Annotated in this window: 50 protein-coding genes, 2 tRNA genes and 2 rRNA genes (1 of these 54 cut by a window edge); 35 read left to right on the top strand and 19 right to left on the bottom strand. The window is 58.9% G+C overall.

Annotated elements, in window-relative coordinates; translation table 11 throughout:
* The 3 genes from F3I47_RS06865 to F3I47_RS06855 all read left to right on the top strand — a co-directional run.
* Window positions 1–100, top strand: a 23S ribosomal RNA gene (locus F3I47_RS06865); the annotation flags it as partial.
* Between the two features lie 213 nt (window positions 101–313).
* A 5S ribosomal RNA gene (gene rrf / locus F3I47_RS06860) occupies window positions 314–429 on the top strand.
* 87 nt (window positions 430–516) lie between these two features.
* A tRNA-Asp gene (locus tag F3I47_RS06855) sits at window positions 517–593 on the top strand.
* Between the two features lie 108 nt (window positions 594–701).
* On the opposite strand, the gene yafC is transcribed toward F3I47_RS06855, so the two are convergent.
* Complete coding sequence (yafC, locus tag F3I47_RS06850) at window positions 702–1604, bottom strand: DNA-binding transcriptional regulator YafC (RefSeq protein WP_150029311.1); 903 nt, start codon at window positions 1602–1604, stop codon at window positions 702–704.
* Window positions 1605–1860: 256 nt separating this feature from the next.
* Between yafC and F3I47_RS06845 the strand changes: the two genes are divergently transcribed.
* Window positions 1861–2676 carry an endonuclease/exonuclease/phosphatase family protein gene (locus tag F3I47_RS06845; RefSeq protein ID WP_150029312.1) on the top strand — a complete coding sequence of 272 codons (816 nt, stop codon included), beginning with the start codon at window positions 1861–1863 and terminating at the stop codon, window positions 2674–2676.
* Window positions 2677–2749: 73 nt separating this feature from the next.
* On the opposite strand, the gene mltD is transcribed toward F3I47_RS06845, so the two are convergent.
* Both mltD and gloB read right to left on the bottom strand, forming a co-directional pair.
* Window positions 2750–4126, bottom strand: a complete 1377-nt coding sequence (gene mltD, locus F3I47_RS06840; protein ID WP_033736400.1) for a murein transglycosylase D — start codon at window positions 4124–4126, stop codon at window positions 2750–2752.
* 71 nt (window positions 4127–4197) lie between these two features.
* Complete coding sequence (gloB, locus tag F3I47_RS06835) at window positions 4198–4953, bottom strand: hydroxyacylglutathione hydrolase (protein WP_150029470.1); 756 nt, start codon at window positions 4951–4953, stop codon at window positions 4198–4200.
* 43 nt (window positions 4954–4996) lie between these two features.
* Here gloB and F3I47_RS06830 point away from each other — a divergent pair, with 43 nt between their 5' ends.
* Window positions 4997–5734 (top strand): class I SAM-dependent methyltransferase, encoded by a 738-nt coding sequence (locus F3I47_RS06830; protein WP_046101290.1) that lies wholly within the window; start codon window positions 4997–4999, stop codon window positions 5732–5734.
* Here the strand turns inward: F3I47_RS06830 and rnhA are convergent.
* A complete protein-coding gene (rnhA, locus tag F3I47_RS06825; RefSeq protein WP_009091940.1) occupies window positions 5716–6183 on the bottom strand; it encodes a ribonuclease HI in 468 nt (155 codons plus the stop codon). The genes F3I47_RS06830 and rnhA overlap by 19 nt on opposite strands.
* A gap of 51 nt (window positions 6184–6234) precedes the next feature.
* Here rnhA and dnaQ point away from each other — a divergent pair, with 51 nt between their 5' ends.
* Complete coding sequence (gene dnaQ / locus F3I47_RS06820; RefSeq protein WP_009091938.1) at window positions 6235–6966, top strand: DNA polymerase III subunit epsilon; 732 nt, start codon at window positions 6235–6237, stop codon at window positions 6964–6966.
* A 134-nt stretch (window positions 6967–7100) separates the two neighbouring features.
* A tRNA-Asp gene (locus tag F3I47_RS06815) sits at window positions 7101–7177 on the top strand.
* A gap of 64 nt (window positions 7178–7241) precedes the next feature.
* Here the strand turns inward: F3I47_RS06815 and F3I47_RS06810 are convergent.
* Entirely contained in the window at window positions 7242–8735 is a 1494-nt protein-coding gene (locus F3I47_RS06810) for an NCS1 family nucleobase:cation symporter-1 (RefSeq protein ID WP_150029313.1), read from the bottom strand.
* A 144-nt stretch (window positions 8736–8879) separates the two neighbouring features.
* Between F3I47_RS06810 and F3I47_RS06805 the strand changes: the two genes are divergently transcribed.
* The 3 genes from F3I47_RS06805 to puuE are packed head-to-tail and all read left to right on the top strand — an operon-like array spanning window position 8880 to window position 11318.
* Window positions 8880–9602 (top strand): GntR family transcriptional regulator, encoded by a 723-nt coding sequence (locus F3I47_RS06805; protein WP_009091934.1) that lies wholly within the window; start codon window positions 8880–8882, stop codon window positions 9600–9602.
* Window positions 9599–10330, top strand: coding sequence for an allantoin racemase (gene hpxA / locus F3I47_RS06800; RefSeq protein ID WP_150029314.1), 732 nt, complete (start codon window positions 9599–9601; stop codon window positions 10328–10330). The genes F3I47_RS06805 and hpxA overlap by 4 nt, the downstream gene beginning before the upstream one ends.
* 34 nt (window positions 10331–10364) lie before the next feature.
* Complete coding sequence (puuE, locus tag F3I47_RS06795) at window positions 10365–11318, top strand: allantoinase PuuE (RefSeq protein WP_150029315.1); 954 nt, start codon at window positions 10365–10367, stop codon at window positions 11316–11318.
* Window positions 11319–11369: 51 nt separating this feature from the next.
* Here the strand turns inward: puuE and hpxZ are convergent, their stop codons facing one another.
* From hpxZ to F3I47_RS06775, 4 genes are read right to left on the bottom strand one after another with little or no spacing between them, the layout of a single operon-like run.
* On the bottom strand, window positions 11370–11750 hold the full coding sequence (hpxZ, locus tag F3I47_RS06790) for an oxalurate catabolism protein HpxZ (protein ID WP_046101292.1): 381 nt from the start codon (window positions 11748–11750) through the stop codon (window positions 11370–11372).
* Window positions 11750–13147: an AtzE family amidohydrolase gene (locus F3I47_RS06785; RefSeq protein ID WP_150029316.1), complete on the bottom strand. Its 1398-nt coding sequence runs from the start codon at window positions 13145–13147 to the stop codon at window positions 11750–11752. Before F3I47_RS06785 ends, hpxZ begins: the two co-directional genes overlap by 1 nt.
* Window positions 13144–13326, bottom strand: a complete 183-nt coding sequence (gene hpxX / locus F3I47_RS06780; protein WP_009091925.1) for an oxalurate catabolism protein HpxX — start codon at window positions 13324–13326, stop codon at window positions 13144–13146. The genes F3I47_RS06785 and hpxX overlap by 4 nt, the downstream gene beginning before the upstream one ends.
* 13 nt (window positions 13327–13339) lie before the next feature.
* Window positions 13340–14926, bottom strand: a complete 1587-nt coding sequence (locus tag F3I47_RS06775; RefSeq protein WP_150029317.1) for a gamma-glutamyltransferase family protein — start codon at window positions 14924–14926, stop codon at window positions 13340–13342.
* A gap of 138 nt (window positions 14927–15064) precedes the next feature.
* On the opposite strand from F3I47_RS06775, the gene hpxU reads away from it, so the two are divergent.
* The 9 genes from hpxU to uraH all read left to right on the top strand — a co-directional run bounded on the left by hpxU (window position 15065) and on the right by uraH (window position 22265).
* Window positions 15065–15904, top strand: a complete 840-nt coding sequence (gene hpxU / locus F3I47_RS06770) for a MurR/RpiR family transcriptional regulator HpxU (protein WP_009091922.1) — start codon at window positions 15065–15067, stop codon at window positions 15902–15904.
* Window positions 15905–16096: 192 nt separating this feature from the next.
* Window positions 16097–16882 (top strand): transporter substrate-binding domain-containing protein, encoded by a 786-nt coding sequence (locus F3I47_RS06765; RefSeq protein ID WP_150029318.1) that lies wholly within the window; start codon window positions 16097–16099, stop codon window positions 16880–16882.
* 10 nt (window positions 16883–16892) lie between these two features.
* A complete protein-coding gene (locus tag F3I47_RS06760) occupies window positions 16893–17561 on the top strand; it encodes an amino acid ABC transporter permease (RefSeq protein ID WP_009091920.1) in 669 nt (222 codons plus the stop codon).
* Complete coding sequence (locus F3I47_RS06755; RefSeq protein WP_009091919.1) at window positions 17561–18217, top strand: amino acid ABC transporter permease; 657 nt, start codon at window positions 17561–17563, stop codon at window positions 18215–18217. The genes F3I47_RS06760 and F3I47_RS06755 overlap by 1 nt, the downstream gene beginning before the upstream one ends.
* On the top strand, window positions 18198–18929 hold the full coding sequence (locus F3I47_RS06750; RefSeq protein WP_009091918.1) for an amino acid ABC transporter ATP-binding protein: 732 nt from the start codon (window positions 18198–18200) through the stop codon (window positions 18927–18929). The genes F3I47_RS06755 and F3I47_RS06750 overlap by 20 nt, the downstream gene beginning before the upstream one ends.
* Before the next feature lie 21 nt (window positions 18930–18950).
* Entirely contained in the window at window positions 18951–20186 is a 1236-nt protein-coding gene (locus F3I47_RS06745) for an alanine--glyoxylate aminotransferase family protein (RefSeq protein ID WP_009091916.1), read from the top strand.
* Window positions 20183–21436, top strand: a complete 1254-nt coding sequence (gene hpxK, locus F3I47_RS06740; protein ID WP_150029319.1) for an allantoate amidohydrolase — start codon at window positions 20183–20185, stop codon at window positions 21434–21436. The genes F3I47_RS06745 and hpxK overlap by 4 nt, the downstream gene beginning before the upstream one ends.
* Window positions 21437–21438: 2 nt before the next feature.
* Window positions 21439–21933 (top strand): 2-oxo-4-hydroxy-4-carboxy-5-ureidoimidazoline decarboxylase, encoded by a 495-nt coding sequence (uraD, locus tag F3I47_RS06735; protein WP_046101297.1) that lies wholly within the window; start codon window positions 21439–21441, stop codon window positions 21931–21933.
* Window positions 21930–22265: a hydroxyisourate hydrolase gene (uraH, locus tag F3I47_RS06730; protein ID WP_009091913.1), complete on the top strand. Its 336-nt coding sequence runs from the start codon at window positions 21930–21932 to the stop codon at window positions 22263–22265. The genes uraD and uraH overlap by 4 nt, the downstream gene beginning before the upstream one ends.
* A gap of 9 nt (window positions 22266–22274) precedes the next feature.
* Here uraH and F3I47_RS06725 read toward each other — a convergent pair whose 3' ends face one another.
* Together F3I47_RS06725 and F3I47_RS06720 are read right to left on the bottom strand one after the other, a co-directional pair.
* The gene (locus F3I47_RS06725; RefSeq protein ID WP_150029320.1) at window positions 22275–23042 is read right to left on the bottom strand and encodes an amidohydrolase; all 768 of its coding nucleotides are present in this window, start codon (window positions 23040–23042) and stop codon (window positions 22275–22277) included.
* Window positions 23030–24175, bottom strand: a complete 1146-nt coding sequence (locus F3I47_RS06720) for a pyridoxal phosphate-dependent aminotransferase (protein ID WP_181405357.1) — start codon at window positions 24173–24175, stop codon at window positions 23030–23032. The genes F3I47_RS06725 and F3I47_RS06720 overlap by 13 nt, the downstream gene beginning before the upstream one ends.
* A 320-nt stretch (window positions 24176–24495) precedes the next feature.
* Between F3I47_RS06720 and F3I47_RS06715 the strand changes: the two genes are divergently transcribed.
* The 3 genes from F3I47_RS06715 to F3I47_RS06705 are packed head-to-tail and all read left to right on the top strand — an operon-like array spanning window position 24496 to window position 26334.
* Window positions 24496–25110, top strand: coding sequence for a methylthioribulose 1-phosphate dehydratase (locus F3I47_RS06715; protein ID WP_150029321.1), 615 nt, complete (start codon window positions 24496–24498; stop codon window positions 25108–25110).
* The gene (mtnC, locus tag F3I47_RS06710) at window positions 25107–25790 is read left to right on the top strand and encodes an acireductone synthase (protein WP_009091909.1); all 684 of its coding nucleotides are present in this window, start codon (window positions 25107–25109) and stop codon (window positions 25788–25790) included. Before F3I47_RS06715 ends, mtnC begins: the two co-directional genes overlap by 4 nt.
* Window position 25791: 1 nt before the next feature.
* On the top strand, window positions 25792–26334 hold the full coding sequence (locus F3I47_RS06705) for an acireductone dioxygenase (RefSeq protein ID WP_009091908.1): 543 nt from the start codon (window positions 25792–25794) through the stop codon (window positions 26332–26334).
* A 64-nt stretch (window positions 26335–26398) separates the two neighbouring features.
* On the opposite strand, the gene mtnA is transcribed toward F3I47_RS06705, so the two are convergent.
* Entirely contained in the window at window positions 26399–27421 is a 1023-nt protein-coding gene (mtnA, locus tag F3I47_RS06700; RefSeq protein WP_150029322.1) for an S-methyl-5-thioribose-1-phosphate isomerase, read from the bottom strand.
* Window positions 27422–27543: 122 nt separating this feature from the next.
* On the opposite strand from mtnA, the gene mtnK reads away from it, so the two are divergent.
* Window positions 27544–28743, top strand: coding sequence for an S-methyl-5-thioribose kinase (gene mtnK / locus F3I47_RS06695; RefSeq protein WP_150029323.1), 1200 nt, complete (start codon window positions 27544–27546; stop codon window positions 28741–28743).
* 129 nt (window positions 28744–28872) lie between these two features.
* Here mtnK and fadE read toward each other — a convergent pair whose 3' ends face one another.
* Window positions 28873–31323 carry an acyl-CoA dehydrogenase FadE gene (fadE, locus tag F3I47_RS06690; RefSeq protein ID WP_150029324.1) on the bottom strand — a complete coding sequence of 817 codons (2451 nt, stop codon included), beginning with the start codon at window positions 31321–31323 and terminating at the stop codon, window positions 28873–28875.
* Window positions 31324–31578: 255 nt separating this feature from the next.
* Here fadE and lpcA point away from each other — a divergent pair, with 255 nt between their 5' ends.
* Both lpcA and F3I47_RS06680 read left to right on the top strand, forming a co-directional pair.
* The gene (gene lpcA / locus F3I47_RS06685; protein WP_009091904.1) at window positions 31579–32157 is read left to right on the top strand and encodes a D-sedoheptulose 7-phosphate isomerase; all 579 of its coding nucleotides are present in this window, start codon (window positions 31579–31581) and stop codon (window positions 32155–32157) included.
* A 51-nt stretch (window positions 32158–32208) separates the two neighbouring features.
* Entirely contained in the window at window positions 32209–32976 is a 768-nt protein-coding gene (locus tag F3I47_RS06680; RefSeq protein ID WP_009091903.1) for a class II glutamine amidotransferase, read from the top strand.
* Here F3I47_RS06680 and dpaA read toward each other — a convergent pair.
* Window positions 32947–33693 (bottom strand): peptidoglycan meso-diaminopimelic acid protein amidase, encoded by a 747-nt coding sequence (gene dpaA, locus F3I47_RS06675; protein ID WP_150029325.1) that lies wholly within the window; start codon window positions 33691–33693, stop codon window positions 32947–32949. The two genes, F3I47_RS06680 and dpaA, sit on opposite strands and share 30 nt — an antisense overlap.
* A 245-nt stretch (window positions 33694–33938) precedes the next feature.
* Between dpaA and dinB the strand changes: the two genes are divergently transcribed.
* On the top strand, window positions 33939–34994 hold the full coding sequence (gene dinB / locus F3I47_RS06670; RefSeq protein ID WP_058956394.1) for a DNA polymerase IV: 1056 nt from the start codon (window positions 33939–33941) through the stop codon (window positions 34992–34994).
* 34 nt (window positions 34995–35028) lie between these two features.
* Here dinB and F3I47_RS06665 read toward each other — a convergent pair whose 3' ends face one another.
* The 4 genes from F3I47_RS06665 to pepD all read right to left on the bottom strand — a co-directional run bounded on the left by F3I47_RS06665 (window position 35029) and on the right by pepD (window position 40343).
* Window positions 35029–36096: a sugar ABC transporter substrate-binding protein gene (locus tag F3I47_RS06665; RefSeq protein WP_046101305.1), complete on the bottom strand. Its 1068-nt coding sequence runs from the start codon at window positions 36094–36096 to the stop codon at window positions 35029–35031.
* A 25-nt stretch (window positions 36097–36121) separates the two neighbouring features.
* Window positions 36122–37123: an ABC transporter permease gene (locus F3I47_RS06660; protein WP_009091899.1), complete on the bottom strand. Its 1002-nt coding sequence runs from the start codon at window positions 37121–37123 to the stop codon at window positions 36122–36124.
* Window positions 37120–38625, bottom strand: a complete 1506-nt coding sequence (locus tag F3I47_RS06655) for a sugar ABC transporter ATP-binding protein (RefSeq protein ID WP_150029326.1) — start codon at window positions 38623–38625, stop codon at window positions 37120–37122. Before F3I47_RS06655 ends, F3I47_RS06660 begins: the two co-directional genes overlap by 4 nt.
* Before the next feature lie 260 nt (window positions 38626–38885).
* Window positions 38886–40343, bottom strand: coding sequence for a beta-Ala-His dipeptidase (gene pepD, locus F3I47_RS06650; RefSeq protein WP_009091896.1), 1458 nt, complete (start codon window positions 40341–40343; stop codon window positions 38886–38888).
* Between the two features lie 254 nt (window positions 40344–40597).
* Here pepD and gpt point away from each other — a divergent pair, with 254 nt between their 5' ends.
* The 3 genes from gpt to crl all read left to right on the top strand — a co-directional run bounded on the left by gpt (window position 40598) and on the right by crl (window position 42926).
* The gene (gene gpt / locus F3I47_RS06645; protein WP_150029327.1) at window positions 40598–41056 is read left to right on the top strand and encodes a xanthine phosphoribosyltransferase; all 459 of its coding nucleotides are present in this window, start codon (window positions 40598–40600) and stop codon (window positions 41054–41056) included.
* 120 nt (window positions 41057–41176) lie between these two features.
* Window positions 41177–42424, top strand: coding sequence for an esterase FrsA (gene frsA / locus F3I47_RS06640; protein ID WP_150029328.1), 1248 nt, complete (start codon window positions 41177–41179; stop codon window positions 42422–42424).
* A gap of 100 nt (window positions 42425–42524) precedes the next feature.
* Complete coding sequence (gene crl / locus F3I47_RS06635; protein ID WP_009091890.1) at window positions 42525–42926, top strand: sigma factor-binding protein Crl; 402 nt, start codon at window positions 42525–42527, stop codon at window positions 42924–42926.
* A 298-nt stretch (window positions 42927–43224) separates the two neighbouring features.
* On the opposite strand, the gene ompC is transcribed toward crl, so the two are convergent.
* On the bottom strand, window positions 43225–44337 hold the full coding sequence (gene ompC / locus F3I47_RS06630; protein ID WP_009091888.1) for a porin OmpC: 1113 nt from the start codon (window positions 44335–44337) through the stop codon (window positions 43225–43227).
* A 249-nt stretch (window positions 44338–44586) separates the two neighbouring features.
* On the opposite strand from ompC, the gene proB reads away from it, so the two are divergent.
* From proB to F3I47_RS06600, 6 genes are all read left to right on the top strand, one after another.
* A complete protein-coding gene (gene proB / locus F3I47_RS06625) occupies window positions 44587–45690 on the top strand; it encodes a glutamate 5-kinase (RefSeq protein ID WP_009091886.1) in 1104 nt (367 codons plus the stop codon).
* Between the two features lie 10 nt (window positions 45691–45700).
* Window positions 45701–46954: a glutamate-5-semialdehyde dehydrogenase gene (proA, locus tag F3I47_RS06620; protein WP_009091884.1), complete on the top strand. Its 1254-nt coding sequence runs from the start codon at window positions 45701–45703 to the stop codon at window positions 46952–46954.
* A 361-nt stretch (window positions 46955–47315) separates the two neighbouring features.
* Window positions 47316–48047 carry a S24 family peptidase gene (locus F3I47_RS06615; protein WP_009091882.1) on the top strand — a complete coding sequence of 244 codons (732 nt, stop codon included), beginning with the start codon at window positions 47316–47318 and terminating at the stop codon, window positions 48045–48047.
* Between the two features lie 423 nt (window positions 48048–48470).
* A complete protein-coding gene (locus F3I47_RS06610; protein WP_009091881.1) occupies window positions 48471–48749 on the top strand; it encodes a hypothetical protein in 279 nt (92 codons plus the stop codon).
* Between the two features lie 203 nt (window positions 48750–48952).
* On the top strand, window positions 48953–49420 hold the full coding sequence (locus F3I47_RS06605; RefSeq protein WP_009091877.1) for a glycoside hydrolase family protein: 468 nt from the start codon (window positions 48953–48955) through the stop codon (window positions 49418–49420).
* Window positions 49417–49620: the 5' portion of a hypothetical protein gene (locus F3I47_RS06600; protein ID WP_046101313.1), read on the top strand. Its footprint extends 144 nt past the window's final position; 204 of the gene's 348 nt are visible here — the first part of the coding sequence; the start codon lies at window positions 49417–49419; its stop codon lies beyond the right edge, outside the window. The genes F3I47_RS06605 and F3I47_RS06600 overlap by 4 nt, the downstream gene beginning before the upstream one ends.

Below are 49620 nucleotides of genomic sequence, written 5' to 3'. Positions count from 1 at the left end.
CCTGAAGGGACGTTGAAGACGACGACGTTGATAGGCCGGGTGTGTAAGCGCAGCGATGCGTTGAGCTAACCGGTACTAATGACCCGTGAGGCTTAACCTTACAACGCCAGAGGCGTTTTTGAGAGACGCGATTTTCAGCTTTGTTACCGGATAACAGTTGTGTCCTGCGGAGTCAAGTCCGAAGGATTCTGCGCTGAGGCAAGGCGGCAACCGAGCGATGTGAAGGAGCATACTGACGTATGTGACTGAGCAGCGGGAGGGCGGCCAACGCAGCATCAGCACAGAAGACACAGGACAGAGCACAAAGAATTTGCCTGGTGGCTTTAGCGCGGTGGTCCCACCTGACCCCATGCCGAACTCAGAAGTGAAACGCCGTAGCGCCGATGGTAGTGTGGGGCCTCCCCATGCGAGAGTAGGGAACTGCCAGGCATCAAATTAGTTCCTTTTCCCCTGACAAGGAAAACAACAGGAACAAACAGCTATCAGCCATCTGCTGACAGCTGTGAAAGAACCGGTGGAGCGGTAGTTCAGTTGGTTAGAATACCTGCCTGTCACGCAGGGGGTCGCGGGTTCGAGCCCCGTCCGTTCCGCCACTTAATTGGAAAGCCCTGACTTAACGGTCAGGGCTTTTTCCATTGCAGCAAATACTGCCCGGAAAGCCCTCCCTGAACGCAGGCATCCTCACCGGACCTGGGCGCATATCAGATGCGCCAGGGTTGTTCAGCACTCCACTCGCTGAGGAAGTCAATAAAGGCGCGCACACGCTGGCTGACGCCAGTATCACTGTAATAAACCGCATTGAACGGCATCTCGACCGGCAGGCGCTGGTCTGCCAGCACTTCAACCAGCGTTCCCTCCGCAATTTCACGATCGATCATATATTCCGACAGACAGGCGATACCATTACCCGTGAGACAGAGCTGTTTAATCGTCTCTCCGCTGTTAGAGGATAGAGCCCAGTCGATATCATAGAGCTCACCGCTTTCACGGGCGACGGGCCAGCGATTAAGCCGGGGTGAGTCCTCAAAGCCCAGGCAGTGATGACGATCAAGCTCAGCCACGGTGTGCGGCACGCCATGCTCCCGAAGATAGGCGGGCGACGCAACCAGTTTACGAAAGCTGTTAAACAGCAGACGGGCGCGCAGGGTAGAGTCAGTCAGATTACCGGCGCGGATAGCGATATCCACTTTTCGCTCGATGAGATTGATAAAACTTTCCGAGGAGATTAACGAAAGCCTCACTCCAGGATAGCGGGCACGGAAAGGCTTTATCATCGGCATCAGCAAATGCAGAATTACCGGCGTCGCGGCATCAACGCGCAAAAGGCCTTTTGGCTCCTGCAGGCTCTCAATCAGGTCGCTCTCCGCCGTCGTCATCTCCTGCAAAAAGCGCTGAACATGACGGAAATAACGCTCTCCCTCCTGCGTCAGTGCCAGCTGCCGGGTGGTGCGGGTGAGCAGGGCGATGCCCAGCTTGTTCTCCAGCTTTTTAATCGTTCTGCTGACGGCTGAGTTCGCCATCTGCAGCTGTTCAGCAGCGCGACTGAAACTTCCGCTTTCTACTACGCTGACAAACACTTTCAGTTCGTCAGAAGATGCCTTCATTTAACCTCCCTGCACGGACGTGGCGATGGCGCGACGCGGTGGCCGATAGTGCTGTGGTTCCAGTATAGAAGTCTGGTCAGCAATGACCGCACGAATCATGCCTCCCCGCGTTTTGTTCAACGTCTGCAAAGGCGCTGTTTTATTCCGGAAAAGGGTGCTGAATTCTGACATTGACCTGCATCCATTGAAACCCCGGTCTAAAATCCCTATAACAGACAGGTGTTATCTGTTTTTGAATGATCAGCCAGGCGGGAAAGTGCGCAAAAAAACTTATGCAATGCGATATGTGGCGGGACAACCTGTGGAACAGATCTTTCCACCGGGTGCGATGCTCCATCTCGGTCAGGCACTGCCACCCGGCGCTCCCTTGCCCGCGCATCCGAATCTTAAAGTTCTGGTGTGGAACATCTTCAAGCAGCAGCGTGCAGACTGGATGTCGGTGCTGGAGGGGTTTGGTAAGGACGCGCACCTGGTTTTACTTCAGGAGGCGCAGACGACGCCGGAGCTGGTACGGTTTGCGACGAGTAACTATCTGGCTGCCGATCAGGTTCCCGCCTTTGTGCTGCCTCAGCACCCCTCTGGCGTGATGACGCTTGCTTCTGCCCATCCGGTCTACTGTTGCCCGCTGCGTGAGCGTGAGCCGCTGCTGAGGCTGGCTAAATCGGCGCTGGTCACGGCTTATCCTCTGCCCACTGGTGAAATGCTGATGGTCGTGAATATCCACGCGGTTAACTTCAGCCTGGGCGTCGACGTCTACAGCAAACAGCTGGGCCCGATAGGGGAGCAGATTATACATCATAGCGGTCCGGTGATCATGGCCGGGGACTTTAATGCCTGGAGCCGTCAGCGCATTAACGCGCTCTACCGCTTTGCCCAGCGCATGAAGCTGGAAGAGGTGATGTTCACTGCCGACCACCGCCGTAAAGCGTTTGGTCGCCCGCTGGATTTCGTCTTTTATCGCGATCTCAGGGTGAGTGAGGCCTCAGTGCTGGTGACGCGGGCTTCCGACCATAATCCTTTACTGGTGGAGTTCAGTTCAGGACGGGAGTCCGGGGCAGACAGGAAAGAGTAAAGCGAAGGTACAGCGCAGACGGTTGCGGATGAATAAAAGAAAAAGGCTGACAATTGTCAGCCTTTTCAACGTATCAGGTATCAGGTGTCGCGTTATTATTCACAAACAGCGTTAAATTATCGCCGGGTTGAATATCTTTCGCGCTGTCCAGCACACTGTTCCAGCGCATCACGTCTTTAATATTGACGCCGTGATGCCGTGCAATACTGTCAAGAGAATCACCCTTACGAACACGATAGGTGATGCTGTTGCCGTTATCAGCCAGTCGGGTGCCATTCGAACCGATAGTCAGCGTCTGACCCGGTCGGATATCGGCACCGCGCAGGTTATTATCCTGCTTCAGTGTGGAGACGCTAACGCCAAGCTTCGCGGCGATACCCGAGAGCGTATCACCCCGTCGCACCTTGTACCCGCCGCTCGCACTCGCTTTCGCAAGCTGAGTTGGCTGTACGGCTGCGATGTCACCGGACGCCAGTGAGTTACGCAGTCTGGCGACGTTCGACTTCGGCACCATAATATAGTGCGGGCCGTTTGGCGCGGTTGCACCGCCTTTGTAGCCGGTATTGAAGCTCTTCAGTTTCGTGAGCGACATACCTGCCATTTCGGCAGCCTGCGTCAGCTGTATCTGCTGACCCACTTCCACCCGTGCCAGTGCACGACTTTCGTTGGGTGTCGGCAGTTTGATACCGTAACGCTTGTTATGTTTGAGCAGTTCACTCAGAGCTAACATTTTCGGCACATACACCGTGGTTTCGCGTGGCAGCGATAAGTGCCAGAAGTCAGTCGGCTTACCGCGCGCCTTATTCTGTTTTATCGCTTTGAGAACACGTCCCTCACCACTGTTGTATGCGGCAATGGTTAATAACCAGTCACCGTCAAACATGGTGTTAAGACGCTGCATCATATCCAGCGCAACCCGTGTGGATGCGACAACATCCCGTCGCCCATCGTAATACTGGTTCTGTTTCAGTCCATAATTTCGACCCGTTGAGGCAACTATCTGCCAGATACCAGCGGCATTGGCGGATGAGGTTGCGCGAGGGTCAAAAGCGCTCTCCACTATGGGTAGCAGTACCAGTTCCATCGGCATTTTACGTTTCTGTATCTGCTCGACTATCCAGTACATGTACGGCTCTGCCCGTAATGTTACATCGTGGAGATAGCTCTTATTTTTTAAAAATTTACTTTTTTGTTCGCGGATTGCCGGGTTTTCCGGAATCCCCATCTTCAACTCGTCACTAATGAAACTCCAGAGATCTGCGTCTGCTGCGAGGCCAGTTCCATCTTCCTGCCATCGCGGCGACAAAAACTCGTCTCCGTACTTTCCATTTTCACCTTGACCAGCTGAAGACAGGCTCTGTGCATGCTGTTCGGGGATATTGGCATCGTTCCTCGACGCCTGACATCCTACCAGCAAGACTGAGGCGAGTAAGATCGCTTTAGCCTTCATGTGTGTGTCAATAGTTCGCTTAAAAGACGAGCAACTATACGTGACGACTTTTCACAACACAACCCGAAAAATCAAAAAGCGTCTTTCTTCTCGCGTAGAACGGCAAATGTGTGCCATACCGGTTCATCATTCACGTTAACGTTTAACGCCCTTTGCAAATCAATATCTTGCGTGCGGAGAAATAAATTTATTGACCGTTCGTGCCCCAGTTTTGTGGGCAGACTAATGCCATTTTCGGCGCGTAAGTCCTTAATTTTCTGATATTCGGCCATTATTTGCGGGTCATGGGGCAGAATAGCCGCAGCAAACTTCAGGTTAGATAAAGTATATTCATGCGCGCAGCAGACCAGCGTTTCCTCCGGAAGCTGATTAAGCTTTTGAAAGGATTCATACATCTGCTCTGCTGTGCCTTCGAAAAGACGTCCGCAGCCACCCGAAAAGAGTGTGTCGCCACAGAAAAGATAAGGTGAGCTGTAATATGAGATATGTCCTAAAGTGTGACCAGGGGTATGAATCACCTCGAACGTCAGGCCGAGCACCGTCACCTGATCGCCCTCGCTGACCACCGTTCTGGCCCCTTTGGCAACCGTTTCCTGCGGGCCGTAAACTTCGAGCGCCGGGAAATGCTCACACAGCGTTTTCACCCCACCCGTATGGTCGTTGTGGTGGTGAGTTAACAGAATCGCCACCGGCTGCCAGCCGTTAGAGGCCATTTTTTCTAATACCGGCTGAGCTTCACCGGGATCGACAATCAGACACTGACCTTCATCATTATTCAGCGTCCAGATGTAGTTGTCCTGCAACGCAGGAATACTGGTAAGATTCATCATCACCTCTAGCAGGTCGTAGGAATAAGGAAGAGCGTAAAGCATGAAGCCCGCGAAAACACGCCAGATTCTGAACGCTCCGCTATCGTGGCGCGATATGCCGTGGGGAGACTATTTCCGCGACGCGCTGACCCAGCAGCTTCAGCCTTACCTCGGAAAGCTTTATGGCTTTCATATGCTTAAGCTTGGCAACCTCAGCGCAGAAATCAACACCGAACACTGTGCTATTTCACATCAGGTCAACGTGGGCAGCGAGGGCGAGCTGTTACAGGTGCTGGCTGACCCCCTGCAGCTTCCCTTTGAGTCGAAGTCGATTGATGCCTGTCTGCTGGCGCATACGCTGGCCTGGAGTCAGGATCCGCATCGGGTGTTGCGGGAAGTGGACAGGGTACTCATTGACGACGGCTGGATGATCATCAGCGGCTTCAATCCCTTCAGCCTGCTCGGGGTCACGAAAATGATTCCGGGGTTAGGCCGTAAGGCGCCCTGGAGCGGACGGATGTTCAGCCAGATGCGTCTGCTCGACTGGCTGAGCCTGCTGAACTATGAGGTGGTTTACCGCACCCGGTTTCAGGTGGTGCCGTGGCATCGGCAGGGGGGGAAACTGATCAGCGCCCACTTACCGGCGCTGGGGTGCCTGAATATTGTCGTGGCACGTAAACGCACCTTCCCGCTGTTGCCGACACGGGCGAAGAAGAGCATGAGTCCCAGCCAGATCCGCCAGACCGTCAATGCTACCCGCCAGTTCCGGCAGGCAGACGATCAGGACTCGCTCTTGTAACCGATATCTTCAAAGGCGGGATTTTCCGCCGCGCTGCGGGCCAGCACGTCGCAGCGCTCATTCTCGGGATGTCCCGCGTGGCCTTTAACCCACTCCCACTGAATCTTGTGGGTGCTGAGGGCCTGGTCGAGACGCTGCCAGAGGTCGACGTTCTTCACCGGTTTTTTATCCGCGGTTTTCCAGCCGCGTTTTTTCCAGTTATGGATCCAGCTGGTAATTCCCTGACGCACATACTGGCTGTCGGTACTGAGCACCACATCGCAGGGCTGCGTCAGCGCTTCAAGCGAAATAATGGCCGCCATCAGTTCCATCCGGTTATTGGTGGTGAGGCGATAGCCCGCGCTGAAGGTTTTCTCATGCTGGCCATAACGTAAAATCGCCCCGTAACCGCCGGGACCGGGATTTCCAAGACAGGATCCATCGGTGAATATTTCTACCTGTTTGCGCATCTCTGGTAGACTTCCTCTCAAAAACGTCAAGTCTGACATAAAACGGGTCTTATGAGCACTGCAAATAACCGCCAGATCGTACTCGATACTGAAACCACCGGCATGAACATGATCGGGGTCCATTATGAGGGGCACCGCATCATTGAGATTGGTGCGGTCGAGGTGATTAACCGTCGCCTGACCGGCAACAATTTCCATATGTACCTGAAGCCCGATCGGCTGGTCGATCCGGAAGCCTTCGGCGTTCACGGGATTGCAGATGAGTTCCTTGCCGACAAACCGATGTTCAGCGAGATTGCGGATGAGTTTCTCGACTATATCCGCGGCGCCGAGCTGGTGATCCATAACGCGCCGTTCGATATCGGCTTTATGGATTACGAGTTCTCAAAGCTGAATCGCGGCATTGAGAAAACCGAAACCTTCTGCAAAGTGACCGACAGCCTGGCGCTGGCGCGGCGCATGTTTCCCGGCAAGCGTAACAGCCTGGATGCGCTCTGCTCGCGTTATGAGATAGACAACAGCAAGCGAACGCTGCACGGCGCACTGCTCGATGCCGAGATCCTGGCGGACGTGTTCCTGACCATGACCGGCGGGCAGACCTCACTGTCGTTTTTGTCCGAAAGTGAAAGCGCCCGTCAGGCGCAGGGCGAGAGCATTCAGCGCATCGTACGTCCCGCCTCGGCACTGCGCGTGGTGACGGCCAGCGACGAGGAGATCGTTGCCCATGAGTCACGTCTGGATCTGGTCATGAAAAAGGGCGGCAGCTGCCTGTGGCGCGGCTGAATGACGGAAATTTGTGGATAAAATCAACGGCGAGCTGAAAAAAACGGCAAACGATCGCGTCGTCAGGAAAAAGCGTTGACGCCGCAACGGCCTGCCATTACTATGCGCCTCGTTCTCGACGGGGAACAAAGCGCGGAGCGGTAGTTCAGTTGGTTAGAATACCTGCCTGTCACGCAGGGGGTCGCGGGTTCGAGCCCCGTCCGTTCCGCCAATCTCTTTAAAAAAGCCGATTCAGAAATGAATCGGCTTTTTGCTATCTGCGATTCCGTGGCGGGTTACTCTTTCTGCGCCACGACCTCACCCTGCCAGCGCGCACTGTCTGCCGCTTCACGCTCTTCACGGGCGATAAAGCGGTAGCAGCCTGCCGCCAGACCGGCTCCGATAAACCAGCTGAAGTTCGCCACCTGATGCAGGGAAGGGATAAAACTGATCACCAGGCAGATGGCCACCGACGGCAGCAGCGCGGCGATCGCTTTAGGGTTAAACCCGCCGCGATACCAGTACCGGCCCGCTGGCGTGGCGTTAAACAGGTCGTCGACCGAGATGCGTCCGCGTTTGATCAGGTAGAAATCAGTCAGCAGAATCCCGAACAGCGGCCCGATAAAGGAGCCCAGGACATCCAGGGTGTAGTGAATCAGTTCAGGTGACTGGAACAGATTCCACGGCGTTAACAGCACCGAGCCTACCGCGGCGATCATCCCGCCGGTGCGGAAGCTGATTTTCTGCGGTGAACAGTTAGAGAAGTCGAAGGCGGGTGAGACGAAGTTCGCCACAATGTTGATGCCGATAGTGGCGGTAATCATCGTCAGCAGCCCAATCGCTACCGCCAGGTCGTTGCCGACCATGCTCACGGTCTCAATCGGATCGGTGATCATTTTACCAAACAGCGACTGGGTGCCCGACACGATGACCACCGTCACCACGGAGAAGAGCAGGAAGTTAAACGGCAGGCCCCAGCGGTTGCCACGACGAATCTCTGACATGCTTTTGCCGTAGCGGGAGAAGTCACCGAAATTCAGCAGTGGCCCGGAGAAGTAGGAGACGACAAGCGCGGTTGCGGTAATCATCTGCCACGTCTGCTCGCCCGGGGTGAGTGATTTACTGGCGAGGGTAAAAGAGATCCCATCAAATCCGGTCTTGTATACAATCCAGCCCGCCAGCGCCACCATCACAACATAGACAGCCGGACCCGCCACATCGATAAACCGTTTGATGGCGCTCATGCCGTGCCAGAAGACCATCGCCTGCAGCAGCCACATCACGCCAAAGCAGCACCAGCCCAGCAGCGACAGGCCAAGCCAGTGTGGCTCGGTCATTGAGTTCAGTGACGGGGCGAACTTCAGCAGAACCAGCATCAGCGCGTTCGCCGCCAGATAGGTCTGGATGCCATACCAGGCAAAAGCGATCAGCCCGCGGATGACCGCCGGAATATTCGCGCCAAACACGCCAAACGCCTGACGGCAGATCACCGCATAGGGAACGCCTGTCATCTGGCTCGGTTTTGCCACCAGATTGGCACAGATCTGCACGATGCAGATCCCGGCCAGCAGGCAGAGCAGCACCTGCCAGCTGGCTAATCCCAGCGTGAAGAAGCTGGCCGCCACCACATAGCCGCCCATGCTGTGGACATCTGACATCCAGAACGAAAAAATGTTGTACCACGACCAGTTCTGGTCGCGGGTGGGCGCCAGATCGTCGTTACAGAGACGTGGGCTGTAACTGGCGTTAGCGTCAGAGGCCGTGCTGGCCACCGTGGAATGATTTGGCATGAAACCTGCTCCTCTACCCGAGAGTGAAATGAATAATCTGGTAAAGGGGTATTGCAGGATTCAGGCCAGATTTCTTTTCCTGTATACAATATTTGCTGTTCACGTATACGATAAGTGGCGTACAGAGAGCTTCCGGAGCAGGTAATGACAAGTAAAACAGGCCAGCGAGACGCCGCCAGAACGCAGGATAAAGATGAAGGGATCTACCAGGCGCTGATGACCGCCATTGTGGAGCATCAGCTGCCGCCGGGCAGTAAACTGCCGGAAGAGGCGCTCTCCGGTGTGTTTGGAGTAAGCCGCACCGGCATTCGCAAAGTACTGCAGCGCCTTGCGGCGGTGCAAATGGTCACCCTGACGCCCAAACGTGGTGCGCAGGTCGCCACCCCTGGCGTTGAAGAGGCGCGGGAGATCTTCGCCACCCGCAGTTTAATGGAGTGCGCCAATCTGCACGCCGTGCTGGCCCATCTGCAGCCCCCGCACCTGGTGGCGCTGGAACAGCTTATCGCACAGGAGAATCAGGCCCACGCCGCGCATGATGGCCCGGCAGCCATCCGGCTTTCGGCAGCCTTTCATATTCAGCTGCAGGCGATCTCCGGCAATCAGGTGCTCACCGGCATGGTGACCAGCCTGACGCAGCGCTCGTCGCTGGTGATTGCCGCCTATGGCGCGCCGTGGCAGCGCGGCTGCCGCTGTGACGACCACACGCATCTGCTGACCCTGTTACGGGCACGTGCGCTGCAGCCACTGACTGAGGCGCTGCAGCACCATTTTGAGCATATTGTTTCCAGCCTGCACTTTGAGCGCAGCGGTGAAACGCTGCCCGACTTTTCACGACTGTTTGCCACGGGCAAAGGAGCGGCCTCATGACCCTGATTCAGGTCATTAACCCCAACACCAGCCTGGCGATGACCGAAACCATCGCTCAGGCTGCCCGTGCGGTTGCCGCACCCGGCACCGACATTCTGGCCGTTTCACCCTCGCAGGGCGTGCCTTCCATTGAAGGGCATTTTGATGAGGCGATCGCGGCCATCGGGGTGCTGGAGCAGGTCAGGCTGGGGCGGGAGCAGGGCGTGAGCGGACATGTGATTGCCTGTTTTGGTGACCCGGGGTTACTGGCGGCGCGCGAGCTGGCCAGCGGGCCGGTCATCGGTATCGCAGAAGCGGCGATGCACACCGCCACGCTGCTGGCGACGCGCTTTTCGATTGTCACCACGCTGCCGCGCACGCTGGTGATTGCCCGTCATCTTCTGCAGCAGTATGGCTTTACCCATCACTGTGCCGCGCTGCATGCCATCGATCTGCCGGTACTGGCGCTGGAGGATGGCAGCGGACTGGCGCAGGAAAAAGTGCGTGAGCGTTGCCTCCAGGCCAAACGGGAAGATGGCAGCGGCGCGATTGTGCTCGGCTGTGGCGGCATGGCGACGCTGGCCGCCTCCCTGACGCAGGAGCTGGGGCTGCCGGTGATTGATGGCGTCGGCGCGGCCGTAAAAATGGTGGAGTCGCTGGTGGCGCTTGGCTTTGGCACCAGCAAACATGGCGATCTGGCCTGGCCTTTGCAGAAACCTCTCTCAGGTGCGTTTCAGCATCTAAACTAACGGAACTTTCCAGACAGAAGACAGGAAGCGAGTAATGACTGACGCTGCAGAGAAGAAAGAGTACAGCTTTAACAAAAACTATCCGCGCGATTTGATCGGTTATGGTGCTCATCCGCCGCACGCCGCCTGGCCCAACAATGCCCGGGTGGCGGTGCAGTTTGTCCTGAATTACGAAGAGGGGGCGGAGAACAGTGTGCTGCACGGTGACGCCGGCTCCGAGCAGTTCCTCTCCGACATCATCGGTGCCGCCAGCTATGCCGACCGTCATATGTCGATGGAGTCACTCTATGAGTACGGCTCGCGCGCCGGTTTCTGGCGCATCCACAATGAATTTCAGAAGCGCGGTCTGCCGCTGACCGTGTTTGGCGTGGCGATGGCGCTGGCGCGTCATCCGGAGGTTGTCGAAGCGATTAAACAGGCGGACTACGATGTGGTCAGTCACGGCTGGCGCTGGCTCCACTATCAGGGCGTGGATGCGAAAACCGAACGTCAGCATATGCAGCAGGCGGTGGATGTGCTGACCGATCTGTTTGGGAAAGCCCCAACCGGCTGGTATACCGGACGTGACAGCCCGAACACGCGCCGGCTGGTGGTGGAGCAGGGCGGCTTCAGCTACGACAGCGACTACTACGGCGACGACCTGCCGTTCTGGACGCAGGTGACATGTCAGGATGGCACGGTTAAGCCGCACCTGATTATTCCCTACACCCTGGAGTGCAATGACATGCGCTTTGCCTCGCCGCAGGGATTTAACACCGCCGAGCAGTTCTTCACCTACCTGCGTGACAGCTTCGATGTGCTGTATGAAGAGGGGGAGACCGCGCCAAAGATGATGTCGATCGGGATGCACTGTCGCCTGCTGGGGCGTCCGGGCAAATTCCGTGCGCTGCAGAATTTCCTCGACCACATTCAGCAGCATGACGACGTCTGGATCTGCACCCGCCAGCAGATCGCCGATCACTGGATCGCGACACACCCGGCATCCTAAGCCGGTTCCGGTGCGTCGCCTTCCTCAGGACAGGCGACGCACCGGCGATAATCAGCTCATCAGACTGACCTGGGCGGCCACAATGCACCAGCCGTGCGGCATGCGAACCCAGGTCTGCTGCTGACGGCCGATTTTATCACTGCCGGCACGGGTAAATTCGGTGCTGCAGACCGCATAATCCTCGCCAAAGGTGGTGATCACCGTATTCCGCAGCGTCCGGTCGAGGCCCGCAGCGGGGCGTGCAGCCCGGAAGGCGCGAATCTCATCGATGCCATACAGGTTTTCACCGGCCCCGAGGCGCACGGTGCGCGGGTCGTGCCAGAAAAGCGCATCCAGTTCAGCCACGTCATTGCTCACCAGCGCCTTTTCGTAACGCCAGAACTGCGCCGTCACCTCGCTGACCACCTGCGGTAAATTAATCTCTCTGTTCATCAGGCTCCTGCCATCGTGATTTGCGGCAGGGTGATGCCGCGTTGTTCCAGTGTCCAGGCGGCACGTAATGCTGCCGCTTCATTAAACGGGCGGGCGATAAGCTGTAACCCAATCGGCAGGCCGCTTCGGGTCGCCAGCGGCACTGTACAGACCGGCAGTCCCAGGAAGGAGATGGGCTGCGTCAGCATGCCCATGCTCGCTTTGGCGGGCAGCGATTCACCCTGAATTGACAGCGTCTGCTGACCGATGGTGATCGCGCTGCAGGGGGTTGCCGGGGCGATCAGCACATCGAAGCGATCAAACAGCGGCAGCACCTGCTGCTGGAAATGACGACGAAAGCGCTGGGCCTGCACATACCAGGCGCCGGGCATCATCGCGCCGGCCAGCAGACGCTCGCGTGAGTTGGGTTCAAACACCTCAGGCTTCTGACGCAGGGCAGGCAGATAGTGATTCCCCCCCTCGGCGGCGGTCATGATAAAGGCTGCCGAACGCGCCAGCTCCGCCTCCGGCATCACCACCTCCTCCTGCGCTTCCAGCGCGGCTGCGACGGTGGCCACCGCCGCGCGGGCGTCCTCATCGCACCAGCGGGCAAAAAAACCGCCCAGCACGCCACAGCGCAGCCCTTCACTGCCCTGCAACAGGCCGGGCAGCGTGGCCTCTGGCGGCCGGACGGCCTGAAACGCATCTGCGGGGTCTGCGCCCTGCAGCAGGTCATAAACCAGCGCCAGGTCTTCCACCCGCCGGGCCAGCGGGCCGATATGATCGAGGCTGGCAACAAAGGGGTGGCTGCCGCTGCGTGACAGTCGGCCAAAAGTGGGTTTCAGGCCAAAAATGCCGCACAGCGACGCGGGCACCCGGATTGAGCCGTTAGTATCGGTACCCAGCGAAAAGTGAACCAGTCCGGCGGCCACGGCGGCGGCCGAACCCCCGGACGAGCCGCCCGCGACGCGGCTTAAATCGCGTGGGTTACGGGTCGGGCCGTAATGACTGTTCTCGGTGGTGAAACCATAGGCGTAGGCATCCATGTTCAGCATGCCTGACAGCAGCGCGCCTGCGTGGCGCAGTTTGCCGATGGCGAAGGCATCCGCCTGCGCCGCAGGGCGGTCGCTGAACAGCCTGGCCCCTGCCAGCGTGCTGTGACCCGCCACATCAAACAGGTTCTTCACTGCATAGGGAATGCCCGCCAGCGGGGGCAGGGGCTCACCGCGCTGCCGCTGCGCATCAACCGCGCTGGCTTCTTTCAACATGCGAGGCCCGGTGATTTCCGTCCAGGCATTCAGCGCCGGGTTGTGCTGCTCAATCGCCTGCAGCGTCTGTTCGGCCACCTCGCGAGCGCTGATCTCACCCTGGCGGATCGCCTGCTGCAGCGTCTGAATCGAAACGTCACCTGTTTTCATGCCTGATACACTCCCGCCACTTCCAGCCGGTCATCAAGCGGAAACGCCATCAGCGGTGCGGCCATCTCCGCGATACGCGACAGCTGGATTAGCAGCTCGGCGCGGCGGGGATCGTCCAGCGTCAGTTGCAGGATCTGCTCCATATGGCCGATGTAGCTGGCCCACTCATGTTCATTCATGATTCACTCCTGTTTAAAAACCGGCGGCGCTGCCGTTACTGCGCGGATCGTTCGCGCCTTCAAACATGCCGTTGCAGTGACGCACAATGGCACCCGCATGACCCACGGATTCGCTGAAGTCCGGCAGGCGTTCTACCTCGTGCCCCCACTGGCGCAGCTGTGCGACGGTTGCGTCGGCAATACGGCCTTCCAGCTTCAGCGAGTCTGATGACTGGCCCCAGGTACGCCCCAGCAGCCAGCGCGGTGCACTGACCGCCTGCTGCAGCGGCAACCCCTGAATCACATGGCGGGTAAAGATCGCTGCCTGGGTCTGCGGCTGACCATCTCCGCCCATCGCGCCATAAACCAGCGTCCGGCCATCTTTCAGCCGTGCGGCGGCGGGGTTCAGGGTATGGAAGGGCTGTTTGCCGGGTGCCAGCGCCAGCAGATGTTCAGGATCGAGGCTGAATGCAGCCCCCCGGTTCTGCCAGGTGATGCCGGTGCCGGGCAGGACGACCCCGCTGCCAAACTCGTGATAGATGCTCTGAATAAAGGAGACGGCAAGCCCGCTGCTGTCCATCACACCCATCCAGACCGTATCGCCCGGCCCGCGGCCGCTGCCCCAGTTTGCCGCCTCGCCATCTTTGATCTGGCTGGCGAGGGTGGCCAGGGCGTCCTCAGCCAGCAGCGCCTGCACATCTTCGGTGACGTGACGCGGATCGGTAATGTGCCGGTCGCGCAGCGCAAAGGCTTTTTTGGTGGCTTCCACGATGCGGTGCACCGTCTGCGCCTCGTCAGCCCCGGCCATCTCCAGGCGATCGGTAATGCCAAGGATCGCCAGCGAGACGAGGCCCTGGGTCGGCGGGGCGATATTCCAGATGTCGCCTTCGCTGTGAGCGAGGTGCAGGGGCGTGGTACGACGGGCGCGATGCTGCTGCAGATCGGCCAAGGTGACCGGCATGCCCAGCGTGGCCATTTCATCAGCCATATGGTGCGCCAGCGGGCCGCGATAGAAGCTGTCCAGCCCCTGTTCGGTAAGCTGGCTCAGGGTCTGTGCCAGCGCAGGCTGGGTAAAACGGCTGCCAGGCTGCGGCACCTCGCCATCAGGCATAAAGGTGGCGCTGAAGCCGGGCTGATGCTGTAACTCACTGCGGAAGTTCGTCGTGGCGGCGGTCTGAGAGGCGGTGACCGGAATACCGTCCGCGGCGTAGCGAATCGCATCGCGCAGCAGACGCGCCAGCGGCAGCAGCGGGCTGCCGGATTCTGCGGCGATGGTCAGCGCCTCCTGCCAGCCGCTGACCGTACCGGCGACGGTCAGCGCCGCTTTCGGCCCGCGATGAGGGATTCTGGGGTGACCGGCATAGAAATCCGGATGCGCCAGCGAACCGGCGGCACCGCTGGCGTCGATAGCGACGGGATCGCCGCCGGGTGGCAGGATCAGCCAGAACCCATCCCCGCCCAGCCCATTCATGTGCGGGTAGACCACGGCGATAGTCGCGGCTGCCGCCACCATCGCTTCGATGGCGTTGCCGCCGTCACGCAGCACCGCCAGTGCGCTCTCACTCGCCAGATGGTGCGGCGTCACCGCCATGCCCATCGGCGCCATATTACTCTGAATCATCTTTTTCTCGTTCTTCGGGTAACAGAACCGATAGCAAAGCAAGAGCTGTTCCAGTTTTTAGCCTGAGCTGACATTGCGCCGGTTAACCTGGCGTAAATTGTGCTAGCTTCTGCTGAAACAAAAGTTACAGGGTGCGATATGAAACAGCTTGATGAACGACTCCGGAGTCACTATCCCCAGCTCTCGCCGCAGGAGCAGCGCATTGCCGACTTCGTGTTTGACCACTTCGATGATCTGATCAGCTATAACAGCGCCGAGCTGGCGCGGCTCAGCGGCGTGTCGAAAGCCACGGTCAGCAGGCTGTTTAAGCGTCTGGGATATGAGAAGTACAAGGATATGCGCGATGAGCTGCGCATCCTGCGTCAGAGCGGCATGCCGCTGACCGATAACCGGGATGCAGTGCAGGGCAACACGCTGCTGGCGCGCCACTACAAGCAGGAGATGGCGAACCTGACACAGTGGGTCAACAGCCTGGATGCCCGCCAGTTTAACGATGTGATCCAGCAGCTGGCGCAGGCGAAGCGCGTCTTTATCATCGGCATGCGCAACGCCTATCCGGTGGCGCTGCATCTGCGACAGCAGCTGGTGCAGGCGCGCTCGCAGGTCTTTATCCTGCCGCAGCCAGGCCAGACGCTGGCAGAGGAGCTGGTGGATATCACCCCGGAGGATATGGTGGTGGTGATGGCGTTTCGCCGCCGTACCCGCATCATCCGTCCGCTGATGCAGCAGCTTCAGGCGGCCGGAATACCGCTGCTGGCGCTGTGTGAGCCGCAGGCGCAGACGGTCACTGCGCTGGCACGCTGGCAGCTCTGCACGCCGCTCGACAGCGTTTCCGCCTTCGACAGCTACGGCTCGGCCATGAGTCTGATTAACCTGATTGCCAATGCGCTGCTGCATGAAATGCTGGCGCAGGGGCGGCAGCGTATTCATCAGATCGCCGATCTCTACCAGCAGTTCGACGAGCTGGAGCACCGTTAACAGGCACCATTTTGGTGCTTTGCCCCATTTCAGCACACGCCCGCCCGCGGCGTAATCCTCCCCGGTTACGCCCCATTTTCAGTGAACTCTTTGCCGCTTAACCCTTTTTCCGCCGCTGCCCTTGTTGGCACATTAGTTGCAGATTGCCTGTTAAAGAATCTTTTGTTTCATCACATTTCACCGGGGTGCATAATGAAAAAAGTTTTAATGGCGGTTGCAACAGCGGCATTACTGATGGCACATGCGGGAAGCGCACTGGCCGATCAACTGCAGGACATTCAGAAGCGCGGTGTGATCCGCGTGGCCGTTCCGCAGGATTTCCCGCCGTTTGGCTCGGTGGGTACCGATCTGCAGCCGCAGGGGTATGACATCGACATGGCGAAATACCTGGCGAAGCAGATGAAACTTAAGTTGCAGCTGGTGCCGGTCAGCAGCGCCAACCGGGTGCCTTATCTGCAAACCGACAAGGTCGATCTGGTGATCTCCAGCATGGGTAAAAATGCGGAGCGTGAAAAAGTGATCGACTTTACCCGCGCCTATGCGCCGTTCTTCCTGGGCGTCTTCGGACCGAAAGGTGACGAGATCAAAGCGGCCAGCGCGCTGAGCGGCAAGTCGATTGGCGTTACCCGCGGCGCGGTGGAGGATATGGTGCTGAGCGAAGTGGCACCGAAAGATGCGCAGGTGAAACGTTACGAAGATAACAACACCACCTTATCGGCGTATCTCTCCGGCCAGGTGCAGTATGTCGCCACCGGCAACCTGGTGGTCGCCGCCATTGCCCGCCAGAATCCGGAAAAAGCGCCGGTCGCTCAGTTTATGCTGAAAGATTCGCCCTGCTTTATCGGTCTGAAGAAAGATGAGCCTGCGCTGAAGGCGAAGGTGAATGCGCTGATTGAGCAGGGGATTAAAGATGGCACCCTGAACAAGCTGTCCGAAGAGTGGCTGAAAGCGCCACTGCCCGCCAGCCTGGGCGCATGAGGACAGATTCATGACCGGGCAACTTAACTTTCCCGCGTTGTGGCCCTACTGGCCGGAGCTGCTTTCCGGCCTCTGGGTCACCATTCAGCTGACGCTGCTGGCGACCACCGGTGGGGTGGCGATTGGCATCGCAGGCGCGGCGCTGCGCAGCGGTAAACCGGGCTGGCTGAGCCGCCTCTGGGGCCTCTATGTCGAGCTGATCCGTAATACGCCGTTTGTGGTGCAGCTGTTCTTTATCGTTTTCGGTCTGCCGAATCTGGGTCTGAAACTCACCGCCGGTGAGGCGGCGCTGCTGGCGATGCTGATCAACCTGGGCGCTTACAGCACCGAAATCATCCGTGCCGGCATCCAGGTGACCCCGAAAGGGCAGTGGGAAGCGGGGCGGGTGCTGGGATTGACCCGCAGCCAGACCTTCCTGCGGGTGGTGTTACCTCCTGCGCTGCAGCGGATTTATCCGGCGCTGGTGAGCCAGTGCATTATCGTGATGCTGGGGTCGTCGGTGGTGTCGCAGGTCTCCTACGAGGAGCTGACCTTCGCCGCTAACCTGATCCAGTCGCGCACGTTTCTGAGCTTTGAAGTTTATCTGGTGACCACGCTGATCTACCTGGCGTTGTCGATTGCGATGCGCCATCTGCTGCTGGCGATAGGCCGTAAATGGTTTGGAGTGCAGCCCTCATGATGACGACCTTTACCGACTGGGACATCGTGCGCAACCTGCTGCTGGCGGCGCGCTGGACCCTGTTACTGTCGCTGGTGGCCTTTGTCGGCGGAACCCTGGTGACGCTGCCTCTGCTGCTGCTGCGTCTGCTGCAGCGCAAATGGCTGACGCGTGCGATACGGGGTTACACCGCGCTGTTTCAGGGAACCCCGCTGCTGATGCAGCTGTTTCTGGCCTTTTTTGGCGTCGGCTTATTTGGCATTGATGTGGCACCCTGGACGGCCGCCTCGCTGGCGCTGACCTTCTACACCAGCGCCTTTCTGGTGGATATCTGGTACGGCAGCATTCGCGCCCTGCCGAAAGGGCAGTGGGAAGCGTCACGCTGCCTCGGCCTGACCTTTGGTCAGACGCTGTGGCGGGTGGTTGCACCGCAGGCGATCCGCATCGGCATCGCCCCGACGGTAGGTTTTGCCGTGCAGGTTATCAAGGGCACCGCGCTGGCGTCGATTATCGGGTTTATCGAGCTGACCAAGGCGGGCACGATTCTGAACAACGTGACCTACCAGCCGTTTAAAGTTTTCGGGCTGGTGGCGCTGGGCTACTTCCTGATGTGTTATCCGCTGTCTCGCTACAGCCAGTATCTGGAGAAAAAATTCAATGCCGCTCATCACCATTAATCAGGTGCAAAAATATTACGGCGACAACCATGTGTTGAAAGGCGTGGATCTGGATATCGACATGGGAGAGGTGATCTCGATCATCGGTCGCAGCGGATCGGGCAAAAGCACGCTGCTGCGCTGTATGAACGGGCTGGAAGGCTATCAGGAGGGCAGCATCAAGCTCGGCGGCATGACCATCACCAGTCGTGACTCGCAGGCGCGTGAAATCAGCCGCTCGATTGGCATGGTGTTTCAGAACTTCAACCTCTTCCCGCACATGACGGCGCTGGAAAACGTCATGCTGGCACCGCGCCGCGTGCTGAAGAAAAGCGACGCTGAATGCCGGGCGCTGGCGACGCAGATGCTGGAGAAGGTGGGGCTGGGCGAGCGCCTTAACTATTACCCTGCCAGCCTCTCGGGCGGCCAGCAGCAGCGCGTGGCGATCGCCCGTGCGCTGGCGATGACGCCCAAAGTTTTACTCTGTGATGAGATCACCTCTGCGCTGGATCCCGAACTGGTGGGCGAAGTCCTGAAAGTGCTGGAGCAGCTGGCAGCGGAAGGCATGACGCTGATCCTCGTCACGCATGAAATGAATTTCGCCCGCGACGTGGGCGATCGAGTGGTCTTTATGCATCAGGGGCGCGTCTGGGAGCAGGGCGATAGTAAAACGCTGTTTGCGCAGCCGCAATCGCCGGAGCTGAAGCAGTTTATCTCTTCAGTGCGCCTCTGAGTCTTAAAAAAGGAAACCCGCATGGATATCAATCATTACCCGCAAATCAATCCGCCACAGCGTCTGCTGATGGGACCTGGCCCGATCAACGCCGATCCGCGCGTGCTGCGCGCCATGTCGAGTCAGCTGCTGGGGCAGTACGACCCGGCGATGACCCACTACATGAACGAAGTGATGGCGCTCTATCGCGGCGTATTTCGCACCGAAAACCGCTGGACGCTGCTGGTTGATGGCACCTCCCGCGCCGGTATCGAAGCGATTCTGCTCTCCGCTATCCGGCCTGGTGATAAGGTGCTGGTGCCGGTGTTTGGCCGCTTCGGCCATCTGCTGTGCGAGATTGCCCGCCGCTGCCGGGCAGACGTCCACACCATCGAAGTGCCGTGGGGCGAGGTCTTTACCCCCGATCAGATTGAAGAGGCGATTAAAAAAGTTCGGCCACGCCTGCTGCTCACGGTGCAGGGCGACACCTCCACCACCATGCTGCAGCCGCTGGCGCAGCTGGGTGCTATCTGTAAGCAGTATGGCGTGCTGTTCTACACCGATGCTACCGCGTCGCTGGCGGGTAACGCGCTGGAAACGGATGCCTGGGGACTGGATGCCGTCTCGGCGGGGATGCAGAAATGTCTGGGCGGGCCTTCCGGCACCTCGCCGATCACCCTGAGCGCAGAGATGGCCGCGGTGATCCGCAAACGTAAATGCGTGGAGCAGGGGATCCGCACCGAGGCGCATCAGGATGGCGAGGAGGAGATGATCTACTCCAACTATTTCGATCTCGGCATGATCATGGATTACTGGGGGCCGGAGCGACTCAATCACCATACCGAAGCGACCAGCGCGCTGTTTGGCGCGCGCGAATGTGCCCGCCTGATCCTGCAGGAGGGGCTGGACAACGGGATCGCCCGTCACAAACTGCATGGTGAAGCGATGCTGAAGGGGATTCAGGGGATGGGGCTGGAAACCTTCGGCGATCTGAAAAACAAAATGAACAACGTGCTGGGCGTGATGATCCCGTCAGGCGTAAATGGCGACCAGGTGCGCAAGCTGATGCTGGAGGATTTCGGCATTGAGATCGGCACCTCGTTTGGCCCACTGCATGGCAAGGTCTGGCGCATCGGCACCATGGGCTACAACGCGCGTAAAGATTGCGTGCTGCAGACGCTGGCCGCGCTGGAAACGGTGCTGACTCACCTGGGGTATCGCACGCCGCAGGGCGCGGGAGCTCAGGCCGCCTGGGATCACTACGGGAGCCAGGCATGATGATGAGCGCCAGCGAAGCCCTCGCTGCTGCACAGCGCGTCATGGCGCGCTGTGATGCGCTGGCAGCGATTAGCGAAACGACGGAGGGCCTGACCCGCGTCTATCTGTCGCCGGAACATCTGCGCGCCAACGCCTGCGTAGGGGAGTGGATGCAGGCCGCGGGGATGACGGTCTGGCAGGATGAAGTCGGCAATATCTGTGGCCGCTACGATGCAGCCGAAGCGGGGGCGCCCGCGCTGCTGCTCGGTTCGCATCTCGACACGGTACGTAACGCCGGTCGCTACGACGGAATGCTGGGCGTGCTCAGCGCCATCGAAACCGTACAGTGGCTTCATGAGCACCAGTGCCGTCTGCCGCTGGCGATAGAGGTGATCGGTTTCGGTGATGAAGAGGGAACCCGCTTTGGCATCACGCTGCTTGGCAGCCGCGGTATTACCGGCAGCTGGCCGCAAAGCTGGGTAACCCATCCCGATGGCAACGGCATTACCGTGGCGCAGGCGATGGCGGATGTCGGGCTCGACAGTGCACAAATCGGCGCGGCGGCCCGGCGGGCAGAGGATATCGTCGGCTATCTTGAACTGCACATTGAGCAGGGCCCCTGCCTGGAGCAGGAGGATCTGGCGCTGGGCGTGGTCACGGCCATCAATGGGGCGCGTCGTCTTCACTGCCGTTTTAGCGGTGAAGCGGGCCATGCCGGCACGGTGCCGATGACCCACCGCAAAGATGCGCTGGCTGCGGCCGCCGAGTGGATGGTGTTTATTGAGCAGACCACCCGTGAGCAGGACCCGCAGCTGGTCGCCACCGTCGGCACCCTCAGCTGTGCCCCGGGGGCGGTGAATGTCATCCCTGGCGAGGTGTCGCTGTCGCTGGATGTGCGCGGCCCGCTCGATCATCCGCTGGAGACCCTGCTCTCCACGCTGTTAACCCAGGCCGAAGCGATTGCGCTGCGGCGTGGAGTGCAGTTTACGTCGAACGAATTTTATCGCATCGGGGCCACCGCCTGTGACTCGGCGCTGCAGCAGGCGCTGAGCCATGCGGTTGAAACGGTGCAGGGACGCAGCCTGTCGCTGCCAAGCGGAGCCGGACATGACGCCATCGCCATTGCTGAACGCTGGCCGGTCGGTATGCTGTTTGTGCGAAACCATCGCGGCATCAGCCATCATCCGGCCGAGTCTGTCGCAGTGCAGGATGTGGCACCGGCGCTGCAGGCCTATCTGCAGGCGGTCACGCTGATCGCCGGACGGAGCTGAAAATGGAATTAACGACGTTTAATCAGCTGCCGGCTGACGAGGCGCTGGCGGCTATCCGGCATTGTGTGGCGATCCCGCACTGGCAGCAGTCGCTGGTGGCCGCTCGTCCGTTTGCCACCACAGACGCGCTGCTGACCCGCGCCGACACGCTGGCCCGCCAGTGGCAGCAGCCCGAGCTGGCCGCGGCGCTGTCGGCGCATCCGCGCATCGGCGAACGCGCGCGGGGCGCAGACAAAGAGGCGACGCTGTCGCGCGGCGAGCAGTCCGCCATGCAGCAGGCCGATCATGCCCTGCAACAGGCGATGCAGCAGGGTAATCAGGCCTATGAGGCGCGCTTTGGCCGGGTCTTTCTGATTCGCGCGAAAGGGCGCAGCGGCGAGGAGATGCTGGCAGCGTTGCAGCGCCGGCTGCAGAATGACGATCAGGCTGAACAGCAGGAGGCGCTGGATCAGCTGCGTGAAATCACACTCTTACGCCTCAGGGAGACGATTCAATGAGTACCGTTACCACGCATATTCTCGACACGGCGCTGGGAAAACCGGCCAGTGGGGTGGCCATATCGCTGGAGCAGAACAGCCCGGAGGGGTGGTTTCCCGTCTCTCAGGGTGAAACGGACAGCGACGGACGACTGAAAGATCTGACCCCGGAGCCGCTGACGCCGGGGCACTATCGCCTGACCGCTGAAATCGGCGACTATTTTGCTGCCGCCGGTCGGGATGCGCTCTATGTCAGCGCGCAGATCGATTTCATGATTGCCGAGGCGGGCAGCCATTTCCATCTGCCGTTTCTGATTTCCCCCTGGTCCTGGTCAACCTACCGCGGCAGCTGAGCCGGCCGTTTACAGCGAAAAGCGATCCGCATCCTGCCAGGCGGGGAAGCGTTCGCGGTAAGCGTGCAGCGCCTCCAGCGACAGCGTCGCATCCAGCCGGGCGCGCTGATGTGGTTCCGCCGCACTCAGGATCTCGCCCTGCGGCGAAATAATCTGGCTGTCGCCGCTGTAGTGATGCTGATTGCCATCACTGCCGACGCGGTTGCAGCCTGCGACATACGCCTGATTCTCAATCGCCCGCGCTAACAGCAGCGCCTGCCAGTGTAAGACGCGAGGCGCTGGCCAGTTGGCGACATAGAGCGCCAGATCGTAGTCGTTGCGGTTGCGGGAGAAGACCGGGAAGCGCAGGTCATAACAGATCTGTGGCAGGATGCGCCAGCCGCGCCACGCCACCACCTGACGCGCTTCGCCGGGCTGATAGTGGTGATGTTCATCCGCCATGCGGAACAGATGCCGCTTGTCATACTGGTGCAGCGTGCCGTCCGGCTCCACCAGCAGGAAACGGTTCACCGCGCCGTTTTCGGTCTGGATCGCCGCGCTGCCGCCCACCAGCGCATCGCTGCGGCGGGCATGCTGATGCAGCCACTCCACCACCCGCGCCTGCGGCAGGGAGCTTTTCGCAGCCTCCATCGCAAAGCCGGTGGTAAACATCTCGGGCAGGATAATCAGATCGCGTCCGGTGAGTCCGGCCAGCTGTTCGTCAAAATGGCGCAGGTTGGCTTCGCCATCCATCCAGCTCAGCGTCTCCTGCAAAAGCGTGATTTTTAAAGCTGACATAAGCGCTCCGCGGCAGCATCTAACGTCGCCGGCTGTTTAGCAAAACAGAGACGAATCAGTTTATGAGGAAAGGGATCGGCGCAGAACACCGACAGAGGAATCGCGGCGACGCCCACTTCGCGGGTCAGCCACTGGCAGAAACTGACATCATCCAGATCGGAGATCGCGCTGTAATCCACCAGCAAAAAGTAGGTGCCCTGGCACGGTAAAACCCTGAAGCGGCTGTGACGCAGTGCATTCGCCAGCCGATCGCGGCGGTCGCGATAGAAGGCGGGCAGGGCCTGATAGTGCTCCGGATGCTCACGCAGCATATCGGCAATCGCCAGCTGCGCCGGGGTATTGACCGAGAAGGTCAGATACTGATGTACCTTACGCAGTTCAGCGCTGATCGCCGCCGGGGCGATGCAGTAGCCCACCTTCCAGCCGGTCATGTGAAAGGTTTTGCCAAACGACGACACCGCGATGGCGCGCTGACGCAGGTCAGGATGGGCCAGCACGCTGGCGTGGCCCGCTTCATCAAAACAGATATGCTCGTAAACTTCATCGCTCAGCACGTAGACCGGTCGCGCAGCAATCGCCTGCCACAGCGCGGCAAAATCCTGCTGCTGCCAGACGGTGGCTGACGGGTTGTGCGGGGTGTTCAGGATCACCAGCCGGGTTTTATCACTCAGCAGCCCGGCAAACGCCTGCCAGTCTGGCCGGAAGGCGGGCGGCTGCAGCGCAATACGTTTCATGACGCCGCCCGAGAGCGTGACCGCCGGGGCATAGCTGTCGTAGCTGGGATCAAAGCAGATCACCTCATCGCCCGGACGCACCAGCGCGGTAATCGCCGCATAGAGCGCTTCGGTTGCGCCCGCCGTCACCGTAATCTCCGTTTCCACATCAGGCTGATAGTCATAAAGCCGCGCGGTTTTCTCCGCGATCGCCTGACGCAGCGGCAGCGCCCCGGTCATCGGCGCGTACTGGTTCGCGCCCTGGCTGACGTGATAGGCCAGCCGCTGCTGCAGATAGTCCGGGCCGCTGAAATCGGGGAAGCCCTGAGAGAGGTTGATGGCGTTATGCTGCTGCGCCAGCGCACTCATCTGGCTGAAAATCGTGGTGCCGAGCGCCGGAAGTTTGCTCTCGGGGATCAGGTTGTACTGCGTCATGATGTCAGGCCTTAAGCGCGAAGAGAGAAGCGGGGTCACCCGGGGTTTGTGCCACTATAAACAGGATGGTAGTATTTGGCAATCAAGACGCTTAGACGTCTAAATGCTTTATGCTCCGCGCGTCACCGGCGTTGGCCGCGCTTGCTTACCCGGGTCACTTACTCATGTAAGCTCCCCGGGATAAGCGCGCTTGCCGCCTTGCTGACACACGGATCATTTCGCCTTTAACTGCTTTACGCTTCGCGCAACAGCGGCGCTGGCAGCGCCTGCTTACGTGGTATCACCTTTCACCGCAAGGAACCTTTATGTCGCAGAGTCATCCGTTAGATCAGCTGGTTGCCGCCTGTCACTGGATAGGCATGAAAGGCTGGGCTCCGGCCACCGGCGGGAATATGTCGGTTCGCCGCGACGGGCATGTCTGCCTGCTGAGCGAATCGGGCAAAGATAAGGGCACGCTGACGCGTGATGACTTTATCGAGGTCGATATCGCCACCAGCCAGTCGCTGTCGGGTCGTAAGCCCTCGGCCGAAACCGGCCTGCACACGCTGATCTATCGCCTCTTTCCTGAAGCGGGCGCCGTGCTGCACACCCATACGGTCAATGCCACGGTGCTGTCGCGGGTGGAGCAGGGCGCAGCGCTGCTGCTGCACGGGTATGAGATGCAAAAATCGCTAAGCGGTCAGCATACCCATCTGGAGACGGTGGCGATCCCCGTGTTCGACAACAGTCAGGATATCGTGGCGCTGGCGTCAGAGATTGAAGATTACGCCGCCCGCTTTCCGCTGCGTTACGGCTTCCTGCTGCGCGGCCACGGCCTGACCTGCTGGGGCGAAGATGTCAGCGAAGCGCGCCGCCATCTGGAAGGTCTGGAATTTTTATTTGAATGTGAACGTCAACGTCGCCTGCTGGAGAAAGCATGATCCGCGCCATTGTTACTGATATTGAAGGCACCACCAGCGATATTCGCTTTGTGCACAACATCCTGTTCCCCTATGCCCGTCAGCATCTGGCGGACTTTCTGCGAGAGCATCAGCATCAGCCAGAGGTCGCGGCGGCGCTGCAGTCGGTGCGGGAAGAAGCGGGGCAGCCGCAGGCCGATCTGGCAGCGGTCATCGCGATCCTGTCCGATTTTATGGATCAGGATCGCAAATCCACCGGGCTGAAAGCGCTGCAGGGCATGATCTGGCGTGATGGCTATCTTAATGGCAGTTTTACCGGCCATCTCTATCCCGATGTGCTACCTGCGTTACGCCGCTGGCAGGCGCAGGGCATTGAACTCTATGTATATTCCTCCGGTTCGGTTGCGGCGCAGAAATTGTTATTTGGCTACAGCGACGAAGGTGATATTACTGACATCTTCAGCGGCTACTTTGATACGCACGTCGGCGCCAAACGCGAGGTGACAGCCTATCGCACGATCGCCGCTGAGATCGGGCAGCCAGCGGAGCAGCTGCTGTTCCTCTCTGATATTCGTCAGGAGCTGGATGCCGCCGCGGAGGCGGGCTGGCAGACGATACAGTTACTGCGTGGCGAGGCGGACAGCGAGAGCCGTCATCGTCAGGTGACGGATTTTTCCCAGATTAACCCGGAGTCGATTTAGCATGAGCGCACTGACGATTTTTACTGACCGCGAAGCGAGCCAGCCGGTCTGGCACAGTACCGAAGCAGAGGCGATTCGGGAACGCCTGAACGCGAAAGGGGTGCGTTTTGAACGCTGGGAAGCCGATCGCGATCTGGGTGAGAACCCGGATGCGGAAACGGTCATTAAGGCCTATCAGCATGCGATTGATCGGCTGGTGGCTGAGAAGGGCTATCAGAGCTGGGACGTGATCAGTATGCGCGCCGATAATCCGCAGAAAACGGTGCTGCGTGAGAAGTTTCTTTCCGAGCATACGCACGGCGAAGATGAGGTGCGTTTCTTTGTCGAGGGGGCCGGGCTGTTCTGTCTGCATCTTGACGGTGAGATCCTGCAGATCCTCTGCGAAAAGAACGATCTGATCTCAGTGCCTGCGGGCACGCCCCACTGGTTTGATATGGGATCGTCACCGCACTTCACGGCGATCCGGATTTTTGACAACCAGGAAGGCTGGGTGGCGCACTTCACCGGCGATAAGATCGCCGATGCCTATCCGCGTCTGGCCTGATCGGCCCACGGCCGGAAAGGGGTTTGCGGTGAGCCTCCGCGCTGCCGCAAACCCCTGATATCGCTTACTGCGGCTGGAAGATGCCGCTCTGCACCTGGTCAGGCGTGACCACCCCCGTGTCGAGTATCCAGCCGCTGATCAGGGCGGCTGGCGTCACATCGAACGCCGGATTGAAGACCCTGGCCGTTTCCGGTGCCCACTGCACGCTGCCAAAACTGCCCGCCACGCCCGCGACTTCGCTGGCGGCGCGCTGCTCTATCGGGATGGCGGCGCCATCCGGGCAGTGACGATCCAGCGTAGTATGGGGAGCCGCGACGTAGAACGGAATCTGGTGATAGTGGGCCAGCACCGCCAGGCTGTAGGTGCCGATTTTATTGGCCACGTCACCGTTGGCGGCAATGCGGTCGGCACCGACCCAGACCGCATCCACCTCGCCGCGCGCCATCAGGCTGGCGGCCATGGAATCGGTGATCAGGGTATAGGGGATCGCCAGTTCGCCCAGCTCCCACGCGGTTAACCGGCCGCCCTGCAACAGCGGTCGGGTTTCATCCACCCAGACATTTTTGATCCACCCCTGCTGATGCGCACGGGCAATCACGCCCAGCGCGGTGCCCACGCCCGCGGTGGCCAGCCCGCCGGTATTGCAGTGGGTGAGCAGCTGGCTGCCCGGTTTGATCCGCGTGCAACCGGCTTCAGCAATCGCATCACAGAGCTGTTTATCCTCCTGCACCAGCCGCCAGGCTTCGTCCGTCAGCGCAGTGACAAACGCCGGCTGGGCCAGCGCCACTTTCATCCGGTCAAGATTGTTCATCAGATTAACGGCGGTTGGCCGGGCGGCACGCAGATGTTCCAGCGCCTGTGCCAGTTCAGCGCGGGTCTGCCCCTGTTCAGCCAGCAGCGCCAGCAGCAGTGAGGCAGAGAGGCCAATCAGCGGCGCACCGCGCACCCGCAGCGCATGAATATGGTCAATCAGCTGCGTGACGCTGTGTGCGGGCAGCCAGTTCTTTTGCTGCGGCAGCGCCTGCTGATCCAGAATCCAGAGCTGATTGTCACGAACCTCTAAGCTGGTGGTTTTGAGTGTCTGCATTGTGGGTGAAATCCATGTTGCGTTAATGATGCGTATTGTGCCAACATGCTGAACGGATGTATAGACGTCTGAACGGCTTATTACACCTGGGTTATCCGCCTTCGATTGATGAGGAACAGGCAATGTCGCAATACCGTACCTTTACTGCTGCTGATGCTGTTGAGTATGCCCGGCAATTTAGCGGCGTGGACGATCCTGCCGCGCTCTGCAGCGCTGAAGAGATTGGTGATGGCAACCTTAATCTGGTGTTCAAAGTTTATGACGATCAGGGCCGGAGCCGGGTAGTGGTCAAGCAGGCATTGCCCTATGTGCGTTGCGTCGGGGAGTCCTGGCCGCTGACGCTGGATCGGGCGAGGCTGGAAGCGCAGACCCTGGTCGAGCACTATAAATATTGTCCGCAGCATACGGTGCAGGTGACGCATTATGATGCGGAGCTGGCGGTGATGGTGATGGAGGATCTCTCCAGCCACCGTATCTGGCGCGGCGAGCTGGTGAAGGGCGCCTACTACCCGGAAGCCGCAGCACAGTTGGGCGTTTATCTGGCACAGACCCTGTTTCATACCTCCGATTTCGTTCTGCATCCGCATCAGAAAAAGGCGGAAGTGGCGCGTTTCATTAATCCGGAAATGTGTGAAATCACCGAAGATCTCTTCTTTAACGATCCCTACACCGATCATGAGCGTAACAGCTATCCTGATGCGCTTGAGCCGCTGGTGGCCAGCCTGCGCAACGACGATGCGCTGCGCATTGCCGTCGGCGGGCTGAAGCATCGCTTTTTTGCGCATGCCGAAGCGCTGCTGCATGGCGATATTCATAGCGGCTCGATTTTCGTGGCTGACGGCAGCCTGAAGGCAATTGATGCGGAGTTCGGTTACTTTGGCCCGATTGGGTTTGATGTCGGAACGGCGATTGGCAACCTGCTGATTAACTACTGCGCGCTGCCGGGGCTGCTGGCTCCGCGTGAGGCAGCCGATGCGCGCGAGCAGCGGCTGAGTGATGTCCATCGTCTCTGGTCGACGTTTGCTTCGCATTTTCTGGCGCTGGCGGCAGAGAAAACCCGCGATGAGGCGTTGTCCTGGCCCGGCTATGCGGCGGCGTTTCTGCGCAAGGTCTGGGCTGACACCATCGGTTACTGCGGCACCGAACTGATTCGGCGCACGGTGGGGATGTCCCACGTGGCGGATATGAAGCTGATTGCCGATCCGGCGATGCGCACAGACTGCATTGGTAACGCGATTAATTTAGGACGTACGCTGATTCTGGCTGCCGATCACGTGGAAGATGTGGATGCGCTGATTGCCCGCATCCGCCAGGCGGGATAAAAAAGGCCGACATGATGTCGGCCTCTGAAACAGAGCTGGCTCAGGAAGTATACGCCTCCGTACTCCGGGCGTATGCTCCCATCGCTTTAAGTTCAGCAACCCGGTGCGGCCATCACACCGGCCTGAACGCTACGCCGCCTCGCTGGTGCGCGACGCAGGCTGAGGCGCTTTCTCCGCCACCGGCACCGCCAGTGCATCTGCCTCAAACTCATCCACGTTGATGGAGCGCAGACGGCTGGCTTCAGCACGCTGCAACACCTCTGCTTCCTTCACATCGATCCAGCCCTGCTCCAGCGCACGCTTCGCCAGCGCATCCAGACGGGTGAAGGAGAGATGCTGCTTTGTCTGTTTGCACAGGCGGTCATAAATCACTTCGGCTGCCATCACCTCCTGCAGCGCCTGTTCCATCTGACCGGCGGGGTTATTCTCGCCCGGCGTCAGATAGATGCCCCGGCCCAGACGGCTGCGGGTCGCTGACGGCTGTTGCAGCAGTTTTGCCAGCTGGTGATCCAGACGATCAGACGGGGCAGGGCAGTGATGTCCGCCCGCAAAGATAGCCATGCGTAAGGCACCCGCGACCAGCCGGTTCGGGAAGTTACGCAGCAGATCGTCCATCGCGACCTCTGCCTGATGCAGGGCATCCTGCACGCCCCAGTGAACCAGCGGCAGATCGGCTTCATTACGGCCCTCATCGTCATAGCGTTTCAGGGTGGCTGAGGCAAGATAGAGCTGGCTCAGCACATCGCCCAGGCGCGCCGAGATGCGCTCGCGGCGTTTCAGACTGCCGCCCAGTACCGCCATCGACACATCTGAGAGCAACGCCAGGTTGGCACTGATGCGGTTCAGATGCTGATAGTAGCGACGGGTGGCATCGCGGGTCGGGCTGGCGCTGGTGCGTCCGGCGGTGAATCCCAGCCACAGGCTGCGCACGGTGCTGCTGCCGACGTGGCCGATGTGACTGAACAGCGCATCATCGAAGGCATTAACATCGTTGCTGGCGGCGGCGGCCATCTCCTGCAGAACATATGGATGACAGCGGATCGCCCCCTGACCAAAGATAATCATGCTACGGGTCAGGATATTCGCGCCTTCCACCGTAATGGCGATGGGCGCACCCTGATAGGCGCGTGCCAGGAAGTTACTGTTACCCAGCATAATGCCTTTGCCGCCGGCAATGTCCATGGCGTCAATAATGGCGCGCTGGCCGCGGTGGGTGCAGTGATATTTCACAATTGCTGACAGCACCGCCGGTTTTTCACCCTGCATAATCCCGGCGGTAATCAGCGTAGCCGCGGCGTCCATCACATAGGCGTTACCGGCAATGCGCGCCAGCGGCTCTTCAATCCCTTCCATCTTACCGATAGAGAGCCGGAACTGACGACGGATGTGCGCGTAAGCGCCGGTTGCCAGCGCCACACTCTTCAGGCTGCCGGTTGAGTTGGAGGGCAGCGTAATGCCACGGCCCACCGACAGACACTCCACCAGCATCCGCCAGCCCTGTCCGGCCATTTCCGGGCCACCGATGATAAAGTCAATCGGCACAAAGATATCTTTGCCGCGCGTCGGCCCGTTCTGGAACGGCACGTTAAGCGGGAAGTGGCGATGACCAATCTCCACGCCTGGCGTGCTGGTCGGGATCAGAGCACAGGTGATGCCCGGGCTGGCGTTATCGCCCAGCAGATGATCCGGGTCGGTCAGTTTAAAGGCCAGGCCGAGCACGGTCGCGATCGGGGCCAGGGTGATGTAACGCTTGTTCCAGGTCAGCCGCATGCCCAGCACCTGCTCACCCTGCCATTCACCCATGCAGACCACACCGGTATCCGGGATCGCACCCGCATCTGACCCCGCTTCCGGACTGGTCAGCGCAAAGCAGGGGATCTCTTCACCGCGCGCCAGTCGCGGCAGATAGTGATTTTTCTGCGCTTCGGTACCGTAATGCTGCAGCAGTTCGCCCGGACCCAGTGAATTAGGTACACCCACCGTGATCGCCAGAATCCCGGAGACGCCCGCCAGTTTCTGCAGAACGCAGGCCTGCGCATAGGCGGAGAAGGCCAGTCCGCCATACTCTTTTTTAATGATCATCGCGAAGAAACGATGCTCTTTCAGGTAGGCCCAGAGTTCCGGCGGCAGGTCAGCCATCTCATGGGTAATCCGGAAATCGTTCGCCAGGCGGCACGCCTCTTCAACCGGGCCGTCAAGAAAAGCCTGCTCTTCCGGCGTCAGGCGCGGCTGCGGGTAGTTATGCAGCTTCTGCCAGTCCGGCTTGCCCTGAAACAGATCGCCTTCCCACCAGGTGGTGCCCGCATCAATCGCTTCTTTCTCGGTGCGGGACATCGGCGGCATCACCTGCTGGAAGCGCTGTAGCATCGGCTGTGAAAAGAGTCTGCGACGCAGCGACGGCAGGTTGAACGGCAGCAGCAGGATCGCCAGCGGCAGCAGGAGCCACGGCGTCCAGAGATGCGCGACCGCCATCGCGGCGGTCCACAGCAGCAGGATCGCGCTGGCGGTCCGCAGCGACAGGCGGTGATAGAAGAGGGCGCCAATCAGCGCCACCGTGGCAAGTATCGAAACAACCATCATAGTGAACCACTCCGCAAGTAGTAAGAGGTCTGACCTGTTATGTAGAGAGGTTTAGAGCAGTCGGGCGGATTTATCAATTTGTTTACATCGCAATTACAACCTGCTTCACAAAAACGGATTTTTGCCGTTTTATTCGACAACCGGTGTCGGAATCCACACCGCTACCGCCGGGTCAGGCGTGGCATGAAGCTTTGCGCTGACCGGCCATTCCGTTAAACTTGCTGCGATTAACCTCTTCTTATAAAGGACATCCCTATGTACCAGGACATCATCCGCTCTGAGCTTAATGAAGCTGCTGATACGCTGAATAAATTCCTCAGCGATGACGCCAATATTCATGCGATCCAACGTGCTGCGGTGCTGCTGGCTGACAGCTTCAAGGCGGGTGGCAAGGTGCTTTCCTGCGGTAACGGCGGCTCCCATTGTGATGCGATGCATTTCGCCGAAGAGCTGACCGGCCGCTATCGTGAAAATCGTCCTGGCTATCCGGCGATTGCCATCTCTGACGTCAGCCATCTCTCCTGCGTCAGTAATGACTTTGGCTATGACTACGTCTTCTCACGCTATGTGGAAGCGGTGGGGCGTCCGGGCGACGTGCTGCTGGGCCTCTCAACGTCGGGCAACTCTGCCAATATCATTAAAGCGGTTGAAGCCGCCCGTGCGCAGGGGATGAAAGTGATCACCCTGACCGGCAAAGATGGCGGTAAGATGGCCGGCAGTGCCGATATTGAGATCCGGGTGCCACACTTTGGTTATGCCGATCGCATTCAGGAGATCCACATCAAGGTGATCCACATCCTGATGCTGCTGGTCGAAAAAGAGATGGTGAAGTAACTGCGCTGGCCTCCTGTCTGACGGGGGGCCGCTTAATCAGAGGCGGTGGCTATGTGCGAATTGCTCGGGATGAGCGCCAATGTTCCCACGGATATCTGTTTCAGCTTTACCGGACTGGTTCAGCGGGGCGGGGGAACCGGACCTCACAAAGATGGCTGGGGCATTACCTTTTACGAAGATAAAGGCTGCCGTACGTTTAAAGATCCGCTGCCGAGCTTTAACTCTCCGATTGCGCGTCTGGTGCAGGAGTACCCGATCAAGTCGCACTCGGTGGTGGCGCACATCCGTCAGGCGAATCGCGGGCAGGTGTCGCTGGAGAATACCCATCCGTTCACCCGCGAGCTGTGGGGCCGCAACTGGACCTACGCGCACAACGGGCAGCTGAAGGGCTATAAGCAGCTGGAGACCGGCACATTCCGGCCGGTGGGGGAAACGGACAGTGAGAAGGCGTTCTGCTGGATCCTGCATCAGCTGGCGACACGCTATCCGCGCACGCCGGGCAACTGGCCGGCGGTGTTCCGCTTCATTGGCGAGCTGGCCACCGCGCTGCGGCAGAAGGGGGTATTCAACATGCTGCTGTCAGACGGACGTTATCTGATGGCCTTCTGCTCGACCAACCTTTTCTGGATCACCCGTCGCGCCCCGTTTGGCCGGGCGCAGCTGCTCGATCAGGATGTGGAAGTTGATTTTCAGCAGCACACCACGCCGCATGACGTGGTGACGGTGATTGCAACGCAGCCTCTGACGGCCAATGAAACCTGGCAGCGGATTGCGCCAGGTGAATGGGCGTTATTCTGCCTTGGAGAGCGCCAGGAATGAACGGGAAGCGGCTTCGGGACTGGCTAAAGCCGGTGCCGGGCTGCTGTTCATCACATATTTCCCGCTGGCGACATTGACCATCGGCGGCTGGTGATACTTCGCAAAGTAAGCGTATCCCGGCTGCAGCTGCTGCCAGAAGCTGGCATAGGTGGAGTAGCGGTGACGCTGCATATTGCTGTCGGTCATGCGGAACGGATAGATGCTGATGCTGACATCCTGCTGGCCGTTTCGCAGCGCGGCATTCACATAGGTAAAAATCTCATCCATATAGGCGTTGGTCATGGCATAGCAGCCAATCGACTTACAGTCGCCATGGATCATCAGGTAGTTACCGCTGTAGCCCTGATTGCGATCGTACTGATTCGGGAAGCCGATGTTGATGGCGCGATAAAAGCGGCTGTCGGGCTTCAGCTGATTCAGCTTCACGTTGTAAAAACCTTCCGGGCTTTTGAAATCGCCTTCACGGCGTTTCGGGCCGAGGCCGCCAGAAAAGTTGCAGATGCGGTAGGTATCCAGCAGGCGATATTCGTTACCGATTTTGCCGTAGAGTTCGAGCGTGCGTTCTTCCTTGAAGATCTGGATGTAGACCGGCGTGCCGAGTAACTGCTTCTTTAATTCTTTGCTGACCGGTGCCGCTGACTGAACGGGTTCGGGAGTCATTGCCATGCTGAGGGCTGGCAGTAAAATCATCGCAAACAGGAGTGCGATTTTGCCCATGCTGTGTATACCTTGAGGTGAAGAGAACATGACACAAATTTTGCGTCTTTGTTGGCATTATCGGAACTATCCGCTACCGCAGCGCAACATTAAACATTGTCTGTTTTTTTAGCAAGACGGCGTCGGCCAAATTCGCGATTTACTGAAGGTTATTCGGCCAGAAATTTGTAAACTTTATTCGCCCGGGCAACAAATATTGCAGTTACCCCTGTCAGCTGTATACTTATCCAGTGCCGGAGGGGGGTATGCGTAAAATCATTCATGTCGATATGGACTGCTTCTATGCCGCAGTGGAGATGCGTGACAATCCCCAGCTGCGCGACATCCCGATCGCCATCGGTGGCAGCCGCGAACGTCGCGGGGTCATCAGTACCGCCAACTACCCGGCCCGCAAATTTGGTGTGCGCAGCGCTATGCCGACCGGCATGGCCCTGAAGCTATGCCCGCATCTGCGCCTTCTGCCAGGGCGTTTCGACGCCTATAAGGAAGCCTCCGCGCAGATCCGCGAAATCTTTTCCCGCTATACCCCGCTGATTGAACCGCTCTCGCTGGATGAAGCCTATCTGGATGTGACGGACAGCCCGCACTGCCACGGCTCGGCCACGCTGATGGCGCAGGCGATCCGCGCCACGATTTACCGTGAAACCGGGCTGACCGCCTCGGCCGGCATCGCCCCGATCAAGTTTCTGGCCAAGATCGCCTCCGACCTGAATAAGCCGGACGGGCAGTGTGTTATCACCCCGGCAGAGATGCCTGACTTTTTACTGACGCTGCCACTGGCGAAGATCCCCGGCGTAGGCAAAGTCTCCGCAAAGAAGCTCGAAGAGATGGGGCTGGTGACCTGTGGCGACGTGCAGAAGGCCGATTTAGCCCAGCTGCTGAAGCGCTTTGGCAAGTTTGGCCGGGTGGTGTGGGAGCGCAGCCACGGCATTGATGAGCGCGGCGTGATCGTTGAGCGCGAGCGTAAATCGCTGGGGGTCGAGCGTACGCTGGCGGAAGATATCAGCGACTGGGAGGCCTGCCTGGAGATCATCGATTTTCTCTATGCCGAACTCGACCGCCGGCTGACGCAGATCCGACCCGACAGACAGGTGGCGCGTCAGGGCGTCAAACTGAAGTTCAGTGATTTTCAGCAGACCACCCAGGAGCATATCTGGCCGGTGCTGAATAAAGAGGACATGATCGCAATCGCCCGCAAGACCTGGGATGAGCGCCGCGCCGGGCGCGGTGTGCGGCTGGTGGGACTGCACGTGACGATGGTGGATCCCCAGCTGGAACGTCAGCTCCTGCTGGGTTTATAAGTCAGCCTCACCCGCCGGCAGGGCTGACGCCAGATTATTTCTTATATTTCGCGGCCAGGGTGGCGAACCACGGTGCGACAAAATCCTCATTGCTGCCCCAGCCCGGAATGATTTTGTTCAGCGAGGCGACGTTCACTGCGCCAGGCTGGCTGTTCAGCTGCTGCTGAGAGATTGACGCCGCTTTAAACTGATACGTCGCTGGTGTCTCTTCACCGGCAATCTTCTTCGCCACCAGCCGCATATTGACCGCGCCAATGGTTTTAGGATCGACCGCCACCGTCTGCACCCACGGGCTGTTTTTCTCACGCATCAGCTGCAAATCCTGGTTCGAGACATCGATGCTATAGAGCTTGATCTCGGTCCGGCCATTCTCCTGCAGCGCCTTGTAAGCCCCCTGGCTGAACGCATCCCAGGCTCCCCAGATCGCGTCGATTTTCCCTTTCGGGTATTTCGCCAGAATCGCACCAATCTTGTTGGCGGTGTCGCCCTGCACGTCAGTTGAAACGGCCCCAATCGACTCCAGCTGATGAATGCCCGGATTCTCTTTCAGCAGTTTTTCATATACCACCTGACGGCGCTCCATCGGCGGGAAACCGGCGACCCACAGCTTGACGATATTCGCCTTGCCGTGGAAATCGTTGATCAGCTGGCCCAGCGACAGCTGCGCCAGCGAGGCATCATCCTGAGCGGTAACGGTGACGCCGGGAATCGGGCTCTCCACCGGGGTATCAAACACCGACAGTTTGATGCCCGCATCGGCAATGCGCTTCACCAGCCCGCTGGCGTAGGGCGCCTTACCGTGCGACAGCACGATGCCGTCATACTTCTGGCTGATCGCCTGATTAACGAAGTCCTGGAAGCGCGCGTCGTCGCCGTTGCTGAGGAAGGTGCTGACCTTAAAGCCAAGCTGACGACCCTGCTGAATGGCACCGGCAACAAACTGGGTGGTGTTGTCATCGGAGCCGAGATTGCGGATCACCGCAATGCGGATGGGGCCGTCATGACCCGCGATGGCCGCAGGCACCGGTGTGACGGTCTCCGCGAAGGCGGCGCTGGCGTTCAGCAGGCTCAGGGCCAGCAGCGAGAGCGTTATTTTTTGCATTGTTATCAACTCCGGTAGACGCGCCTCAGCGGCGCTGGATATAGGTGATCGCCAGTGCTAAAGCCAGCACCAGCCCTTTGATGATGTCCATGGCGTAGTAGGGCACAGAGAGCATGACCAGGCCGTTCTGCAGCACGCCCAGGATCACCGCGCCGACCAGCGTGCCGAGCGCATTTGGCTTGCCGGAGCCCGCCAGTGAGAAGCCTATCCACGCCGCCGCGACCGCGTCCATCAGGTAGCCGCTGCCGGCGTTGACCTGGGATGAACCGATGCGCGAGGCGAGCAGAATGCCGCCCAGGCCCGCCAGCAGGGAGGCGATGACGTAAGCCAGTACCCGGTAGCGGGTGGTGCGGATGCCGGAGAGGCGCGCCGCTTCCGGATTGCCGCCCAGCGCATACATCCGGCGACCATGTTTGGTCAGGGAGAGCGCCAGCTGTGCCGCGACGGTCACCACCAGCATGATGATGACAATGGTCGGCACCTGACCGAGCAGGCCAAACGCCGCCGGAATGGTGCCTTCCGCCATATCACCGCTCGGCAGCACCATGTTCTCGGTGATCGACCCGCCGAAGCTGTAGGTCATCGCCACCCCCTGAATCACGAAGAGGGTCGCCAGCGTCGCCAGCATGTCGGGGATGCGCAGGATCACAATCAGGAAGGCGTTGAACAGCCCGACCAGCGTGCAGAGCGCCAGGGTGATCAGAATCGCGGTAGTGGTGCCAAAGCCGTACCAGACAAACAGTGAAATCACCAGCGCGTTAGCCAGCGAGGCGGTCGAGCCGACCGACAGATCAAAGCCGCCGACGGTCAGGGAGATAGAGACGCCAACGGCAATGACCGTCACAATCGCAATCGAACGCAGAATGTTGATGATGTTATTGGGTTCAAGGAAGCTGTCGGAAGCCAGCCCAAAAGCGGCGATCAGGATCACCACCGTGAGCAGCATGCCCCATTTATAGAGAAAGTCGAATAGCTGGTGATGCCACGGGGTGGCGGTCAGTTTCAGGTGGGTCTCTTTGCTGCTCACGCAGGGGTTCCTCCGGTGGAATAGAGCAAAAGCGTCTCTTCGGTGACGTCACCTGCAGCCAGTTCAGCCACAATGCGTCCATCCCAGAGCACGCAAATCCGGTCGCATAAGCCGACCAGTTCAGAAAATTCACCCGACGCGTAGATAATCCCTTTCCCTTCCCGCGCCAGGCTGTCGATGAGGGTAAACAGTTCGGTTTTGGCTTTGATATCGACGCCCTTGGTCGGCTCATCGAAAATCAGCACGTCGGCGTTATTACGCAGCCATTTGCCGATCGCCACTTTCTGCTGATTGCCCCCCGACAGGCGGCGCAGCGTCTGAGCCGGACCGGTGGTGCGCACCTGCAGTTGCCGGATAATCTGCTCGGCCCAGCGCCACGCCTGGCGATGACCAAACAGGCTCCAGCGCGAAAAGCTGTCATCCGCGCTGACGCTGAGGTTCATCGCGACCGACTCATCAATAAAGATCCCCTCTTTGCGCCGCTCCTCCGGCACCAGCGCCATGCGACGGCTGACCGAATCGTGCGGCGAGCGGGGCTGCCAAGGCTGACCGTGCAGTTCACCCCGGCTGACGCGACTTTGTGTGGCGCCGAACAGAGCTTTGCAGAGTTCGGTTTTCCCCGCGCCGGCCAGGCCGGCAATCCCCAGAATCTCCCCTTTGTGCAGGCGCAGCGAGATAGCCTGCAGCCGCTGCGCATCGTGAAGTCCCTCCACCGCCATCAGCAGCGGCTGCGCCTGCTGTGGACGACGCGGCGGGAAGATGTCGGTCAGCTGATGACCCAGCATCTTCTCAACAATCTGCTCTCCGCTCAGCGCGGCCATCGGGCCGGTTTCAATCAGGCGGCCGTCGCGCAGCACCGTCAGACGGTCACAGATGGCTTTCAGTTCATGGATGCGGTGAGAGATAAAGACCACGCCGATGCCGCTGGCCTGCAGGCGACGCACCACGGCAAACAGTCGCTCACTTTCATGCTGGTCCAGCGGGGCGGTGGGTTCGTCCAGTATCAGGAAGCGGCAGTGGTGCGACAGCGCCCGCGCTAACAGAATCTGCTGCTTTTCCGCCAGCGTGCAGCGCTCCACCAGCCGGTTAACATCCAGCACCACATCGAGCTGAGCCAGCAGCGCCCGCGCCTGACGGCGGATCTCTCCCCAGCGATAGCGGTGACCCGGCTCGGCCAGTCGGTCCAGCAGGATGTTTTCCGCCACGCTGAGCTGCGGCACCAGCGCCACATCCACTTCCTGCTGAACCAGATGAATGCCCAGCTGCTTAGCCTCGCGCGGTGTGCGAATGGAGACCGGCTGGCCATCAAGCAGGATCTCGCCGCTGTAGTGGCTGTGCGCGCCGGACAGGATCGCCATCAGCGTGGATTTGCCCGCTCCGTTCGCACCGGTGAGCGCATGAACCGAATGGCCTTCACTGCGGAAATCCACCGACGATAGCGCGGCAAACCCGCCAAAAGCGATGGAGATGTTACGCATCTCAAGGCAGTTTAACCCTGGCATGTGATGACTCTCCTGAAGAATGAGTGGCCGCATTTTTTCCTGAACCTTCAGGCGCGGCAACAGCCGAAAGCGCATAAGCTAGCACGAAATCTTATTAGCCATCCAGACATCCGGACATAATGGCGGCTATAACCAGCGAAGCGCGGGAACGTGGCGGAATAGCGGGGGAAAACGAAAAGAAGGCAGCGAATTATGCTGGGGGAAAGTGGCAGGCATAAAAAAACCAGGCAGGAGCCTGGTTCATTTTTCTGACGACCGGATTACTTTTCTGGCACCACATTCAGCAGGGTGGTCAGCAGTTTCCAGTAAAGGCCAACGCTTTCAATATGCACCTGCTCATCTGGCGAGTGCGGCCCGGTGATGGTCGGCCCAATCGACACCATATCCATGTTCGGGTAAGGCTTCTTGAACAGACCACACTCCAGACCGGCGTGGATCACCTGAATGTTCGGCGTCTTGTCGAACAGGGCGATGTAGGTCTGACGGGTCAGCGCCATGATGGCGGAGTCCGCATCCGGCTGCCAGCCAGGATAGCCGCCTTTCGCTTTAGTCTGCGCACCGGCCAGCTGGCCCAGCGAGGTCAGCATCTGCACCACATAATCGCGGCCGGTGTCGATCAGCGAGCGGATCAGGCAGTTGATCTCGGCGTGATCCTCTTCCATCGTCACCACACCGATATTCAGTGAGGTTTCAACCACGCCTTTTGCCACGTCTGAATTGCGGATGACGCCGTTTGGCGTGCTGTTCAGCAGGTTCAGGAAGCGATCGCGGCTGTCAGCGCTCAGGGCGGCACCCTGATGCGCCAGCGGCTCGGTGACCAGGGCGATGTTCGGCTCTTTGATACCGTGCTCGTTCTGGATAGCGCTCAGGAACTGCGCCGCCGCCGATTTCAGCGCATCCGCTTTGTGACTTTCAACCGCAACGGTCGCAAAGGCTTCACGCGGAATGGCGTTGCGCAGTGTGCCGCCGGTGAAGGTCAGCAGACGCAGATCCAGTTCAGCCGCGTGGGCCGCCAGGAAGCGCGCCAGCAGCTTGTTGGCGTTGCCGAGGCCCATGTGAATATCGGCACCGGAGTGACCGCCACGCAGCCCTTTCAGCGTCAGCTTCAGGGTCTGGAACTCAGCAGGCACGGCCTCACGGGTCAGCGGCAGGGAGGAGACGAAGTCGATCCCGCCCGCGCAGCCCATGTAGATCTCACCTTCCTCTTCAGAGTCGGTGTTGATCAGGATTTCGGCCTGCAGCCAGTTGGGCTGAAGACCGAATGCGCCATCCATGCCGGTCTCTTCGGTCATGGTCAGCAGCACTTCCAGCGGGCCGTGGGTCAGGCTGTTGTCAGCCAGCACCGCCAGCGCTGAGGCCATACCGATGCCGTTATCGGCACCCAGCGTCGTGCCGCGCGCTTTGACCCACTCGCCATCAATCCACGGCTGAATCGGGTCTTTGGTAAAGTCATGCACGGTGTCGTTATTCTTCTGCGGCACCATGTCGAGGTGCGCCTGCAGCGCGACCGGGGTCCGGTTTTCCATGCCAGCGGTGGCGGGCTTGCGAATCAGGATGTTGCCGACCTGATCGCGCTCACACCAGAAGCCCTGCTCTTTAGCCCAGCCGGTAATGTAGCTCGCCAGCGCTTCTTCGTGAAAAGAGGGGTGAGGAATAGAGCAGATCTTAGCGAAAATATCCCACAGCGGCTGTGGAGAGAGTTGAGACAATTCAGACACGACAGGTCTCCTGTGTCAGTGTACCGGCGAGGCCGGACATCGCGAGTTTCCAGTGAAAAATCGCCGTCAGAGAATCTGACGAGCCAGGCCCGAGAATATCACTGTTTTTCACCGGGTGCGCTCCCGGACGCGCTAAAAAGCCGCAACCAGCGCGCGGGTGCTGGTTTTTAGCGCGTCAACTCCTTATAATCTCGCGCAACCTTTTCCCCGTTGCACATTTTTAAGCCACTTCGGTTGGCTGGGATTTCTATTCTATGAGCGAAAAATACGTCGTCACCTGGGACATGCTTCAGATTCATGCCCGTAAACTCGCCCAGCGTCTGCTGCCTGTTGAACAGTGGAAAGGCATCATCGCGGTGAGCCGTGGCGGTCTGGTACCGGCTTCGCTGCTGGCACGTGAACTGGGTATCCGCTATGTCGATACCGTCTGCATCTCCAGCTATGACCACGATCATCAGCGTGAAATGAAAGTGCTGAAGCGCGCAGAAGGCGACGGTGAAGGCTTCATCGTGATCGATGACCTGGTGGACACCGGCGGAACGGCGCAGGCGATTCGTGAGATGTACCCGAAAGCGCGTTTCTGCACCATTTTCGCAAAACCGGCCGGCCGTTCACTGGTTGACGATTACATCGTCGATATCCCGCAGGATACCTGGATCGAGCAGCCGTGGGATATGGGCTTGGTCTACATCCCGCCGATTGTAAAAAGCTGATTACGATACCCTCACGTCACAACGCCCGGTTTTCCGGGCGTTGTGCTTTCTGAGCCTCGCACCCCGAATTGCCGTACAGTACACTTAGCCATCGCCGTTTCTGTTGCAGGAGAAGTGAGAATGACGAGCAAAAACCTTAGCGAGGAGCTGTTCAAACCCCGCTTCAAACATCCTGAAACCTCTTCCCTGGTGCGTCGTCAGCATCATGCCACCCCGGATGTGCACTCCACGCTGGATGGAGAGAGCCAGCGGGGCTGGTATCGGATGCTGAATAAGCTGATGTGGACCTGGCGCGGCCTGACGCCGCAGGAGATCAGCGAAGTGCTGGCCCGTATCGCCATCAGCAAGGTCGAGCATACCGATGAGACGCTGCTCGATACGGTGATCGGTTTTCGCAGCGGCAACTGGCATTTCGAGTGGTGCAGACAGGCGGGGATCTGGCAGCAGAAGGCGCTGGAATCTGGCAACGACAGTGAGGCAGGCGACTTCTGGCTGCATGCGGCGCACCTTTACAGCGTCGCCGCCTATCCCTACATAAAAGGGGATGAGCTGGCCGATCAGGCACAGACGCTGGCCAATCGCGCCTATGAAGAGGCGACGCAGCGCCTGCCCGGTGAACTGAAACCCCTGACGTTCGCCATCGCGGGCGGCAGCCCGGTCACCGGCTTTCTGCACATGCCGCCCGGCGTCGAAGCCCCTTATCCCACCGTGCTGTTCTGCGGCGCGCTCGACTCGTTACAGAGCGATCACTACCGTCTTTTCCATGATTATCTGGCGCCTCGCGGCATCGCGATGCTGACCATTGATGTGCCGTCCGTGGGTAACTCGGTGAAATGGACGCTGAATCAGGACACCAGCTTCCTGCATCAGCAGGTGCTGCGTGACCTGACCAATGTGCCCTGGGTCGATCATACGCGTGTGGCGGCGTTTGGTTACCGCTTTGGTGCCAACGTGGCCGTTCGGCTGGCCTATCTTGAATCGCAGCGGCTGCGGGGCGTTGCCTGTCTGGGGCCGATTGTACACGCGCTGCTGACGCAGACGGCGCTGCAGGATAAGATCCCGGATATGTACATGGACATGCTGGCGAGCCGTCTCGGCATGGCCACCGCCTCTGACAGCGCACTGCGCACCGAACTCAATCGCTATTCGCTGAAAACTCAGGGACTGCTGGGACGTCGCACGCCCACGCCGATGCTTTCGGGCTACTGGCAAAACGACCTCTTCAGCCCGGAGGAGGAGAGCAGGCTGATCGCCCGCTCCTCATCGGACGGGAAAGCCCTGCTGATTCCGGTGAAGCCGGTGATGGCCAGTTTCGACAAAGCGCTGAATGAGATTTGCGACTGGCTGGAGAAGCGTTTAAAAAGGTAACTGGCAAAATTTTCACTGTTTGCTACAACTAGTAGCGGAATTTTTCCGGGCTACCCGGAAATCAGGGCTGTATAGCGGTCAAAACCAATGGAGAATCAGCATGACGTTACCAAGTGGTCATCCCCGCAGTCGCCTGCTTAAGCGTTTTACCGAGCTTGGGCCTTATATTCGCGATGGGAAATGTGGCGAAACCCGTTTCTTCTTCGACTGCCTGGCTGCCTGCGTTAATGTGAAACCCGCACCGGAACTGCGTGAGTTCTGGGGCTGGTGGATGGAACTGGAAGCGCAGGCTGACCACTTTACCTATGTCTACCACATCGGCCTGTTCGATAAAGAGGGTGACTGGTCGGTGGCAACCATCAAGGGCAAAGAGAACACGGCGCGCGTGGAGGAGACCTTACGTAACTTCCATACCCGTCTGAAGGCGATGCTGAAGGAGTTAGATCTGGACCTTATTCCGGCCAGCGACTTCGATGAGAAACCGGTGAAGCTGAGCGCCTGAGTCAGCGGAAAAGGGCGGCCTGACCTCGTCGTCAGCGTGCTGAGAAGCCTGAAGCAGAGTGAAACTGGCCGCGATAACGAAACCTGATGCGCAGGGAACCGGGTCAGAAAAGGAAAGCGTCCCGCGCCACGGACGGCGCGGGCCGAGCGGCCAGGGATTGGCTTAAGCGACTTTCCGTTCTGACCCGGTTCCCTGAGCGGGCTCGATCTCACCGCAGCCTGAGTCAGATTGATTAACAACAAAAGGGCGAGTGAAAACTCGCCCTTTTTTATGCTGTGACCAGCGTGCAACCGCCACATCAGAACTGGTAAGTCATCCCCACCGCGACGATGTCATCGTTGTTGAGCGACAGCGCGTTGTCATCATCCAGCTGGTTGATTTTGTAATCCACGAAGGCCGACATATTTTTGTTGAAGTAATAGGTCGCACCGACGTCGATATATTTCACCAGATCCACATCGCCGATACCGTTTTCGATATCTTTGCCTTTGGTCTGCACATAGCCAATAGACGGACGCAGGCCGAAATCGAACTGATACTGCGCCACCAGTTCGATGTTCTGCGCTTTGTTGGCTGCGCCCGCAACGGAGGCACCCGTGTTGCGGTTGGTGCCACTAATTGGCGTCATGTTACGGGTGTCGGTGTAGATCGCCGCCAGGTAGACGCTGTTGGCATCATACTTCACGCCTGCGCCCCAGGAGTCGGCACGGTCACCGCCGCCATAGGCGCGCGCCTGCTGCTGGTTAGTACGGTCAGAGGAGGTGATGGCACTCATCAGGCTCACGCCGCTATCACCCAGCGCATAGCCCAGTGAGGCGCCGTAACCGTCGCCGTTCTGACGGTTAATATCGGTGCGGCTGTTGGCGCTGGTGGCGTCGTTTTTGCCCTGATACTGCAGCGCAAATTTCAGTCCATCCACCAGACCAAAGAAGTTGTTATTACGGTAAGTGGCGACGCCGGTGGCGCGCTGAGTCATGAAGTTATCTGAACGGGCCGTACCGTCACCGCCAAATTCCGGAAACACGTCGGTCCAGGCCTCAACGTCATACAGCACACCGTAGTTGCGGCCATAGTCCACCGAACCGTACTGCGAAAATTTCAGACCGGCAAAACCGAGGCGGGTTTTGTTGCCATTGTTGGCGTCGCTGCCTTCGGAGTTATTGACGTTGTACTGATATTCCCACTGACCATAACCGGTCATCAGGTCATTAATCTGTGTCTGACCTTTAAAGCCGATACGGGTATAGGACTTGTCACCATCTGCGCTGGCGTTATCGCTGAAGTAATGTTCCGCTTTCACTTTGCCGTATAAGTCCAGCTTGTTGCCATCTTTGTTATAGATTTCGGCAGCCTGCGCGGCAGAAGCCAGCATCAGCGTAGAGAGGAGCATGGCCAGTGTGCTTTTCTTCATTTGCTATCAATCCCAATGTGAGCGCCGTGTGAACGCCGTAAAAAAATGAAAGTTTTTGTAAAGCACCGACTTTTTACCCGTCCGAGATGAACTTTTTATGACGCTTTTCCTGATTTCTTGTTAACGGTGAACTTTTGGTCTACGCCCTTGTCCGCGTAATTTCGTGCTTTTCCCCCGCTGGCTGTTGGCTTCCTTATCGACTCCTGTTAAAACGTCCTTTCGTAAAAATTTTTCACTACGGCAGGAAATATGAGTGGCAGTCAGACCTTAGTGGTCAAGTTGGGTACCAGCGTTCTTACCGGCGGATCGCGCCGGTTAAATCGGGCGCACATGGTGGAACTGGTTCGGCAGTGTGCGCAGCAGCACGCCGCAGGCCACCGCATTGTGATCGTCACCTCCGGCGCAATGGCCGCCGGACGCGAACATCTGGGCTACCCCGAACTGCCGCCGACCATCGCCTCAAAGCAGCTGCTGGCTGCGGTGGGGCAGAGCCGTCTGATTCAGCTGTGGGAACAGCTTTTCTCTATCTACGGTATCCATATCGGCCAGATGCTTCTGACCCGCGCCGACATGGAAGACCGCGAACGCTTCCTCAATGCCCGCGACACGCTGCGTGCGCTGCTGGACAATCACATTGTGCCGGTCATCAACGAGAATGACGCCGTCGCCACCGCGGAAATCAAAGTGGGCGACAACGACAATCTCTCGGCGCTGGCGGCGATGCTTGGCGGGGCCGACAAGCTGCTGCTGCTGACCGATCAGCAGGGACTGTTCACCGCCGATCCGCGCAATAATCCCGACGCTGAGCTGATCAGTGATGTCCATGTGATTGATGACGCGTTACGTTCCTTAGCGGGCGGCAGCGTCTCCGGGCTGGGCACCGGTGGAATGTCAACCAAGCTTCAGGCCGCGGATGTGGCCTGCCGCGCCGGCATCGACGTCATCATCGCGTCAGGCAGCCGCACCGGCGTGATCAGCGATGTGATTGAGGGGAAACCGGTGGGCACGCGCTTCCATGCGCAGCAATCGCCGCTGGAAAACCGCAAGCGCTGGATTTTTGGGGCACCCCCGGCCGGTGAGCTGACCGTCGATGATGGTGCGCTGGCGGCCATTATCGAACGCGGCAGCTCGCTGCTGCCGAAAGGGATCCGCGCCATTCAGGGAAATTTCTCGCGCGGTGAAGTGATCCGCATTCGCAGCCTGCAGGGCAGGGACATCGCCCATGGGGTTTCACGCTACAACAGCGACGCAATGCGGATGATCGCCGGGCATCACAGCCAGCAGATCAGCGACATTCTGGGTTATGAATATGGCCCGGTGGCGGTTCACCGCGACGACATGATCGTCAGTTAAGGAGCGGACAATGCTTGAAGAGATGGGAAAAGCGGCGCGTGCCGCAGCGTATACCGTGGCCGATCTGTCGACGGCAGAGAAGAATCAGGTGCTGATGACCATTGCCGACTATCTGGAGGCGGAAAGCGCTGAGATTCTGGCGGCTAACGCGCTGGACTTAGCCGATGCGCGTCAGAATGGCATGAGCGCCGCGCTGATGGATCGGCTGACGCTCAATCCGGAGCGGCTGAGCAGCATTGCCAGCGATGTGCGCAAAGTCTGCCAGCTCGCCGATCCTGTCGGCCAGCTCATTGATGGCGGGCAGCTCGACAGCGGGTTGCGCATCGAACGTCGTCGTGTGCCGCTGGGTGTGGTGGCCGTGATTTATGAGGCGCGACCAAACGTCACCGTGGATGTTGCCAGCCTCTGCCTGAAAACCGGTAACGCCGCGATTCTGCGCGGCGGAAAAGAGACCTGGCGCACCAATGCGGCCACCGTGCGGGTGATCCAGAAGGCGCTGCAACAGCACGGGCTACCGGCGGCAATTGTTCAGGCCATTGAGAACCCCGATCGTGAACTGGTGAATCAGCTGCTGAAGCTGGATCGCTACGTCGATATGCTGATCCCGCGCGGCGGAGCCGGCCTGCACAAGCTGTGCCGGGAAAACTCCACCATTCCGGTGATCACCGGCGGCATCGGCGTCTGCCATATCTACATTGATGAGACGATGGCGATCGAACCGGCGCTTGATCTGATCGTTAACGCCAAGAAACAGCGTCCCAGCGCCTGTAACTCACTGGAGACCCTGCTGGTGGATCAGGCTATGGCCGATCGCTTCCTGCCCGCTTTCAGCGCGCGTATGGCGCAGGAGGCGATCGCGCTGCATGCTGACAGTAACGTGCTGACGCAGCTGCAGCAGGGGCCGGCATCGGTCTCGCTGGTCAATCCGCAGCAGTATGACGACGAGTGGCTGTCGCTGGATCTCAACGTCCGGTTAGTAGCGAATATGGATGAGGCGATAGATCACATCCGCACGCACGGCACGCAGCACTCGGATGCCATTCTGACCCGTGATACCCGCAAGGCGATGCGCTTTGTACGCCAGGTTGACTCGTCAGCCGTCTATGTCAACGCCAGCACCCGCTTCACCGATGGCGGGCAGTTCGGTCTGGGGGCTGAAGTGGCGGTGAGTACACAGAAACTGCATGCGCGCGGTCCGATGGGATTAGAGGCGCTGACCACCTATAAATGGATAGCCTGGGGCGACGATACGCTCCGCTCATAATTGCGATAATTTTTAACAAAACGGGAGTCTTTCACAGGCTCCCGTTTTTTTTAGCGTCTCTTTTTCGGGCCAGTGAAAGATAGGATTTTCTGCGCTTCAGTTTCAATTCCGTTCCGGTCACCTTATCGCAGGCCAGATTGCTGGCTGAATTTCACGCAATTTCTTACGGAACATTCCTGAAACACAAGGCGCTATGCGGCCTGAGGCAATATTTTTTGTCCCGTCGCAGGCTGAAGCGGATAATGATAATCAGGAACGCTTGATAAAGCGGTTAGGTAGTAAACGAGCGGTAATATAAAATGAACTGGTAGCAATAACGAAAATAACATCCAGTATCTCTTCTATGGCTGATTATTAACTAATGGTTAAAAAAGAAAGTACAAAACAAGCTTTCACCGCCAGGCTGATAGCGGCCTGTGAGAGTGCCGGCATTGCCGGACATGGACGGAACAAACAGGTTGCCAGCGCCCTGCAGAAGCAGGGCTGTAAAATTTCAACGCCGGGAGTGTGGAAGTGGTTTAACGCGCAGTCAGTGCCTGATGATGGCAACTTACTGGCGCTCAGTGAGCTGCTGGGCGTCCGGGTGGAGTGGCTGCAATATGGGATGGATCAACCCGCAGAGCCGGTGACGCTGAACACGTTTGCCGCCCGGAAAAATGTGTTCCGGGTGGACAGTCTGGACATTGGTCAGCGCAGCGCGGCGGGCCTGCCCGCGCGGGACGAGTTTGTCGAAACCATCCAGGCGATCGAATATGGTCCGGATGAGGCGCGGGTGCTGTTCAACGGTCGCCCGGCGGAAAACATCCGGTTAATCGCGATTAACAGCGACTCGATGGCGGACACCTTTGCGCCGCGCGATCAGCTGTTTGTCGATATCAGCGTGCGGATGTTTGATGGCGACGGCATCTACATCTTTACCCTTGATGAGCAGCTCTACCTCAAGCGTCTGCAACTTCAGCACAAGAAAATTGCTGTGATATCAGACAATAAACGTTATGAGACCTGGTATCTCAATCATGATGACGTCACCAGCCTGAAGGTTCTGGCAAAAGTGATTATGAGCCAGGCGCGACAGTATCAAATCCTCGGCTGAGCCCGCCTTTATGGCGTTTCTCAGGCGGGCCGCAAAAAAATAATCGGCATAAATTCATAAATTTAACCAGCGGTAAATAAAAAATTAACCAACAGTGTTTGATAATGCATAAGAACCTGTTAATAATTTGGATATGGATGAACAACGCCGTTCTTTCAGGGATGAGCCGCTCTTAAACAATTGAGGCGCTGCACAAGCGCGAATCATACCACCCAAAAGTCAGTGAACTTTGGGATGGGGTGGATGCGCAAAATGCAGCGTCGTCAGATGCCGTTTATTTCCCCTTCGCTTACTTTCCACCTGGCTGCTCACGCAGCCGGGGGGCGAGCGTGCGATCGTGAATCGCGACATTCGGGCCCGTTCGGTTCGCCGAAAGCTCGCGCCTGCCACCCCATCGCCAAAGACTCATTCACAGGAGGAGTTATGGCGATAATTCACTATGGCAAAAGCGTTTTTATGGGCAACGCACGTACTCGTCGCCATCGGCGGCGCCAACCTCTCAGCAGCCTGAAACAGAGTATCGACCAGGCCCTGAACTCTCCAGCTGAAACACCTGCCCTGCGGCGCGCAGAACAAATCTGCCAGCGTCAGGTTATCCCGCGCGTGGATCGCGCGATTACTGCACCCCGCATCATCAGCAAAGAGACTCCCGCTTTCGACAACTGCTGTCTGCCTCACGTCCATCTCTACGCCGTGAGCTGAAGCGCAAAAAAACACACCTTTTCGTTCCGGATAACGCTTTGCGTTCTCCAGCTTTCGCTGGGCGTAATCTGCTGAATTACTGTTCAGTTTTGCTGCAGGGTGAGCAGGGCATTCTGCTGCGCCGGACAAGGTAATGATCAGTGGGCGTTATGTATTTCTGTTCACAGGGCTGAATGGGTTTAACCCGTCATTGAGGAGTCGTTATGAGCCAGATAATCGCAGTACTGAACTTTGAAGAAGGGTATGTCGACGCGCCTTACCTCGACACGCTGGGGTTCCCCACGGTGGCCGGTGGCATCCGCATCGGACCCAAGGGCGCCTCGCTGAACAACTATGCGTTTCGGGTGCCACGGCGCGTCGGGGATGTCTGGAAGCAGTGCATTCTCGAAAACAAAATTCAGGAGATGCAGAGCCGGGAACTGCTGCGTAACGCGCTGGCAAAGTGCAATGACGCCCGCACCGATGTGTTGCTGAGCATGGCGTATCAGCTGGGCGTCGACGGGGTCATGCAGTTTAAAAACATGCTCAGCGCCATTGTGGCTGAGAAGTTTGATGAGGCGGCGGACGCGATGATGAACAGCCTGTGGGCCCGTCAGACACCGGGCCGGGCCAGACGTCACGCCGAGATGATGCGCAGCGGAACCTATGCGGTTTACAGGGGGTTGCTATGAGATGGCTCATGTTTCTGGTCGCCGTGCTGACGGCGATCATCATCCTGCTGCTGTTGCAGCGTTTCACCACCCTCCAGTTTGTCTCGCACGCCCGCCTGCTCTTCAGAACCTGGTCAGTCTGGCTGGCGTCGCTGGGATCGATGCTCAGCGCCTGGGCGCAATCCTTTCCTTCTGCCGCCGTTGATGCCTGGAGCGTGCTG

Origin of the sequence: Pantoea sp. M_10 (genome assembly GCF_008631515.1) — a bacterium.
Taxonomy (GTDB): domain Bacteria; phylum Pseudomonadota; class Gammaproteobacteria; order Enterobacterales; family Enterobacteriaceae; genus Pantoea; species Pantoea anthophila.
This window is presented reverse-complemented; position numbering and strand designations above follow the sequence as displayed.

Bases quoted from the DNA above. Each gene is read 5' to 3' on its own strand.
- F3I47_RS06765 (WP_150029318.1), top strand. From the start codon at position 16,097: ATGAAAAAAGTTTTAATGGCGGTTGCAACAGCGGCATTACTGATGGCA.
- uraD (WP_046101297.1), top strand. From the start codon at position 21,439: ATGGAATTAACGACGTTTAATCAGCTGCCGGCTGACGAGGCGCTGGCG.
- hpxZ (WP_046101292.1), bottom strand. From the start codon at position 11,750: ATGAACAGAGAGATTAATTTACCGCAGGTGGTCAGCGAGGTGACGGCG.
- lpcA (WP_009091904.1), top strand. From the start codon at position 31,579: ATGTACCAGGACATCATCCGCTCTGAGCTTAATGAAGCTGCTGATACG.
- F3I47_RS06725 (WP_150029320.1), bottom strand. From the start codon at position 23,042: ATGTCAGCTTTAAAAATCACGCTTTTGCAGGAGACGCTGAGCTGGATG.
- gloB (WP_150029470.1), bottom strand. From the start codon at position 4,953: ATGAATCTTACCAGTATTCCTGCGTTGCAGGACAACTACATCTGGACG.
- F3I47_RS06610 (WP_009091881.1), top strand. From the start codon at position 48,471: ATGGCGATAATTCACTATGGCAAAAGCGTTTTTATGGGCAACGCACGT.
- dinB (WP_058956394.1), top strand. From the start codon at position 33,939: ATGCGTAAAATCATTCATGTCGATATGGACTGCTTCTATGCCGCAGTG.
- frsA (WP_150029328.1), top strand. From the start codon at position 41,177: ATGACGAGCAAAAACCTTAGCGAGGAGCTGTTCAAACCCCGCTTCAAA.
- hpxK (WP_150029319.1), top strand. From the start codon at position 20,183: ATGATGATGAGCGCCAGCGAAGCCCTCGCTGCTGCACAGCGCGTCATG.
- F3I47_RS06705 (WP_009091908.1), top strand. From the start codon at position 25,792: ATGAGCGCACTGACGATTTTTACTGACCGCGAAGCGAGCCAGCCGGTC.
- F3I47_RS06830 (WP_046101290.1), top strand. From the start codon at position 4,997: ATGAAGCCCGCGAAAACACGCCAGATTCTGAACGCTCCGCTATCGTGG.
- fadE (WP_150029324.1), bottom strand. From the start codon at position 31,323: ATGATGGTTGTTTCGATACTTGCCACGGTGGCGCTGATTGGCGCCCTC.
- proB (WP_009091886.1), top strand. From the start codon at position 44,587: ATGAGTGGCAGTCAGACCTTAGTGGTCAAGTTGGGTACCAGCGTTCTT.
- mtnC (WP_009091909.1), top strand. From the start codon at position 25,107: ATGATCCGCGCCATTGTTACTGATATTGAAGGCACCACCAGCGATATT.
- hpxX (WP_009091925.1), bottom strand. From the start codon at position 13,326: ATGAATGAACATGAGTGGGCCAGCTACATCGGCCATATGGAGCAGATC.
- F3I47_RS06760 (WP_009091920.1), top strand. From the start codon at position 16,893: ATGACCGGGCAACTTAACTTTCCCGCGTTGTGGCCCTACTGGCCGGAG.
- crl (WP_009091890.1), top strand. From the start codon at position 42,525: ATGACGTTACCAAGTGGTCATCCCCGCAGTCGCCTGCTTAAGCGTTTT.
- ompC (WP_009091888.1), bottom strand. From the start codon at position 44,337: ATGAAGAAAAGCACACTGGCCATGCTCCTCTCTACGCTGATGCTGGCT.
- dnaQ (WP_009091938.1), top strand. From the start codon at position 6,235: ATGAGCACTGCAAATAACCGCCAGATCGTACTCGATACTGAAACCACC.
- F3I47_RS06785 (WP_150029316.1), bottom strand. From the start codon at position 13,147: ATGAAAACAGGTGACGTTTCGATTCAGACGCTGCAGCAGGCGATCCGC.
- puuE (WP_150029315.1), top strand. From the start codon at position 10,365: ATGACTGACGCTGCAGAGAAGAAAGAGTACAGCTTTAACAAAAACTAT.
- F3I47_RS06750 (WP_009091918.1), top strand. From the start codon at position 18,198: ATGCCGCTCATCACCATTAATCAGGTGCAAAAATATTACGGCGACAAC.
- F3I47_RS06715 (WP_150029321.1), top strand. From the start codon at position 24,496: ATGTCGCAGAGTCATCCGTTAGATCAGCTGGTTGCCGCCTGTCACTGG.
- mtnK (WP_150029323.1), top strand. From the start codon at position 27,544: ATGTCGCAATACCGTACCTTTACTGCTGCTGATGCTGTTGAGTATGCC.
- uraH (WP_009091913.1), top strand. From the start codon at position 21,930: ATGAGTACCGTTACCACGCATATTCTCGACACGGCGCTGGGAAAACCG.
- F3I47_RS06615 (WP_009091882.1), top strand. From the start codon at position 47,316: ATGGTTAAAAAAGAAAGTACAAAACAAGCTTTCACCGCCAGGCTGATA.
- mtnA (WP_150029322.1), bottom strand. From the start codon at position 27,421: ATGCAGACACTCAAAACCACCAGCTTAGAGGTTCGTGACAATCAGCTC.
- F3I47_RS06805 (WP_009091934.1), top strand. From the start codon at position 8,880: ATGACAAGTAAAACAGGCCAGCGAGACGCCGCCAGAACGCAGGATAAA.
- proA (WP_009091884.1), top strand. From the start codon at position 45,701: ATGCTTGAAGAGATGGGAAAAGCGGCGCGTGCCGCAGCGTATACCGTG.
- rnhA (WP_009091940.1), bottom strand. From the start codon at position 6,183: ATGCGCAAACAGGTAGAAATATTCACCGATGGATCCTGTCTTGGAAAT.
- F3I47_RS06665 (WP_046101305.1), bottom strand. From the start codon at position 36,096: ATGCAAAAAATAACGCTCTCGCTGCTGGCCCTGAGCCTGCTGAACGCC.
- F3I47_RS06655 (WP_150029326.1), bottom strand. From the start codon at position 38,625: ATGCCAGGGTTAAACTGCCTTGAGATGCGTAACATCTCCATCGCTTTT.
- F3I47_RS06755 (WP_009091919.1), top strand. From the start codon at position 17,561: ATGACGACCTTTACCGACTGGGACATCGTGCGCAACCTGCTGCTGGCG.
- hpxU (WP_009091922.1), top strand. From the start codon at position 15,065: ATGAAACAGCTTGATGAACGACTCCGGAGTCACTATCCCCAGCTCTCG.
- F3I47_RS06745 (WP_009091916.1), top strand. From the start codon at position 18,951: ATGGATATCAATCATTACCCGCAAATCAATCCGCCACAGCGTCTGCTG.
- yafC (WP_150029311.1), bottom strand. From the start codon at position 1,604: ATGAAGGCATCTTCTGACGAACTGAAAGTGTTTGTCAGCGTAGTAGAA.
- F3I47_RS06775 (WP_150029317.1), bottom strand. From the start codon at position 14,926: ATGATTCAGAGTAATATGGCGCCGATGGGCATGGCGGTGACGCCGCAC.
- F3I47_RS06810 (WP_150029313.1), bottom strand. From the start codon at position 8,735: ATGCCAAATCATTCCACGGTGGCCAGCACGGCCTCTGACGCTAACGCC.
- F3I47_RS06605 (WP_009091877.1), top strand. From the start codon at position 48,953: ATGAGCCAGATAATCGCAGTACTGAACTTTGAAGAAGGGTATGTCGAC.
- mltD (WP_033736400.1), bottom strand. From the start codon at position 4,126: ATGAAGGCTAAAGCGATCTTACTCGCCTCAGTCTTGCTGGTAGGATGT.
- hpxA (WP_150029314.1), top strand. From the start codon at position 9,599: ATGACCCTGATTCAGGTCATTAACCCCAACACCAGCCTGGCGATGACC.
- gpt (WP_150029327.1), top strand. From the start codon at position 40,598: ATGAGCGAAAAATACGTCGTCACCTGGGACATGCTTCAGATTCATGCC.
- F3I47_RS06680 (WP_009091903.1), top strand. From the start codon at position 32,209: ATGTGCGAATTGCTCGGGATGAGCGCCAATGTTCCCACGGATATCTGT.
- dpaA (WP_150029325.1), bottom strand. From the start codon at position 33,693: ATGGGCAAAATCGCACTCCTGTTTGCGATGATTTTACTGCCAGCCCTC.